At 70.5% G+C, this 42,152-nt stretch carries 34 protein-coding genes and 1 pseudogene (1 of these 35 only partly in view); 14 read left to right on the forward strand and 21 right to left on the reverse strand.

Features of this window, described 5'->3' with window-relative positions; translation table 11 throughout:
* The 4 genes from GH815_RS06830 to GH815_RS06845 form a co-directional block, all read left to right on the forward strand.
* Nucleotides 1-1,153 carry the 3' portion of a sigma-54-dependent Fis family transcriptional regulator gene (locus tag GH815_RS06830; protein ID WP_153748008.1) on the forward strand. The gene continues 641 nt to the left of window position 1, outside the view, so the window shows 1,153 of its 1,794 coding nt (coding positions 642-1,794); its start codon lies off the left edge, out of view; the stop codon is at nucleotides 1,151-1,153.
* A 121-nt stretch (nucleotides 1,154-1,274) separates the two neighbouring features.
* Complete coding sequence (locus tag GH815_RS06835; RefSeq protein WP_153748009.1) at nucleotides 1,275-3,428, forward strand: hydantoinase/oxoprolinase family protein; 2,154 nt, start codon at nucleotides 1,275-1,277, stop codon at nucleotides 3,426-3,428.
* A 14-nt stretch (nucleotides 3,429-3,442) separates the two neighbouring features.
* Nucleotides 3,443-5,752 carry a hydantoinase B/oxoprolinase family protein gene (locus GH815_RS06840; RefSeq protein WP_153748010.1) on the forward strand — a complete coding sequence of 770 codons (2,310 nt, stop codon included), beginning with the start codon at nucleotides 3,443-3,445 and terminating at the stop codon, nucleotides 5,750-5,752.
* Nucleotides 5,753-5,806: 54 nt separating this feature from the next.
* Entirely contained in the window at nucleotides 5,807-6,310 is a 504-nt protein-coding gene (locus tag GH815_RS06845; RefSeq protein WP_153748011.1) for an acetone carboxylase subunit gamma, read from the forward strand.
* Between the two features lie 34 nt (nucleotides 6,311-6,344).
* On the opposite strand, the gene GH815_RS06850 is transcribed toward GH815_RS06845, so the two are convergent.
* The 3 genes from GH815_RS06850 to GH815_RS06860 are packed head-to-tail and all read right to left on the reverse strand — an operon-like array spanning nucleotide 6,345 to nucleotide 9,450.
* The gene (locus GH815_RS06850) at nucleotides 6,345-7,175 is read right to left on the reverse strand and encodes a hypothetical protein (RefSeq protein ID WP_153748012.1); all 831 of its coding nucleotides are present in this window, start codon (nucleotides 7,173-7,175) and stop codon (nucleotides 6,345-6,347) included.
* Nucleotides 7,172-8,458, reverse strand: coding sequence for a galactosyltransferase-related protein (locus GH815_RS06855; protein ID WP_153748013.1), 1,287 nt, complete (start codon nucleotides 8,456-8,458; stop codon nucleotides 7,172-7,174). The genes GH815_RS06850 and GH815_RS06855 overlap by 4 nt, the downstream gene beginning before the upstream one ends.
* On the reverse strand, nucleotides 8,458-9,450 hold the full coding sequence (locus tag GH815_RS06860; RefSeq protein WP_153748014.1) for a radical SAM protein: 993 nt from the start codon (nucleotides 9,448-9,450) through the stop codon (nucleotides 8,458-8,460). Before GH815_RS06860 ends, GH815_RS06855 begins: the two co-directional genes overlap by 1 nt.
* 167 nt (nucleotides 9,451-9,617) lie before the next feature.
* On the opposite strand from GH815_RS06860, the gene GH815_RS06865 reads away from it, so the two are divergent.
* The 3 genes from GH815_RS06865 to GH815_RS06875 are packed head-to-tail and all read left to right on the forward strand — an operon-like array spanning nucleotide 9,618 to nucleotide 13,830.
* On the forward strand, nucleotides 9,618-11,702 hold the full coding sequence (locus GH815_RS06865) for a caspase family protein (RefSeq protein ID WP_153748015.1): 2,085 nt from the start codon (nucleotides 9,618-9,620) through the stop codon (nucleotides 11,700-11,702).
* Complete coding sequence (locus GH815_RS06870; RefSeq protein ID WP_153748016.1) at nucleotides 11,699-12,994, forward strand: tetratricopeptide repeat protein; 1,296 nt, start codon at nucleotides 11,699-11,701, stop codon at nucleotides 12,992-12,994. The genes GH815_RS06865 and GH815_RS06870 overlap by 4 nt, the downstream gene beginning before the upstream one ends.
* Nucleotides 12,991-13,830, forward strand: coding sequence for a hypothetical protein (locus GH815_RS06875; protein ID WP_153748017.1), 840 nt, complete (start codon nucleotides 12,991-12,993; stop codon nucleotides 13,828-13,830). The genes GH815_RS06870 and GH815_RS06875 overlap by 4 nt, the downstream gene beginning before the upstream one ends.
* 4 nt (nucleotides 13,831-13,834) lie before the next feature.
* Here GH815_RS06875 and GH815_RS06880 read toward each other — a convergent pair whose 3' ends face one another.
* The 3 genes from GH815_RS06880 to GH815_RS06890 form a co-directional block, all read right to left on the reverse strand.
* Nucleotides 13,835-14,425 (reverse strand): hypothetical protein, encoded by a 591-nt coding sequence (locus tag GH815_RS06880; protein ID WP_153748018.1) that lies wholly within the window; start codon nucleotides 14,423-14,425, stop codon nucleotides 13,835-13,837.
* Nucleotides 14,425-14,748, reverse strand: coding sequence for a hypothetical protein (locus tag GH815_RS06885; RefSeq protein WP_153748019.1), 324 nt, complete (start codon nucleotides 14,746-14,748; stop codon nucleotides 14,425-14,427). Before GH815_RS06885 ends, GH815_RS06880 begins: the two co-directional genes overlap by 1 nt.
* 90 nt (nucleotides 14,749-14,838) lie before the next feature.
* Entirely contained in the window at nucleotides 14,839-15,291 is a 453-nt protein-coding gene (locus GH815_RS06890) for a hypothetical protein (RefSeq protein WP_153748020.1), read from the reverse strand.
* Nucleotides 15,292-15,385: 94 nt separating this feature from the next.
* On the opposite strand from GH815_RS06890, the gene GH815_RS06895 reads away from it, so the two are divergent.
* Genes GH815_RS06895 through GH815_RS06905 form a run of 3 tightly spaced genes read left to right on the forward strand, consistent with a single transcriptional unit; the run spans nucleotide 15,386 to nucleotide 20,118 of the window.
* Nucleotides 15,386-17,587 (forward strand): hypothetical protein, encoded by a 2,202-nt coding sequence (locus tag GH815_RS06895; RefSeq protein WP_153748021.1) that lies wholly within the window; start codon nucleotides 15,386-15,388, stop codon nucleotides 17,585-17,587.
* A 3-nt stretch (nucleotides 17,588-17,590) separates the two neighbouring features.
* Nucleotides 17,591-18,820 carry a glycosyltransferase family 2 protein gene (locus GH815_RS06900; RefSeq protein ID WP_153748022.1) on the forward strand — a complete coding sequence of 410 codons (1,230 nt, stop codon included), beginning with the start codon at nucleotides 17,591-17,593 and terminating at the stop codon, nucleotides 18,818-18,820.
* The gene (locus GH815_RS06905; protein ID WP_153748023.1) at nucleotides 18,817-20,118 is read left to right on the forward strand and encodes a glycosyltransferase family 2 protein; all 1,302 of its coding nucleotides are present in this window, start codon (nucleotides 18,817-18,819) and stop codon (nucleotides 20,116-20,118) included. The genes GH815_RS06900 and GH815_RS06905 overlap by 4 nt, the downstream gene beginning before the upstream one ends.
* Here the strand turns inward: GH815_RS06905 and GH815_RS06910 are convergent.
* Nucleotides 20,085-21,155, reverse strand: a complete 1,071-nt coding sequence (locus GH815_RS06910) for a radical SAM protein (protein ID WP_153748024.1) — start codon at nucleotides 21,153-21,155, stop codon at nucleotides 20,085-20,087. The two genes, GH815_RS06905 and GH815_RS06910, sit on opposite strands and share 34 nt — an antisense overlap.
* Nucleotides 21,156-21,161: 6 nt before the next feature.
* Nucleotides 21,162-22,616 (reverse strand): alanine/glycine:cation symporter family protein, encoded by a 1,455-nt coding sequence (locus GH815_RS06915; RefSeq protein WP_153748025.1) that lies wholly within the window; start codon nucleotides 22,614-22,616, stop codon nucleotides 21,162-21,164.
* 419 nt (nucleotides 22,617-23,035) lie between these two features.
* On the opposite strand from GH815_RS06915, the gene GH815_RS06920 reads away from it, so the two are divergent.
* Nucleotides 23,036-24,634: an inorganic phosphate transporter gene (locus tag GH815_RS06920; protein WP_153748026.1), complete on the forward strand. Its 1,599-nt coding sequence runs from the start codon at nucleotides 23,036-23,038 to the stop codon at nucleotides 24,632-24,634.
* A gap of 51 nt (nucleotides 24,635-24,685) precedes the next feature.
* Here GH815_RS06920 and GH815_RS06925 read toward each other — a convergent pair whose 3' ends face one another.
* The 3 genes from GH815_RS06925 to GH815_RS06935 all read right to left on the reverse strand — a co-directional run bounded on the left by GH815_RS06925 (nucleotide 24,686) and on the right by GH815_RS06935 (nucleotide 28,816).
* Nucleotides 24,686-25,081 (reverse strand): hypothetical protein, encoded by a 396-nt coding sequence (locus tag GH815_RS06925; protein ID WP_153748027.1) that lies wholly within the window; start codon nucleotides 25,079-25,081, stop codon nucleotides 24,686-24,688.
* Nucleotides 25,081-27,996, reverse strand: a complete 2,916-nt coding sequence (locus GH815_RS06930) for a CHAT domain-containing protein (protein WP_153748028.1) — start codon at nucleotides 27,994-27,996, stop codon at nucleotides 25,081-25,083. The genes GH815_RS06925 and GH815_RS06930 overlap by 1 nt, the downstream gene beginning before the upstream one ends.
* 73 nt (nucleotides 27,997-28,069) lie before the next feature.
* Complete coding sequence (locus GH815_RS06935) at nucleotides 28,070-28,816, reverse strand: sulfite exporter TauE/SafE family protein (RefSeq protein WP_153748029.1); 747 nt, start codon at nucleotides 28,814-28,816, stop codon at nucleotides 28,070-28,072.
* Between the two features lie 187 nt (nucleotides 28,817-29,003).
* On the opposite strand from GH815_RS06935, the gene GH815_RS06940 reads away from it, so the two are divergent.
* The gene (locus GH815_RS06940) at nucleotides 29,004-29,867 is read left to right on the forward strand and encodes an SH3 domain-containing protein (protein WP_170290310.1); all 864 of its coding nucleotides are present in this window, start codon (nucleotides 29,004-29,006) and stop codon (nucleotides 29,865-29,867) included.
* Between the two features lie 23 nt (nucleotides 29,868-29,890).
* Here the strand turns inward: GH815_RS06940 and GH815_RS06945 are convergent, their stop codons facing one another.
* Genes GH815_RS06945 through GH815_RS06960 form a run of 4 tightly spaced genes read right to left on the reverse strand, consistent with a single transcriptional unit; the run spans nucleotide 29,891 to nucleotide 34,963 of the window.
* Nucleotides 29,891-30,397 carry a sarcosine oxidase subunit gamma gene (locus tag GH815_RS06945; protein ID WP_153748031.1) on the reverse strand — a complete coding sequence of 169 codons (507 nt, stop codon included), beginning with the start codon at nucleotides 30,395-30,397 and terminating at the stop codon, nucleotides 29,891-29,893.
* Between the two features lie 14 nt (nucleotides 30,398-30,411).
* Nucleotides 30,412-33,405 (reverse strand): sarcosine oxidase subunit alpha, encoded by a 2,994-nt coding sequence (locus tag GH815_RS06950; RefSeq protein WP_153748032.1) that lies wholly within the window; start codon nucleotides 33,403-33,405, stop codon nucleotides 30,412-30,414.
* A complete protein-coding gene (locus tag GH815_RS06955; protein ID WP_153748033.1) occupies nucleotides 33,402-33,701 on the reverse strand; it encodes a sarcosine oxidase subunit delta in 300 nt (99 codons plus the stop codon). The genes GH815_RS06950 and GH815_RS06955 overlap by 4 nt, the downstream gene beginning before the upstream one ends.
* Before the next feature lie 8 nt (nucleotides 33,702-33,709).
* Nucleotides 33,710-34,963 (reverse strand): sarcosine oxidase subunit beta family protein, encoded by a 1,254-nt coding sequence (locus GH815_RS06960; protein ID WP_153748034.1) that lies wholly within the window; start codon nucleotides 34,961-34,963, stop codon nucleotides 33,710-33,712.
* A 100-nt stretch (nucleotides 34,964-35,063) separates the two neighbouring features.
* On the opposite strand from GH815_RS06960, the gene GH815_RS06965 reads away from it, so the two are divergent.
* A complete protein-coding gene (locus GH815_RS06965) occupies nucleotides 35,064-36,095 on the forward strand; it encodes a GlxA family transcriptional regulator (protein WP_153748035.1) in 1,032 nt (343 codons plus the stop codon).
* Here GH815_RS06965 and GH815_RS06970 read toward each other — a convergent pair.
* The 5 genes from GH815_RS06970 to GH815_RS06990 all read right to left on the reverse strand — a co-directional run bounded on the left by GH815_RS06970 (nucleotide 36,068) and on the right by GH815_RS06990 (nucleotide 40,924).
* On the reverse strand, nucleotides 36,068-36,412 hold the full coding sequence (locus GH815_RS06970; protein WP_153748036.1) for a DUF190 domain-containing protein: 345 nt from the start codon (nucleotides 36,410-36,412) through the stop codon (nucleotides 36,068-36,070). The genes GH815_RS06965 and GH815_RS06970 overlap by 28 nt on opposite strands.
* A gap of 4 nt (nucleotides 36,413-36,416) precedes the next feature.
* Nucleotides 36,417-36,821 carry a fluoride efflux transporter FluC gene (locus GH815_RS06975; RefSeq protein ID WP_153748037.1) on the reverse strand — a complete coding sequence of 135 codons (405 nt, stop codon included), beginning with the start codon at nucleotides 36,819-36,821 and terminating at the stop codon, nucleotides 36,417-36,419.
* Nucleotides 36,821-37,237 (reverse strand): fluoride efflux transporter CrcB, encoded by a 417-nt coding sequence (crcB, locus tag GH815_RS06980; protein WP_153748038.1) that lies wholly within the window; start codon nucleotides 37,235-37,237, stop codon nucleotides 36,821-36,823. Before crcB ends, GH815_RS06975 begins: the two co-directional genes overlap by 1 nt.
* A 118-nt stretch (nucleotides 37,238-37,355) precedes the next feature.
* On the reverse strand, nucleotides 37,356-38,375 hold the full coding sequence (locus GH815_RS06985) for a hypothetical protein (protein WP_153748039.1): 1,020 nt from the start codon (nucleotides 38,373-38,375) through the stop codon (nucleotides 37,356-37,358).
* A 98-nt stretch (nucleotides 38,376-38,473) separates the two neighbouring features.
* Nucleotides 38,474-40,924 (reverse strand): GcvT family protein, encoded by a 2,451-nt coding sequence (locus tag GH815_RS06990; protein WP_153748040.1) that lies wholly within the window; start codon nucleotides 40,922-40,924, stop codon nucleotides 38,474-38,476.
* Between the two features lie 142 nt (nucleotides 40,925-41,066).
* Here GH815_RS06990 and GH815_RS06995 point away from each other — a divergent pair, with 142 nt between their 5' ends.
* Nucleotides 41,067-41,621 (forward strand): helix-turn-helix domain-containing protein, encoded by a 555-nt coding sequence (locus GH815_RS06995; RefSeq protein ID WP_153748041.1) that lies wholly within the window; start codon nucleotides 41,067-41,069, stop codon nucleotides 41,619-41,621.
* 251 nt (nucleotides 41,622-41,872) lie between these two features.
* Here the strand turns inward: GH815_RS06995 and GH815_RS18835 are convergent.
* A pseudogene (locus tag GH815_RS18835) lies at nucleotides 41,873-42,152 on the reverse strand (methyl-accepting chemotaxis protein); the annotation flags it as partial.

The raw sequence follows: 42,152 nt of genomic DNA on the forward strand, positions 1-42,152 counted from the left end.
GTTGCACCTGCGCCGCCTGCGCCGGGGCACCGAACCGATGCTGATCATGGATCGCAGCGGCGCCGATGTCTTCGCGACCGAGGATTTCGTGCGCTTCTGCGACGATGACGACGCGCTCAGGGCGCTCAGGGCGCGCATCCCCGACCTGATCGACCAGAGCCCCGCCACCATCGCCCAGGCGCTGGCCGATTGCCTGCCGGGCATCGACATGGAGGTGATCGCACGCCAGGACGATGCCATCGGCGTGCTGATCTCGCTGCGCCGCACCCGGCTGAATGGCGCCGAACAGGTGGCCGATCTGGTCAGGATCGGCACCGCCGGGGCAGCAAGCTCCAGCCTCAGCCTTCAGGCGCAGCGGCTGGCGCAGACCGCCATTCCCCTGCTGATCGAGGGCGAGACCGGCACCGGCAAGACCTATCTGGCCCGCGCCATCCACCGCGCAAGCCCGCAGGCCGACGGCCCGTTCGAATTGCTGGACTGTTCGCGCCTGACGCCCGAACGCCTGCGCGAGGATGTGGCGCAGGGCCGGATCGGCGCGTCCAGCGGCGTGCTGTGCCTGAACGGCCCCTGCGAGGCCACGCCCGACGTGCAGAAACTGCTGCTGAACCTTGTCGAGGACGTGTCGCGCGCGGGCATGCGGGTAATCGCGCTGGCCACCCGCCCGCTGTTCAAGGAAATGCAGCGCGGCGCGTTCCGCGGCGATCTTTACTACCGGCTGGCCGGGGCCAAGCTGGAAATCCAGCCCCTGCGCGAGCGCCCGGACGAGATCGCGCCCCTGCTGCGCGACCTGGTGCTGCGCCACGCAACGCAGAACAAGGGCCGCGAATTGCGCTTCACCTCGGGCGCGATGGAGGCGCTGATCGCCCATGCCTGGCCCGGCAACCTCTTGGAAATGACCAACCTGATCGCAACGCTCGACGCGCTGTCGCCGACCGGCCTGATCGACGAGCGCGCCCTGCCCCCCGAGATCCGGCAGACCGGGCGCGGCGGCGGCGAGGAGACGCTGCGCGACAAGGAACGCATCGAGATCCTCGATGCCGTCGCGGCCGAGGGCGGCAACCTGTCGAAAGCCGCCCGTCGGCTGGGGATCGCCCGCTCGACGCTCTATCTCAAGCTCGACAGCTACGGGATTCCGCGCGCCCGCCAGCCCTGACTTCGCGTCCGCGGCATGTCCGTCGGGCCGCACGATAATCGGACAGCCGCCCGCCCCGCGCCCTTCCTACCCTTGCAGCAGCCGCCCCCCTGGCGGGGCGGTGACAGAGGGAGGAAGACTAATGCCACTGGACAAGCAGAACGGCCGATCCGTGCAGGTGCTGGGCATCGACGCGGGCGGCACGATGACCGACACGTTCTTCGTCGATGCCGACGGCGAATTCGTGGTCGGCAAGGCGCAATCGACCCCGGACAACGAGGCGCTGGGGCTGATCGAATCCAGCCGCGAGGGGCTGGGCCATTGGGGCCTGAGCCTCGAGGACGCGCTGTCCTCGATCCAGACCGGGGTCTATTCGGGCACCGCGATGCTGAACCGCGTGGTGCAGCGCAAGGGGCTGAAATGCGGGCTGATCGTCAATGCGGGGATGGAGGATTTCCACCGCATGGGCCGCGCGATCCAGGCCTATCTGGGCTTCGCCTACGAGGACCGCATCCACCTGAACACCCATTATTTCGACGAACCGCTGGTGCCCCGCCACCGCACGCGCGGCGTGATGGAACGGGTGGACATGTTCGGCGATGTGGTCATCCCGCTGCGCGAGGACAGCGCGATCGCTGCCGCGCGCGAGTTGATCGCGCAGGATGTCGAGGGGATCGTGATCTCGCTTCTGCACAGCTACAAGAACCCCCATCACGAACGCCGCGTGCGCGACATCGTGCGCGCCGAGGTCGAGGCGGCGGGCAAGTCGATCCCGGTCTTTGCCTCGGTCGATTACTACCCGGTGCGCAAGGAAACCCACCGCACCAATACCACGATCCTCGAAGCCTACGCCGCCGAACCCTCGCGCCAGACGCTGAAAAAGATCACCAGCGCGTTCAAGGATAACGGCTCCAGGTTCGATTTCCGGGTGATGGCCACGCATGGCGGCACGATCTCGTGGAAGGCCAAGGAACTGGCGCGCACCATCGTCTCGGGGCCGATCGGCGGCGTGATCGGGGCGAAATACCTGGGCGAGGTGCTGGGCTACAGGAACATCGCTTGTTCCGATATCGGCGGCACCTCGTTCGATGTGGCGCTGATCACCCAGAACGAACTGACCATCCGCAACGACCCCGACATGGCGCGGCTGGTGCTGTCGCTGCCGCTGGTCGCGATGGATTCGGTCGGCGCGGGCGCGGGCAGCTTCATCCGGCTCGACCCCTATACCAAGGCGATCAAGCTGGGGCCGGATTCGGCGGGCTACCGCGTCGGCGTGTGCTGGGCGGAGTCGGGCATCGAGACGGTGACGATCTCCGATTGCCACGTCATCCTCGGCTACCTGAACCCCGACAATTTCCTTGGCGGGCAGGTCAAGCTGGACCGCCAGCGGGCGTGGGACGCGATGAAGGTGCAGATCGCCGATCCGCTGGGCCTGTCGGTCGAGGATGCGGCGGCCGGCGTGATCGAGCTGCTGGACAGCGACCTGCGCGACTACCTGCGCTCGATGATCTCGGGCAAGGGCTACAGCCCGGCGTCGTTCACCTGCTTCAGCTATGGCGGCGCCGGTCCGGTCCATGCCTATGGCTATACCGAGGGGCTGGGCTTCGAGGACGTCATCGTGCCCGCCTGGGCCGCGGGCTTCTCGGCCTTCGGCTGCGCGGCGGCGGATTTCGAATACCGCTATGACAAGTCGCTGGACCTCAACATCGCCGAAACCGCCTCGGACGATCTGAAGGCGGCCGAGGCCCGGACGCTGAACGAGGCGTGGCACGAACTGACCGAGCGCGTGCTCGAGGAATTCGAGCTGAACGGCTACACCCGCGATCAGGTCACGCTGCAACCCGGTTTCCGGATGCAGTATCGCGGGCAGTTGAACGACCTTGAAATCGAAAGCCCGATCCACACCGCCCGAACCGCGGCCGACTGGGACAGGCTGGTTGCGGCGTTCAACGACACCTATGGCCGGGTCTACGCGGCCTCGGCGCGCTCGCCCGAACTGGGCTATTCGGTGACCGGCGCCATCATGCGCGGCACGGTGCCGATCCCCAAGCCGAAGATCCCCAAGGAACCCGAACTGGGCGCCACGCCCCCCGAGGACGCGAAACTGGGCACCCGCAGGTTCTATCGCCGGAAACGCTGGGTCGATGCGCAGCTTTACCAGATGGAACGGCTGCAACCGGGCAACCGCATCACCGGCCCCGCGATCATCGAATCCGACGCCACGACCTTTGTGGTGCCGGACGGGTTCGAAACCTGGCTGGACGGGCACCGCCTGTTCCACCTGAAGGAAGTGTAAGGGAGGACACGACCATGAACGCACCGATCCAGATCAAGGGCATCGTCCGCGGCGGACAGACGCTGAAACAGCACCGCGACGAGATCATCGAGGCCACGAAGCGCACCGGCCACTATGCCGGGCTCAAGAAGATGGCGCTGCGCGACAGCGACCCGATCATGTACAACAAGCTGTTCTCGCGGCTGCGCGCAGGCGTGGTCGATGCCCGCGAGACCGCCAAGAAGATTGCCGCCTCGCCCATCGTCGAACAGGAGGGGGAACTGTGCTTCACCCTCTACAACGCGGCCGGGGATTCGATCCTGACCTCGACCGGGATCATCATCCATGTCGGCACCATGGGCGCCGCGATCAAGTACATGATCGAGAACGACTGGGAAAGTAACCCGGGCGTCAGGGATCGGGACATCTTCTGCAACAATGACAGCCTGATCGGCAACGTCCATCCCTGCGACATCCATACCATCGTGCCGATCTTTCACGAGGGCGCGCTGATCGGCTGGGTCGGCGGCGTGACCCATGTCATCGACACCGGCGCCGTGGGTCCGGGCAGCATGACCACCGGCCAGGTGCAGCGCTTCGGCGACGGCTATTCGGTCACCTGCCGAAAGGTCGGCGAAAACGACACGCTGTTCCGCGACTGGCTGCATGAAAGCCAGCGCTCGGTGCGCACCACGCGCTACTGGATGCTGGACGAACGCACCCGCATCGCCGGCTGCCACATGATCCGCCGCATGGTCGAGGAGGTGATCGCCGAGGAAGGGATCGACGCCTATTGGCAATTCGCCTACGAGGCGGTCGAACACGGGCGGCTGGGATTGCAGAACCGCATCAAGGCGATGACCATTCCGGGCAAGTACCGGCAGGTGGGCTTCGTCGATGTGCCCTACGCCCATGACGACGTGCGCGTGCCGTCCGATTTCGCCAAGGTCGACACGATCATGCACACGCCGTCGGAAATGACGATCCGGCCGGACGGCACATGGCGGCTGGATTTCGAGGGATCGAGCCGCTGGGGCTGGCACACCTACAACGCCCATTCGGTCAGCTTCACCTCCGGCATCTGGGTGATGATGACCCAGACCCTGATCCCGACCGAGATGATCAATGACGGCGCGGCCTATGGCACCGAGTTCCGGCTGCCCAAGGGCACCTGGATGAACCCCGACGACCGCCGCGTGGCCTTTGCCTATAGCTGGCACTTCCTTGTCAGTTCCTGGACGGCGCTCTGGCGCGGCCTGTCGCGCGCCTATTTCGGCCGCGGATACCTTGAGGAGGTGAACGCGGGCAATGCCAATACCTCGAACTGGCTTCAGGGGGGCGGCTTCAACCAGTATGACGAGATCCATGCCGTGAACTCGTTCGAATGTGCCGCCAACGGGGTGGGCGCCAGCGCCATCGCCGACGGCATCAGCCATGCCGCCGCGATCTGGAACCCCGAGGGCGACATGGGCGACATGGAAATCTGGGAACTGGCCGAGCCGCTGATCTATCTGGGCCGCCAGATCAAGGCCAGCTCGGGCGGCGCGGGCAAGTTTCGCGGCGGCTGCGGCTTCGAAAGCCTGCGCATGGTCTGGAACGCCAAGGACTGGACCATGTTCTTCATGGGCAACGGCCATATCAGTTCCGACTGGGGCCTGATGGGCGGCTATCCGGCGGCCTCGGGCTACCGCTTCGAGGCGCATGATACCGGCCTGAAGGAGATCATCGCCAGCGGCGGCGACATCCCCCATGGCGGCGACACCGACCCGCAGAACCCGGTCTGGGACGCGATGCTCGGGGGCGCGAAGATCAAGCGCGACAAGCAGGCGATCACCACCGAGGCGATGTTCAAGGATTACGACCTCTACCTGAACTACATGCGCGGCGGCCCCGGTTTCGGCGACCCGCTGGACCGCGACCCGCAGGCGGTGGCCGATGACGTGAATGGCGGCTACCTGGTCGAGCGCTTCGCGGCCAGCGTCTATGGCGTCGTGCTGAAAACGGCCGCCTCGGGCCTGTTCGAGGCCGACGAGGCCGCGACCGAAACCCGCCGCGCCCAGATCCGCGCCGACCGGCTGGCCCGGGCCGTGCCCACCCGCGACTGGATGGCCCGCGAACGCGAGCGCATCCTGCAAAAGGATGCGGGCGTGCATGTCCAGCAGATGTTTGCCGCGTCCTTCAAGCTGGGACCGCGCTGGGAGGAAGGTTTCCGCAAGTTCTGGGATCTGCCGATCGACTGGCAACTGATGGAGGCCGACCTGCCGATCCCGTCCTATGGCCGGGACTATTCCATGGACCTGTCCGAACTGCCCGACGTCAAGACCGTCCAGTTCGTCGAGGAATGATACCCCCGGGTGCCGTGCCCGCCGCGGCACCCGCCAAATTCAGGAGGAAAACCGATGGCTTACACCAAGGCAAAGATCAAGGATCTGGTCGAGGGCAAGATCGACCGCGACACGCTGCACGCCATGCTCGCGACGCCCAAGGACAAGGAACGCTTCGTGATGTATCTGGACATCCTTCAGGAACAGGTGCCCTGGGATGACCGCATCATCCTGCCGCTGGGGCCCAAGCTTTACATCGTCCAGCGCAAGTCGGACCACAAATGGGTGGTGAAATCCCATGCCGGCCACGAATTCTGCGACTGGCGCGAGAACTGGAAGCTGCATGCCGTGATGCGCGTGCGCGAGACCGCCGCCGAGATGGAGGAGATCTATCCCCGGCTGATGGCGCCCTCTACCGACTGGCAGGTGATCCGGGAATATTACTGCCCGAAATCGGGCGATCTGCTGGATGTCGAGGCGCCGACGCCCTGGTATCCGGTGATCCACGATTTCGAACCCGATATCGACGCCTTCTATTCCGACTGGCTGGGGCTCGCGATCCCCGAACGGGCCGCCTGACAGGACCGGCGCCGGGGCATCGTCCCGGCGCCCTTCAGGGCTCCATGTCGCGGTACCGGCAGAACAGCGCCGCGATCCGCGCGCGGTCGGGTCCGGCCCTGTCCCAGCGGGCAAAGGCGCCGGTATCGGGCTTGCGGGGGCTGCTGAAATGCAGGACGCGGATATCCCCCCAGCCGACACCCACGGTCGGATCGGTCAGGAACGGCGTCTGGAAATTATAGGCGAACGCCCCCGACGGGCGCAGCCCCTGCACCAGAAGCCACAGCGACAGCAGGCTCTGGTCGGCATAGGCCAGATAGGGCGCATAGCGTTGCGCCAGCCGGGCCAGCAGCGCCAGATGCGCCCGGCTGCGCCATGCGGGCGGCAGCGCGAACAGCCCGGCATTGGCCATGTCGTCCGGTCCGTCCGGATAGGCCAGCCCGTCCTCGGCCAGCAGCGTGTTCAGCACCGCATCGTCGCGAAATTGCGGGGCAAGGATGCGCACCGCCGGGTCGGCCTCGTGATTGGCGACGAAGAACGGCGTTTCGGCGGCCAGCGGCCTGTCGAGCGGGCCAAGCACCAGCATGTCGGCATCCAGATGCAGGATCGTGCCATACCCGTCAAAGGCCCGCCGCCACAGCCCGAAGCGATGCCGCGCACAGTCGCGCCCGCGGCTGACGCGCAGATGCGCGGTGAATTCGGGCGGCGCGGCCGGGGGCAGGCATGTGGCGCCCCGCGCCGCCAGCAGGCGCAGCATCCCCGCATCGCGCCCGCGGTAATCCACCAGCAGCGGCGGATGGCCGGGCGCGTTGCAGGCAAGGCTGTTCAGGCAGGCCCGCGCCAGCGCCAGCGCGCCATCGTCGAAGCACAGGTAGATCGCCGTCACCGCAGCCCCCCGGCGGCGCAACGCTCGAAGATGTCGGCCGCCGCCACGCCCGCCCGCAGCCGGTCCAGCAGCGCGCGCACCCGCTGCATCTGCGCCCCGGCATCGGGATCAAGCCGCAGCGTGTAGCACAGGGGCCGCCCGGCCTCGGCCAGCAGCGCGGCCCGCGCCTCGGCGTCGATCCCGCCCGGAAAGCTGCGATAGACGATGTTCAGCTTGCTGTGGACATGGCGGAACCCGGTGCCGCCCGTCTCGCACAGGCGGATCTCGTAATTGCGAAAGCCCTGTTCCAGATCGTCCAGCACCGCGCGCAGGCAGGACGCCCCGTAGCGCACCACCCGCGCATCGGCGAGCACCAGGATCACCAGATCCGACAGGTCGATGCCGCGCGGGGCGATGCGGTGCCAGCATTCCCGCTCGGGCGTGCTGATGCGTTCGTAATCGTGGGCATGGTCCCGCGTCATCAGCCGGAACCCCGCATCGGCATAGGCCCGCAGCGCCTCGGGGGTCATGGCGCGGACACGCTCCCATTCGGCCTCGTTCAACCGGCAGAAGGCCGAGGCATAGCGGCTGTCCGGCCCGCGCGGATGGTCCAGGTGATAAAGGTTGCGGTCCTCGATGCGCCGAAGGTCATACCCCAGCCGCCGAAGCCGCAGGTCAAGCTCGCGATCCTCGTAGCCATAGCCCACGAAATTCTCGTTCCAGCCGCCCGCCCCGAAAAACGCCGCGCGCCGGCACATCAGCGCGCCGCCCACGGCAAGATAGCGGTTGTCGCCGTAAAGCGGGTAAAGCTCGGGATCGGGGCAGGCATTGGCGTGGTCGATGCTGTCGGGCGCCAGCCTCGGGGCATCGGCAAGGAACGCCGCCCAGCCGGGCAGCGCGGCGGCGCGCGGGCGGGCGATGTTCAGCACGATCCCGTCAAAGGGCAGCACCGCATCCGCCCCAGCATCCAGCCGCGCCAATGCCCCGGCCAGCGCGGCGGGATGGGGAATAAAGTCGCAATCCGACATCAGCAGGCGCGGCCGGGCCGACACCGCGGCGCCAAGGTTCATGTTGCGCGTCTTCCAGTGGCCGCCGTCATCCCGGCGAAACAGCACCCGCAGATCGTCGCCGGGCGGCAGGTCCAGCACCGGGCGCGCGCCCTGTTCGACCACCACCAGTTCCGCGCCCCGGGTCATCGTGGCGTAATAGTCCCGCAGCCGGGCAAGGTTGGCCAGCCGCTCGGGCGTGTCGGGCTTGACCGAGACGATCACCGACACCCCGGACAGATCGGGACGCGGCAGCATCAGGCCAGCCCCATCGCCCGGTCAAGCGCGCCCATGTGCCGCTTGGTGATCAGGATATCGGCCACGCAGCCGCATTCCGCGCGGTCGCACAGCACGGGCGACAGCGGCAGATCGACCGGACCGCCCAGCCGCCCCAGGCTGCCGCCCACGCCGCAGGTCGCGCGCAGGATGCGGCCATCGGCATGGATGCGCAGCGACTCGATCCCCGCCTCGCACAGATAGCCGCGCCAGCGGTTGCGGCCGGTCAGCAGGAACCCGGCGGCCTTTTGCAGCGCGTAGCGCCCGTCCTCGGCAATGGCGCACATCACGCCGCGCGGCGCGCTGTCGCCCCGCGCCCCCGCGCCCCGGCTGGCGGCCTGCATCCGGCGGCGCTGGTCCTCGGTATAGGCGTAGGGCGTGGCGCCAAAGCCGATGCGCAGCGGCTTGAGCGTGATCGACGCCCCCGGCACCGCCGCGGACAGTTCGGCAGCGCGCGCAAGGATCGCGTCGAAGCGGTCGGGATGGACGGTGATGTTGACATGCAGCGGCATCGCCTCGGCCAGCAGCGCGGCAACGTCCAGAAAGGCGGCGGGATCGGCGAATTCGTCGTGCCAGGTCAGGATCGTCCCGTCCAGCAGCGGCGCGATCCGGTCCCAGAACCGCAGCGTCCGCGCCCCGTTGCTGATCAGGCTGGCGCGAAAGCCGCGGGCACGCGCCCCGGTCAGGATCGCGGCGATCTGCGGGTGCTGGCTGGGCTCGCCGCCGGTGAACTGAAGCCAGACGCGCCGCCCCAGACCGTCGCGATAATGCCGCCGCAGCAGGTCCATGAATTGCAGGATATCGGCCAGCCCCTGCCAGCGGATCGAGCCGTCATGCAGCGCCTTGGGGCAGTAGCTGCACGACTGGTTGCAGGCATTGCCCAGCATCCAGTCGACCAGCACGGTGCGGGCATGTTCCGGCTCGGCATGGCGGATCTCGGCCGGATCATCAAGCGCGGTGGGGTCTTCCTGCATCGCCAGACCTCGGGTTGCGGCGGGGGTTGTGGCGGGACCAACCCCATGGAAGCGCGCGGCGGGCCGCCGGGGCAATCCCGAATCGCGGGACGGGAAGCGGGAATTTGAATGGGCGGAATGGGTGGGCTGGGGTAGACTTGGATCACGCTACCCGAGGGAGGATCGCCATGTCCCGCCCGCTGTCCCGTTCCCCCACCCGCCGCCCGGCGCGCGTGCTGGGGCTGTGCCTCGGGCTCTGGCTGGGGCTGGCGGGGGCGGGGCTGGCCGCGGATCGCTGGGCGCTGGTGCTGGGCGTGGGGCGCTATGACGATCCGGCGATCCCGCATCTGCCGAACACGATCAACGACGCGCGCACCATGGCCAGCGCCCTGAACCAGATGGGGTTTCAGGTCTATTACCTTGAAAACCCGGACCGCGCCACGATCGAGGCCACCCGCAGCCGCATCGCCGCCGAACAGGCCGGCAGCGCGCTGGGGCTGTTCTATTTCGCCGGGCACGGGGTACAGCTTGACGGGGTGAACTATGCCCTGCCCTCGGACATCCGGGCGGGCGATGCGGGGCATCTGGCGGCCAACGCGGTATCGGTGAACCAGATGATCCGCGCGTTGCGGGCGATGGGCACCGATACGCTGGTCGTGATCCTCGATTCCTGCCGCAACTCGCCCTTCCCCGGACAGGCCGCCAGCGGCACCGGGCTTGCGCTGGTCGATGCGCCCGAGAACACGATCATCGCCTATTCGACCGCGCCGGGCGAAATCGCGCTGGACGGGGCGGGCGCCAACAGCCCCTATACCGCCGCGCTGGCCTCGGTGCTGGACGGGCCGGAACAGGACATGCGCGACGTGCTGCGGCTGGTGCGCGCGCAGGTGCGGCTGGCCACCGGGGGCACCCAGACGCCGTGGTATATCGACAATTCCAGCCACCCGATCGTCATCCAGCCGCGCCGCGCGGCGGGCGGGGGCGCGGCCCTGCCGCGGCTGGGGCATGGCACCGTGTCGCTGGCGGCAACCGCGTGGTGGACCATCGCCAACAGCGCCGATCCGCGCGATTTCGAAACCTTCATCGACCTCTTTCCCGAAACCGACGAGGCCAGCGCCGCGCGCCGCCAGCTTGAGGATTTCACCCCCGGCGCGGCGCCCGGCTTTCCGCTGATGGATCTGGGCCTGCCCCAACCCGACCCCGAGGTGCCCGGCGGGCTGCGCTCGATCATCACGCAATGCGACGTGCTGGCCACCGGCATCGTCGGCGGGCTCAGCCTGGTCGAGCCGGTGCCGCATGATCTGGTGAACACCCGCGCCGCGCTGCGCGCCTGCATCGAGGCGGTGCGCAACGATCCCGAGAATCCCCGCCTTCTGGGCCTGCTGGCGCGGGTGCTGTTTCTCGAACACCGCTTCCCCGAGGCGCTGCATTTCGCCGAGGAAGCCGCAAGGCGCGGCAGCGCCGCCGCCTATGGCAGCATCGCCGAGATCCATCGGCTGGGTCTGGATGTGCCGGTCGACCTGACCGCCGCGGCCCAGGCGATCCGCAAGGGCGCGCTGGCCGGGTCCGAACCGATGCGCGTGACGATGGGCATCTATTACCGCGAAGGCTGGGGCGTGCCGCAAAGCGCGAACGAGGCGCGGCGCTGGTTCGAACTGGCCGCGATGGCGGGCAATGTCTCGGCGATGAGCGCGTTGGGCGACATGTACCGCCGCGGCCAGCTTGGCCCGGTCGATGCGGCCAGGGCGTTCGACTACTACCTCAAGGCCGCGACGCTGGGCCATACCGACGCGATGTCGGCGGTGGGGCTGGCCTACATGAAGGCCGATGGCGTCGCGATCGACCTTGACCGCGGGCTGAACTGGCTCAGCCATGCCAGCGAACAGGGCAACCCCTATGCCGCCTTCCATCTGGGCCGCGCCTTCCTGACCGGCTGGGGCGTGCAGCGCAACCCGGCGCAGGCGCTGGCCTATTTCCGGCTGTCGGCGCAGCGCAGCTTTCTTCAGGCCTATATCTATATCGGCGACATCCTTGCCGGGGTCGAGGGCATCGCGCCCGACCTGCCCGAGGCGCTGGCCAATTACATCATCGCGCGCGATGCCGGGCTGCTCAAGGACACCGCCAAGTCACGCGAGGAAGCCGCCGATGCCCAGTCGCGGATCGACGCGCTGTTGCCGCGCATGAGTGCCGAGCAACAGGCCGCGGGCGAAGGCATCGCCGCCGACTGGATCGCGGAATACGGGCTGCTGGATTTCAACCTGGTGCATGAATGACCGGCGGGGCGGCGGGCGACGGCGGCGGGCTGCGGCTGGCCGATCTGCCCGTCGTGTTCCTGTCCTATGACGAACCCTGGGCCGACGAGACCTGGGCCGCCTTGCAGGCGCTGCGCCCCGATTCGCTGCGCGTGCATGGGGTCAGGGGGCTGAATGCCTGTCATGTCGCCGCCGCCGATGCCGCGGCCAGCGACTGGTTCCTGACCGTCGATGCCGACACCACGCCCGCGCCCGGCCTGTTCGACCAGCAGGTGCCCGCGGCGCTCCTGCAACCCGTGTTCCGGCTGGACTGGCTGGCGCGCAACGCGGTCAACGGGATCGTCTCGGGCAATGGCTGCGTCAAGCTCTGGCCGCGCGAGCTGGTGCTGGCGATGCGCTCGCACGAGGCGGCGCCGCGGGGGCGGATCTCGCTCGATGCCGATATCGGGCAGATCCGGCCGGGGGTGACGCGCAACATCGCGATGCCGGGCTGCCATGCCGTGACCGATCCCGCGCACACGCCCTTTCACGCCTTTCGCGCCGGGTTCCGCGAGGCGACATTCCTTGCCCATCTGCGCGCCAGCGCCCCGGCGCAGCCCGCGGGCGATGCTCTGCGCCGCCTGATCGGCGTCTGGGCCTCGGTCGGGGCACATGCGCGCAACGGGCTGTGGGTGATCCATGGCGCGCGGCTGGCGCTGTGGATGGCGCTGACCTGGCAGGACCGCGACCTGACCGAGGTCAACGACCCCGAGCGCATGCGCCATTTCTGGCAGGATCGCGTCCTGCCCCGGCTCGGCCCGGGTGCTGGCCCGGATATCGGGCGGCTTCGCTCCGAAACCGCCGCGCTGGGGGCGGCAATCGCGGCGCTGGACGACAGCCTGCCCATCGCCGATCTGGACGCGGCGGCAAGCCGTCTGGCCGCCGGGGCGGGGATGTTCGGCGCCGCGCATCCGGCCACCGCCATCGACGGGCTGGGCCGCAGTTTCCAGAAGGGACGCGGCGTCGGCACCGATATCGCCACCGCGCGCGCCTGTTTCGAAACAGCGGCGCTGCTCGGCCATGCCGCGGCCGTCACCAATCTGGGCCGCCTGCACGAACTTGGCCTCGATGCCCCGCCCGATCCCGCCGCGGCCGAGCGGTATTACCGTGCCGCCACCGCCATGGGCAGCGCGCATGCGCCCAGTCACCTGGCGCAGATGCTGCTGGCACTGTCCCCCGCCGATCCGGCGGTGCAGGCGCGGGCCGAAGGCCTGCTCGACCTCGCCGCCGAGCGGGGCCATGCCGGGCCCGCGCCGCAGGGCAGCGCGGCATGATGCTGGGCGATCTGCCCGCGCTGCGGCTTGCCCCGGCCGCCCCGCCCGCCCCGGATGCGGGCTTTGCCGATGCGCAGCCCGTATCCCAGGCGACCCTGACCGCCGCCGCCCGCGCCACCGGGTCGGATCATGTCATCCTGATCGCGCCCGACATCGCCCCCGCCCGCGCGGCCGAGACGCTGATGCCCGACCCCGCGCTTGTCGCCGCCGGGCTCTGCCTTGGCTATCCCGCGCGCAGCGTGGTCAGCGGCATGGCGGTGCCGCAGGGGCTGCGCCTGATCCCGGTCGCCCGGCTTGAGGACGGCGCCCCCCCGCCCCCGCCCGCCCTGCTGGTGCCGCAGATCGCGGGGACGCTGGCCGCGAACGACACGCCGCAGCGGGCCTTTCACACGGGCTTCGAGCTGACCGCCGCACGGCCGCTGCCGCCCCCCGGTGCCGCGCGGGACCGCGCCGCGCTGGCGGCCTCGCTGGGGGCGGATGCGCTGAACGGGGTGTGGTGGGTGCTGGGCAATCTGCATTCGCTCTTGGGGCGCGGCGGGGTCCGGACCTGCTGGGCCGAAACCGCGCCGCTCCTGTCCGACCCCTCCGCCCCCGTCCGCCGCATCCGCGAACTGGCCCGGCTGGTGCGGCTGGAAACCGGCCTGCCGGTCCAGGCGCTCGACCGCCACCAGAGCCGGGCGCTCAAGGCGATGCTGCCGCCCTGGGCCCCGCCCGAGATGTGGTCCGATTTCCTGCGCGCCCTCGCCGATCTGGGCGCCGCAGGCCCCCCGATCGCCGCCCGCTACACCCGCGCCGCCGCCGCAATCTGGCCCGCAGAGCCGCCGGGACCGGGATGATCCCCTAGCGCAACAGCGCGCCGACCCGGCCGGACGACACGCAGATCGTGCCGTCCTCGAACCGGGCGTCCGTCGTCTCGGTGAACGTCCTTGTCTGCGTCCACAGCACCCGCGCGCCATCGGCCGAGACCTGGCGCAGCGTGACGCGGTGGCGTTCGGCGATGGCCATGCCGTCCGCCCGCACCGTCACCTCGGCCCGGCTGTCCACCTGCGCCTCGCGGCGGAACATCCCGCCGGGCTGGCTGTCCGAGAACAGGATCGCCAGCGGCGCGGTCGCGGCAAAGCGGGCGCTGTTGCCATGGGCGCGCTGCACCATGGAACCGCAATCGACAAGGCTGGCATCGGTTGCCCGGGCGCTGATCCGGCCGCTGCCCGGCTGGACAGAGGTCACATTCAGCCCCCCCGCGCGCAGCCGCGCGGCCGCGTTTCGCGTCGCGGCGGCGCGGTCGGGCGCATCCTGCGCGACCAGCGCCACCCCGCCCGCCGCGGGCGGGACATAGCCCAGCGGCCCCTCGCGCGTGGCCGGAACACAGGCCGCGAGCCCGGCGCACAGGGCCAGGGCGATCCGTGGCGAAAACTGCTGTGCGCGGCCCATCAATAGACCCCCTGCGCAGGCACGGGCGACGGGCGTTGCGCGGGCGGCTGGCGCAGTTGCGGCGTCGCCGGCATCTGCCGGGTCTGCGGCGCGCTGCGCAGCGCGCCCAGCCGGTCCAGCGCGTCGATTGCCTCCTGCACATAGCTGCCGGCGGGATATCGGCTGAGATATTCGTAATAGGCCTGCGTGGTGTTGCGCGCCTGCGCCTGCCGCCATGCAGCATCCTCGCCCGGCGAGTCTGCACCGCCGCGCGTCGGCTGCACCGCGATCAGGGCCAGAACAAAGGCCCGCAGGAAGATCGCCCAGCGTCTGACCTTGGCCATGGCACGCCCCCCAACCTGTTCCCTGGGCAACAGGGTCGCACGGAATCGCGATTTCTCCAAAGGATTACCGCCAGACCCCCGTCGCGGCCGTCACGGGGCGGGGCGAAAGCGGATCGGGCGCAGCCCGGGATCGCGCGCGGCTTGCCACTCATCGACCAGCTCGGCGGCGCTCTCTCCGGACCAGTGGCACGCCTGCACGCCCCATTTGTCCAGGATCAGCCGCAGCCGGTTCAGCCGGTACTGCGCGATGCAAAGCGGGCCGTCCCCGGTTGCGCGCGCCAGATCCTCGGGCAGCGGCAGGATTTCGCACAGCAGGCGCTGCGCGGCAAGATCGGGCGCCGAAAGCGGGCTCAGCACGAACAGCGCCCGCGCCCCGGCCAGACGCGCGGCCTCCAGATGGCGGGCGCGCAGGTCCGCCGCGCCGGGGCCGATCGGGTCCAGCGCCAGCAGCGCCAGCGCGGCCTGCGGCGCCGGGACGGTCCCTGTCGCCGCGTCCACGGCCTGCCGTCCGGCCGCAAGGGCGCGCCTGATGCGTCCGATCATGCCTGCCGTCCCTGCCCCCTGGTTGCGAAACAATTGGACTCGCCTGCCCGGATATTCCAGCATTCGCGCAGGCTTTGCCAGAGGAGAGGGGCCGGTGCCGAGCCTCGAGACCGATGTTCTGGTGCTTGGCGATTTCCGCTTCCCCGGCGGAACCTCGACCGGCATGGCGGCCGAGATCGCGGCACTGGCGCATGCGGGCTATCGCGTGGCGCTGCTGCCGGTCGAGGCACCCTTCCTGGCCCGCCACCGCGGCTTTCACCCCGAGATCGCCGCGCTGATCGAGGCCGGTCAGGCCGCGCTGGTGCCGCCCGGCCAGCGGGTGCGCGCGCGGCTGGCCTGCCTGCACCACCCGGCCTGTTTCACGCGCTTTCCCGCGCATCCCCTGCATGTCGAGGCGGCGCAGGCGGTGCTGGTCGTCCATCACCCGCCCGTCGATGCGCAGGGCGTGGCGCAATACGACATCGCGGCCGTGCGCACGGTCGCCGCCGCGATCCTTGGCACCGAACCCGACTGGGCGCCGGTCGGCCCCGCGATGCGCGCGGCATTCGGCGCGCTCGCGACCGCGCCGCCGCTGACGGCGGAGGATTGGGTGGGCGTGCTGGCGCCGGGCCGGATCGGGCGGCCGCGCAAGGGGCTTCTGGGCGGCCGCCCGGTGCTGGGCCGCCACAGCCGCCCCGACCGCGCGAAATGGCCCGACGACCGCGCGGGCTTTCTGGCGGCCTATCCCGATGCCCCGGATATCGAGGTGCGGCTGATGGGCTTCGGCCCCGCGCTGCGCCAGCGCGTCGGCCCCCTGCCCGCCAACTGGCAGGTGCTGCCCTTCGGCGCGGTGCCGGTCTGGCATTTCCTGGCCGGGCTCGACTTCTACGCGCATTTCCACGGCAGCGACTGGATCGAGGCATTCGGCCGCGCCATACTGGAGGCCATGGGCGCGGGCCTTGTCTGCCTGCTGCCGCCGGATTTCGAACCGCTTTTCGCCGAGGGCGCAGTCTATTGCCAGCCCGACGAGGTTGCCGACCGGGTCCGGGCGCTGCATGGCCACCCGGCGGATTATGCCCGCCAGTCCGAACAGGCCATCGCCGTCGTGCGCGAACGCTTTGCCCCCGAAATCGCGGTGGCCCGTGTCGCCGCCCGCATCGGCCCGCCCGCCGACCGCCCCGCCGCCCCCGCCACCGGGCGCGGGCATTGGCGCCCGCGCATCCTGCATGTCACCTCGAACGGGGTGGGCATGGGCCATCTGACCCGCGCGATGGCCGTGGCGCGGCGCCATCGCGACCGGGCAGAACCCGTGATCGTGACCATGTCGCGCGCCTTTGCCATCGCCCGGGACGAGGGGTTCATGGCCGAATACATCCCCTTCTTTCGCGGCACCGGCATGGCGCAAGAGGTCTGGCGCCCGACCCTGCGCGCCGAACTGACCGAGATGCTGCGCTATTACCGCCCCGGCGTCGTGGTGCTGGATGCCAATGTCCCCTACGAGGGCGTGACCGGCGCCATCGACCAGGCCCAGGGGCTGTGGTCGGTCTGGCTGCGCCGGGCGATGTGGCCGCCGGGCGCGGGCGCGGGCTTTGTCGCGCAGCAGCGCCGCTTCGATGCGGTGATCGAGCCCGGCGAACTGGCCGCGCCCTTCGATCGCGGGCTGACGCGGGACGCGGGGGGCGATGTGCTGGCGGTGGCGCCGATCCGCTATCTCGACGCGCCCGAGGCGCTGCCGCGACAGGCCGCGCGCGTGGTGCTGGGGCTCGACCCCGACCGCCCGGCGGTGGTCCTGCAACTGGGCGCGGGCAACAACATCCGCACCGAGGGGTTGCGCATTCTGATCGCCGCGGCGCTGGCCACGCTGCGACCGGAACCGCAGATCGTGCTGGCGCAATGGCAGATCGGCCGCGACGAGGGCGACGCCCCCGAGGGCATGATCGGGCTGCGCAGCTTTCCCTTTGCGCGCTTCCTGAACGCCTTTGACTTCGCGGTGGCGATGGCGGGCTACAACACCTTTCACGAGAACCTTGCCGCCGGCCTGCCCACGCTGTTCCTGTCGAACGAGCATCACGAACAGGACGAACAATGGCTGCGCGCCGATTACGCGCGCATCCGCGGACTGGCGCTGGCGGCGCGGACGGCGAATGGCTGCGATATCGTCCGCGCGCTGGAGGAGATCGCCCTTCCCGACCGGCAGGCGGCGCTGCGGCGGGCCTGCGCGCGGCTGCCACAGACGAACGGCGCCGATCAGGCCGCGCGCTACCTGGCCGATCTGGCCCATATCCGGCGGCCCCATCCCGCCAGCAGCGGCGGCTAGCCGATGTCCGGGCCGCCGCCGCGCGTGACGATCTGCATGCCCGCCTGCGAGGCCGAAACGACGCTGGACCGCGCCATCGCCTCGGTCCGGGCGCAGACCGTGGGCGATTGGCGGCTGATCGTGGCCGACGATGCCTCGGGCGACGGAACATGGGCGCTGGCACAGGCCGCCGCGGCCGCGGACCCGCGGATCACCGCGCTGCGCCAGCCCGCGCGGCTGGGCGTGATGAACTTTGCCACCGGGCTTGAGCGCGCCGACACACCGTTCTTCGTCTGGCTGGCCGCCGATGATTACTGGGGGCCGCGGTTCCTCGAGTCATGCCTGAACGTGCTGGCGCGCGACGCGCGGGCGGTTTCGGCCCTGCCGCGCTGCCGCTGGATCGGCCGCATCGACGGCCCGCGCACCGACACGCTGGATGGCCCCGTGGTGCAGCGGATGCGCCGCTACCTTGCCGCGCCCGGCGGCACGCGGATGTACGGGCTGATGCGCACGGCCATCGCCCGCGCCGCCTTTCCGCGCCGCGCCATGAACGCCTATGACTGGGTGCTGATGACCGGAATCCTGCGCGCGGGCCCCCAGATCGAGATCCCCGAACCGATGCTGTTTCGCGACCGCACCGATCCCCTGCGCTATGCCGCGGCGGTCGAGGAATTTCACCGCGCGCGCCTGTTCCGCCGCTTCCCCGTTCTGGCGATGAGCCTTGCGGCATTGCGCGCGGGGCATGTGCCGCTGGCCAATCTGGGCGATCTGGCCGCGCTGAACCTGCGCAAGCACGAGGAATATCTGGCCGTGATGCACCCCGGCCAGTTCGCCCGGCGGCTGCGCCTGTTCCGCGCGCTCGGCCTGCCGATCGCGACGATGCCGGGCCGCGGCGCAGAGGTTGCCGGACAGATCGCCCGCACCGATCCCGCGCGCCGGGCCGCGGCCGGGCGGGTTCTGGTGCGGCTGGCGCGGCTCGGCGATGGCGCCGCCGCGCTGGAGCTTGGCCATCTGCGGCAGGCCGGGCTGTTGCGCGGGGATGCGCGGGCGGCCTTTGCCCGCGCGGGCGAACTGGGGCTGGCGGATGGCTGGTTCCACGCGGCGCTGGCGGGCGGCGGCGACTGGCCCCGCATCGTCGGCGCCGCCCATCGCGGATCGGAAGCGGCCCGCGCCCATCTGGCGCGCAGCCGGGATGCGGGGCGCCTGCCCGCGGCGCTGGCCGATGTCACCGCCTACCTGCTGGCGCGGCGATGAAAGCCCCGCCCCCCGGCCGGATGCCGCGGCTGACGGCGATCCTGACCTGCCGCAACGCCGCGCAGACGCTGGGCCGCTTGCTCGATCACCTTGCCCGGCAGGGGGCAGAAACCATCGTTCTGGATCACGGCTCGACCGATGACAGCCCCGCCATCGCGCGCGCGCATCTGGGCGCCCCGGTCAGCCGGATCGCGCATGTCCCGTTCGACGGCGTGTTCGACCTGACCCGCCAGTTGCGCCAGAAACGCGACATCATCCGCGATCTTGGCGGCGATGGCTGGGTGCTGCACGCCGATGCCGATGAATTCGTCGAAAGCCCCGATGGCACACCGCTGCGCGACATGCTGGCGCTGTGGGACGATGCCCCCGTGCTGGCCTTCGACTGCACCGAATACATGTTCCTGCCCCGCGCCGAGGATGAAACGCATGACCCCGCCAGCTTCGAGACGACGATGCGCGCCTATATCCCCTTCCGCGAGCGCGACCCCAAGCAGCGGCTGTTCCGCGCCTCTGCGCCGCTTGACCTGTGGATGCGCACGGGCGGCCATTCGATCACGCCCGCGCGCTCGCCGGTCAGCCTGCGGCTGCGCCATTACCCGGGCCTGTCGCTCGACCGGATCCGGGCCGATTACCTGTCGCGGGTCTTTGCCCCGGCCGATCTGGCGCGGCGCTGGCACGGCTCGCGCATGGGCGCCGCGCGCCATGACGTGACCCCGCCCGGCAATGCCCTGTTCCGCAGCGCCGATGCAGGCTGGTCGCATCAGGATGCGGTTGACCGCCTGCCGGTGTTCCGCCCCCGCCCGGCCGAACCCGCGCCGCCCCCGCCGCCCGGCACCGATCTGGGGCTGATCTGCGGCCCCGGCGCGGCGGCGGCCGAAGATGTTGCCCTGCACCTGCCCGGCCTGCGGATCGCGCCGGTAGCGGCCCCTGCCCCCGGCGGGCCGCCGGTGCTGCACCTCATGACCCATCCCGCGCAGGACGCGCCCGCCGGGGATGCCGCCCAAAGGGCGCATGCCGAGGCATGGCTGCGCCGGATCGCCTGTGCCCGGCAGGCCGCGCTGTGTGCCGGGGCGCGCTATGGCGAGTTGCGGCTTGAGGATGCACTGGCCGATCCCGCCCTGCTGGCCGATGCGCTGCGCCGCCTGCTGCTGGCACGCGCAAGCGGGGCGGCGGGGTTTCTGGCCTGCCCCGCACAGCCCCGTCACGCCGCCCCCTGCCCCGCCCGCATCCGCGCCATCGCCGGTCCGCTGGCCCGCGATCTGGGCTATGACCTGACCAGCCCCGCCGCCGCGTCATAAGCCGGAACATCGGAACACCCGGCCAGGCAGCCGGGACAATCGCCCGCCTGCCCGCGCGCCTGCATGCGGCGCTGGACCGGGCCATGCCAGATGTCGCGCAGGCGCACGCCCTCGGCGACATTGCCCATCGACTGCCCGCGCATGAAGAAACAGGGAAAGGTCTCGCCCCGCCCGGTGACCAGCAGGAACCGGCCCGGCAGCGTGCAGCCCCCGGGCGGCACCGGGCGCAGCCCGTCGAACAGATAGGGCAGCATCGCGGGAAACATCGCCTCGGTCGCGATGCGGATCCCGGCCAGCCGCGCGTCGTCCAGCAGCCGGCCCAGCACCGCCGCAACCTCGGCGCGGCTGTCGGGGTCGAACTGCCATGCGCGGTGATCGGGCTGGTCCCAGGCAATCTCGGGCTGGAACGGCTGGACCGAGATTTCGCCCAGCCCATGTTCCACCGCCAGCGCGATCAGGTGGTCGATCCCGGCCAGCGTCGGCCGCATCAGCACCGCGTTCGGATGCACCGATACGCCCTGCGCGCACAGCGCCCGCAACCCCGCCAGCGCCGCGCGATAGCTGCCCGGCCCGCGCAGCGCGTCATGCACCTCCTCGGGGCCGTCGATGCTGACCCCGATGCTAAGCCCCGGAATGGCGGCCAGCCGTTCGGCATGGCGCGGCAAAAGCTTGCCATTGCTCACCAGCGAAATCCGCCCATAGCCCAGCCGCGCGGCTTCGTTCAGGATCGCGATGATGTCCTTGCGCATGAAGGGCTCGGCGCCGCAGGCGGTAAAGACCCGCGCGCCCAGGCTGCGGGCCTCGGCCAGCAGCGCCAGGATGCGGTCCTGCGCCAGCCCGTCGCGCCCACCCTTCCAGACGCTGCACATCGCGCAGGACAGGTTGCAGCGGCTTGTCAGCTCGATGGAAATCTCGCGCAGCGGCCCACGGCAAGGGCGCGGCGCAGGGGCGCGCGCGTCCCGCGCAGAACTCTGGCGCGCGTCCCGCGCGACACTCTCGCACGCTGCCCGATACGCCGCTTGCAGCCGATCCCGCATCTGGCATCAGCCCGAACTGGCCTTGGCCTTCGGCACATCCGCCGCGGCATCGCTCCAGGCCCTGCGGTCCAGATCCAGATCGGGGAAATCGGCCGGGTCAAAGACCGGCACCTTGCCCGCCGCCTGTTGCGCGCGGAAATCGTTCAGCACCCGCAGCGCCGTGGGAAACAGCATCGCCAGCGCCAGCAGGTTGACCAGCGCAAGGATCCCCATCAGCGGGTCCGAGAAGAAGAACACCGCCGTCGCCCCCGGCGCGATGGCCCCCACAAACACCACCCCGACGATTGCCAGCCGCAGCACATGCAGCGCCATCGGCCTCTCGCCGGTCAGGAAGGTCAACGCATTCTCGCCCAGGTAATAGTTGTAGATGATCGAGCTGAACGCGAACAGCAGGATCGCCCCGGTCAGGAAATAGCTCGCCCATCCGCCCACATGCGAGACCAGCGATTGCTGCGTCAGCACCACCCCGTCGATCGCCGCGCCCGGCTGATAGACATCGCCCAGCAGGATCACGAAGGCGGTGCAGGAACAGATGATGATCGTGTCGATGAAGACCGAAAACGCCTGCACGATGCCCTGGTTGACGGGATGCGGCACATAGGCGACGGCGGCCACATTGGGCGCTGACCCCAGCCCCGCCTCGTTCGAGAACAGCCCCCGCCGCAACCCCTGCGAGATCGCCGCCCCCATGCCGCCGCCCACCGCCTCCTGCCAGCCAAAGGCATTGGCGACGATCTGCCAGATCATGCCGGGAACCTCGGTGATGTTGATCAGCACGATGAACAGCGCCATCGCCAGATAGCCGATTGCCATGACCGGGATGATGACATCGGCGACCTTGGCGATGCGCTTGATCCCGCCATAGACCACCAGCCCGGTGATGACGGCCAGCCCGATCCCGGTCCACAGCCGGTCAAGCCCCAGGCTTTCCTGCGCCGCACCCGCCACCGTGTTGCCCTGGAAGGCGTTGAAGCCAAAGGCGAAGGCCGCGATCAGGCAGACCGCGTACAGCACCGCAAGCCAGCGGTAATCCGGCCCCAGCCCATGCGTGATGTAGCGCGCCGGGCCGCCGCGATAGGTGCCGTCGCCCTGATCCTGCTTGAAGGTCTGGGCAAGGGTACATTCGAACAGGCTGGTGGCCATGCCGACAATGGCGATGGCCCACATCCAGAACACCGCCCCCGGCCCGCCCAGCGTGATCGCGACCGCCACACCGGCGATGTTGCCGCCGCCCACGCGCCCGCCGACCGACACCAGCAGCGCCTCGCGCGAACTGACATGGCCGCGCCGCCCGGCCTCGGGGTCGGGGCGCAGGACGCGGAACATCGTGGTGAAATACTGGAACTGCACGAATTTCGAGACCACGGTAAAGAACAGCCCGAGCACGACCAGAAACGGGATCAGCGCCCAGCCCCATGTCAGGTCCGAAATCAGGTTGAAGAAATCCTCGATCGCGCCCATTGCATCGCCCCCCTGTTCCCCGGTGCGGCGGCCTGGGCGGCATCGCCCGGCCCACGGTCATCCTGCCGCAGCGCGCCCGGCGCACCGATCCCTGCGCAGGCGGGCGCGCGCTTGCGGCCCCTGTTGACCAGTATTCAGACGATGGCCCCGCAGGGCGAGCATTTTCTTGGCGGACCATGTATGGCGACTCTCCGCGTCATCCTGTAGTCGGGCGCCAGGACGACGGATGAAATGACCCACCCAGCGACCCTGCATCTGCATCCGGCAAGACCCCGTTCGCGGGGCCATGGCGGCCGTGCCGCCCCCCGACAGGTGCGGCGAGTGCGCCGATTTCTCCCGACACGGAAGCGGCCTAATCTGCCCGCGGTCATGCCCACGGCTGACGGTTCCCCGGGAATCGGCGGTCACAGGAGTTGAACATGCCGACCGATACCGGCTTTCCCGCATCAGCCGCCAAGGATGCGGACCTGCGCCTGACCGCTCCGGCGGGGTGGCGCGGGACCACCGGGCGCCTTGCCATCGCAGGCGCCTTCCTGATCTGCGCCGCCGTCTATGCCGCGACCGGATCGGGCGAAAACGCCCTCCTGCTTGCGCTGGCTGCCGGGTTCGGCGGGTACATGGCGCTGAATATCGGGGCCAATGACGTTGCCAACAATATCGGCCCGACCGTCGGGGCGCGGGTCATGCCGATCGGCGCCGCGCTGGTCATGGCCGCCCTGTGCGAGGCCGCGGGCGCGATCATCGCGGGCGGCGAGGTGGTCGGAACGATCCGCTCGGGCATCATCGACCCCGCGCTGATTCCCTCGACCCAGGCCTATGTCTGGGCGATGCTGGCCGCGCTGCTGGCGGGGGCGGTCTGGCTGAACCTGGCCACCGCGGTCGGGGCGCCGGTCTCGACCACCCATTCCATCGTCGGCGGCGTGCTGGGCGCCGGGATCGCGGCGGCGGGACCGGCCGTGGTGAACTGGGGCGTGATGGGCAACATCGCCGCGTCCTGGGTGGTTTCGCCGATGATCGGGGCGGCGCTTGCGGCGCTCTGCCTGTACCTCGTCAAGCGCGGCATCACCTATCAGCCGGACCTGCGCGCCGCCGCCTATCGCGGCGTGCCGCTCCTGGCCGCGGCAATGGCTTGGGCCTTCACCGTCTACCTGCTGCTCAAGGGCCTGTCGAAAATCGTCGATGTCACGACCTCCATGGCGGTTCTGGGCGGGCTGATCGTGGCGCTGGCGGTCTGGGGGCTGATGCGCGGCCATGTCGCCCGGCGCCTGACCCGGATCGAGAACAGCAAGGACGGCGTGAACCGCCTGCTGGGCATCCCGCTGATCCTGGCGGCCGGGGCGCTGTCCTTCGCGCATGGCTCGAACGACGTGGCCAATGCCATCGGGCCGCTGGCGGGCATCGTCGATGCGCTTGGCACGGGCGAGTTCCACGGCAGGGCCGCGATCCCGCTCTGGGTGCTGGTGCTGGGCGCGATCGGGCTGCTGATCGGCCTGCTGACCTATGGCCCGCGGGTGATCCGCACCATCGGCGACGAACTGACCGATCTCGACCCGATCCGCGCCTGGTGCATCGCCATGTCGGCCACCATGACCGTGATCCTTGCCAGCCAGCTCGGCCTGCCGATCTCGACCACCCATGTCACGGTGGGCGCGGTGCTGGGCGTCGGCTTCCTGCGCGAAAAGCTGAAAACCCGCCACGCCGCGATCATCGCCGAGATCCGCGCCCATCACCCGCAGGGCGACAGCGCCGCGGCCGAGCAGTTCATCGCCCGCTTCCACGCAACGCCCTTCGGCGCGCGCAAGGCGATGCTGGCCGACCTCAAGGCGCGCAACCGCGCCGGGGTGCCCGCGCCGCTGGACCGCGAAGACCGCAAGGTACTGGACCGCGCGCACAGGCGCGACCTGGTGAACCGCAGCCTGATGCTGCGCATCTTCGCCGCCTGGATCGTCACGGTGCCCGCAACGGCGGTGCTGTCCGCGCTGATCTACTACACCCTGCGCGGGATCCTGATGCCCTGATCCCGGCGCCGGGGCGCGACAAGCCCCGCAACCGGGACTGAGCCGCGCGCGCTATGTGCGGACCAGCTGGGTCAGCGGAACGCGGGTGCCGTCCTCCAGTTCCAGCATGATCCGCTCCAGCGGCAGTTCCGCGATCAGCCGTTGCGCGGGGCTCAGGCCCTTGTCGCGCGGGCGCGCGGCGATCAGCGCCTTGGCGGCCTCGATCGCCTTGAAGATCGTGGTCGCCCCGGCAGCGGCGGCCACCAGATGCGGCGCATAGCTTACCAGCGCGTCGATGATCAGCGCGATCCCCGCACTGGCGCGTTCGGCGCCCAGGCTGACCTCGGGCTCGGCCAGGTCGGGCTGGCCCGCGATGGCCTCTTGCAGAAGCGCGGCGGCTTCGCGGGCGATCTCGGGGTCGGTGCCGGGCGGCAATTCCGCCTCCAGCAGGATACGGGTCTGGTCCATCAGCTTTCTCCTTGGCTGCCAAAGGCAAAGATCGCGGGCGAAAACGCGCAGAGCGCATAGGGCGCCCAGGCATAGGGGTCGCGCTCGACCCGGCGCAGGCCGGGGCTGTCCAGATAGGCGCGGATCGCGCGGTGCAGCGCCTCGGCCGGGCGCGCGCCCTGCCCCAGCGCCTCGAACAGATGCCCGGCGATCCGGTGCGCCGTGGCATCCCCCGCCCGCCAGAGCGGCGCCAGCACCGCCCCCGCCCCGGCCAGCAGGAACGCCGCCTGAAGCCCGTAAAGCGCATCCGCGGGCAGCGTCTCAAGCCCCTCGATCCGCGCGGCGCGGCGGCCCGAATAACAGGCGGTGCTGACCACCAGCCCCGCCGACAGCGCCAGACAGGCCAGGTCGATCCCGTCGATCGCCCCGTCGCACAGCGCCAGCGTCGTTTCCATCGGCGCGCGGGCCAGCGCGGGATCGGCCACATCGGTCCCATGCAGCGCGACCAGCACCGTATCGGCCGCACCCAGCCGCGGATCGGACAGGAACGCCGCCCGCGTGGCCCCGGCCCCCAGCAGCGTCGCGCCATGGCGGAACTGCGCGGCGGCGGCGCGCGCCTCGGCCTCGGCCTGCGGCAGGTCGATCAGGCGCCGCCCGGCTGCATCGGTCGCCGTGGTGCTGCGGGTGGCAACGCCAAGGAACCGGGGCGCGGCGGGCCAGCACCGGCCGGGCCGGGTCAGCGCGGTCAGGTTCGGCACCGTCGCCACCGGGCGGCCCAGGATCAGCGGCTGCCCGTCCAGCGGCAGCGCCCCCCAGGGCAGGCCGTGCAACGCGCGATGCGGCACGATGGCAAGCTCCGGCGCGGCGGCCAGCGCCGGACGGAACGCCTCGGGCAGCAGGATATCGGCCAGCGCCGCCAGATGGGCGGGCAGATCCAGGCTCAGCCGGCTTGGCTGCAACACCGCCGCCAGACGCGCCGCGAAATCGGGCCATTCGGACAGCAGGCGGCGGACCTGAACAACCTCGCCCGCGGTAATCAGCGTCAGGTCCAGCACATCGGGCGCCATGAAGAACGCGCTCAGCACCGCCGCCCCGCCCAGCCGGGCCTGAAGCGCGGCAAGCTCGAAATCGGGCCGCAGGCGCGGCCGCGCGATCATCAGCTCGTCCCAGGCCAGCCGCCGCTCGATCCGCAGCCGGGCGGCGCGTTCGGGGTCGGGCTCGGCGCGCAGCCGCCCGGACAGCGCGATCACCTCGCGGCGCAGCGGGTCGGTGGCGGGCGCGGCCAGCGGCGGGCCATGGATTTCCTGCGCGCGCAGCCGGTCCAGCAGGCGCAGCCGCTCGGCATGATCGCCCGCCTTGCCCGCCATATGCGCCGCCGCCAGATAGGGCAGCACCTTGTCCGCCATGAAGGCCGAGGGCAGATAGGCCGCGTTCAGCCGGGCGCGGCGGGCCTCGATCCGCTCGACCAGCGCGCGCAGATCGGCGCGCTTGCGCTCGGGCGGGTGCGTGTCGTCGGGCAACAGCGACAGCCCCAGCACCGCCTGGATATCCTGCCACAGATCGTCGGCCTGCTGCGCGATCCGGGCCGCGCGCCGGTAATCCCCGCTTGCGCGCTCGGGCACGCCCAGATCCGCCCACATGCCTGCCGCCTGCGTCAGCGCCTGCGCCGCCAGCACCGGCTGAAGCCCCGGATCCTCCGCCAGCGCCTCCAGTTCCGCGGCCAGCGCGACCGATGCCCCCTCGGCCTCGGCCCGGTCCGCCAGCGCATCCAGCCGACGCGAGGCGCCCAGATCAAGCGGCACATAGGGCAGCGGCGGCGGCGCGGTCAGGTCGGCATCGGCCAGCGCCGCGGCGATATGCACCTCATCGGGATCGGGTTCGGCGGCCAGCGCGGCGGACCGCGCCATCGCCCTGTCGCCCAGATCGCTCAGCCGCTGGAACGCCGCCAGATGCACCTGCCCCGCCTCGCTGCTCTGGCGCAGGATGTTGGCCCGTTTCATCAGCGCGGTCATCACCCCGCTGAAGCGCGCGAACCGCTCTGTCGCGCCCGGCGGCTGGCCGTTCAGCGGCACAAGCGACAGCGCCGCAACGGCATCCAGAACCGCCTGCGGCGGGGCGGTTTCGGGCAGCGGCAGCCCCGCCTCGGCCAGCGTTCCGGCAGCATCCTCGACCAGATGGCGGGCGCCCGCGACATCGCCGACACCGCGATACAGATCGGCCAGCGTCATCAGCAGCACGACCCGTTCGGGCAGCGCCAGATCGGCCAGGCTGTGGCGCACCAGCGGGATCAACCGGCTCAGCGCGCGGTCGGGATAGCGGGCGCCGAAGCGGTCCACATAGGCGATCACCTCGGCAAACAGCGCGTCATGGGTCACGCTGGATGCCTCGCGCAGCGCGACGATGGCCCAGAACGCGCGCTCGGCCTCGTCATGGCGCCCCGCAAGGACAAGGGCACGGCCGCGCGCAGACTGGATCAGCGCGCGGTAATCCTCCAGTTCCGCCGCCTCGCGCGGGGAGCCGGCCGCGCCGATCGCCTCCAGCCTCTCCTCGGCCCGCGCCAGATCCGCCAGCGCGGCCTCGGCCTCGCCCGCCGCCATCCCCGGCGCCATCAGCGCATTGACCTGCAACAGCGCGCGCGTGAACGCATCCCCCGGCGCGGTATCGGCGCCCCGCCCCAGCGCCGCGGCCCGCGCGCCCACCGCCTCGGCATAGGCCACCGCCCCGGGCGGCAGGGCATGGCCCGAAAGCTGCCGCTGGCGCAGCCGCAGGGCCACCTGCCCGGCAGCATCGGCCGCCAGCCTTTCCGGCGCGGGCCCCTGCCCGCCCGCCATCAACGCGGCAACGATCCGCGCGGCCTCAAGATGCGCGGGCATGCAGGCCCGGTCGAAACCGGACCAGTCCAGTTCGGAGTCCCCCAGGGCAGCGGCATTCGGCATGCTGGCGCCTTCCCGCAACGCACGCCCCAAGGATAGGGCCGAAGCCCGCTTGCGCGCAACTGCGGCGGCGCGCTCACTCCAGCAGCAGCTTCAGCCCCGAACCCAGCAACAGCAGCGCAAGGATCCCGCGCAGCCAGCGGTCGGACAGATAGCGGCTGCCGATCACCGCGCCGATGCTGCCGCCCAGGGCAACCGCGATCAGCCACAGCGGCAGCGCCGCGGGGATCTGGTCCCAGACCGCATGGGCGCCCAACAGCGCCGCGGCCGAATTCATCAGGTTGTAGACCGCGCAGGTCGCAGCCGTCTGGCGCGGCGTGCCCCAGTTCATCGCCAGGATCACCGGCGCCAGGAACACGCCGCCCCCGGTGCCGGTCGTGCCCGAGACAAAGCCGATCGCCGCCCCGGTGAACAGCGCCGCGGCAATGGGCGGCGGCCGCGGCGGCCGCGCCAGCCCGGTTGGCCCGCGCAGCGCCGTGCGGGCCATCTGGGCGGCCGACAGGATCAGCACCGCGCCGACGATCGGAAAATAGACCCGCTCGGGCAGATGCACGGCCCCGCCCAGCATCGAGAACGGAAAGCCCAGCACCGCGAACGGCCAGACATTGCGCCAGCCAAGCCGCCCGGCCCTGAGAAACAGCACCGTGCCGATGCCCGCCACCGCCATGTTCAGCGCCAGCGCCGTGGTCTTCATCGCCGGGGCGGCAAACCCGGCCAGCGCCATCACCGCCAGATAGCCCGACGCCCCGGCCTGCCCGACCGAGGCATAAAGCGCCGCGACCCCCAGAAAGGCGGCGGCAAGAAACAGGGTTGCACTGTCCAAGGCGGGGCGGCTCCACGATCCGGCCCGCCGGTCGCGCGGCAGGCCCCCCATCACTCGGCCCTGACGCGCCAAAGCGCAAGCCTGCGCCGCCCCGCAGGGCAGGCCCCGGCGAATCGCGTAGGAAATGTCCCGCCGCGTGCTACCCTGCCGCCAGCGAAACGCGATCCCGTTCCCTGGAGAGCCGGAAATGCCTGGATTGACGAATGGAATTTCCCTCAAGCCGCTGATTTTCCTTGGTTGCACCGCGCTGCTGCTGGCCTGGGCTGCCGCCCCGCCCGCCCACGCACAGGCAACCCCCCGGGCCGAACCCGTGACCGGCCCCGATGTCACGACCATCGGCGGGATCGCACCGAATGCCCGGGTCAATGTGCGCGGCGGCCCGGCAACGATGTTCCCCGTCGTCGGCACCATCGGCTATGGCACACGGGTGCGCATGGGCAGATGCATCGGCGGCGGCACCGCGCGCTGGTGCCAGATCGAGGCGGTGGATGGCTCCGTCTCGGGCTATGTCGCCGGGCGGTTTCTGGTGCAGGGCGGCGCCGCGCCGCCGGCGGGCGACATCGACGGCGGGCCGGATTTCTGGGCGGTTCAGGGGCTTCCCGCGGGCTCGCCGCTGAACGTGCGGCGCGACCCCTCGGCCGCGTCCCCGGCGCTGGCCACGCTGCGCGAGGGCGAGATCGTGCGCAATCTGGGCTGCCGCGTCGCCGATGGCGCGCGCTGGTGCCGGATCGGGTCGATCACGGGCATGGATGTCACCGGCTGGGTGGCGGGCCGCTACCTGCGCGAATCGCGCGGCCCGGCCGTGGTCCAGCCCCCCATCGCGGGTGGCCCCGATTTCTATGTCGTCTCGGGCCTGCCTGCGGGCGACACGCTGAACATCCGGGCGCAGCCCTCGGCGCAAAGCACCGTTCTGGGGCGGCTTGCCGCGGGCGCGCGGGTGCGCAACCTTGGCTGCCAGCAGACCGGCCAGACGCGCTGGTGCCGAATCCAGACCACCGGCGGGGTCGAGGTGACGGGCTGGGTGAACGGGCGCTACCTGCGCGAAGGCTGACGCCCATCGCGGGCCGGCGCCGCCTACAGACCGGCGGCCAGTTCCTGTTGCCCGATCTCCAGCAGGCTGCGCACATGCGGCGCAAAGGACCGCCAGACATCCATGCGGAACATGTCTGGCCCGTCGCGCCACAGGATGACGCTTGCGCTGTCGAACAGCGTGCGCACCCCGCGGCCCGGTGCCAGCCGGTCCAGATCGCGCGGGCAGCCCATGGACAGCAGCGTTGCGGCCGCAGGCCCGGAAATGCGGAAACCGACCTCGCGATGCGAAATGTCGGTCAGGCTGTGCGGCGCGCGTGCATAGATCCCGGCCAGATCGGCCACGATGCCCGCGCGCGCCTCCTCGGGTGCCGTCAGCAGCCATTCGTCGGGGCCAAGGCACAGCACCGCCAGATCGCCCCTGTCGGCGCGCTCCCCGATCCGGCCCGGCAGGGTCAGCCCCAGCGCCTTGCCCACCGCCGCCACGCCCTTGTCGCGCACCCGCAGGGAAAACCGCGCGACCGGGGCCAGTTCCTCGACCGTGACTTGCATGGGATATCCTTTCCTCACAGCTTCATCCGGGCGCCATCGGGGTCATAGAACGCCGTTCCGGTGATCCGCGCGCGATGCGTGCGCCCCGGCATCGGGACATGGACCAATTCGCCCATGCGGGAATGGCCGTTCTCGATCAGCGCCATCGCGATCGACCGCCCCAGCGTGGCCGAACGGTAGGACGAGGTGACATGCCCCACCATCCGCATCGGCAGCGGCCGGGCCGGATCGTCCACGATCTGCGCGCCTTCCTCCAGCCGGACGGCGCCATCCTCGGTCAGCAACCCGACCAGTTGCTTGCGCCCCGGCGCCACCATGTCGGGCCGCGACAGCGACCGTTTGCCGACGAAATCGGGCTTGGCCTTGCCGATGGCCCAGCCCAGCCCCGCATCCGCGGGCGTCACCGTGCCGTCGGTGTCCTGCCCCACGATGATGAAGCCCTTTTCGGCGCGCAGCACATGCATCGTCTCGGTGCCATAGGGGCAGATGTCATGGGCCGCCCCGGCCGCCATCAGCGCCCGCCACAGATCCGGACCATGCCGCGCGGGCACGTTGATCTCGAAGCCCAGCTCGCCCGTGAAACTCAGCCGGAACAGCCGCGCGGGGATGCCCGCGACACGGCATTCGGTCACCGACATGTGCGGGAAGGCGTCGTTCGAGATGTCCAGCCCCTCGACCAGCGGTTCCAGCACCTTGCGCGCATTCGGCCCGTTCAGCGCCGCAACCGCCCAGTGTTCCGTGGTCGAGGTCAGCCAGACCCGCAGATCGGGCCATTCGGTCTGAAGGTAATCCTCCATCATCGTCAGCACCCGCGCCGCCCCGCCCGTGGTCGTGGTGACATGGAACAGATCGTCCGCAAGCCGCCCGATCACGCCATCGTCGCGGATGAAGCCGTCCTCGCCCAGAAGCAGCCCATAGCGCGTCCGCCCCGGCGCCAGCTTGCTCCAGGGGTTGGTATACATGCGGTTCATGAACTCGACCGCATCGGGGCCCGCCACCTCGATCTTGCCCAGGGTCGAGGCGTCAAAGATCCCGACCGAGGCGCGCGTGGCCAGGCATTCGCGCGCCACCGCCGCCTCCATGTCCTCGCCGGGGCGGGGGAAGTACCAGGCGCGGCGCCATTGCGCGACGGGTTCGAACACCGCGCCCCGTTCCTCGGCCCAGGCGTCGATGGGCGTCTTGCGCGTCAGTTCGAAATGGCTGCCCCGGTGATAGCCCGCCAGCGCGCCGAATGTCGTGGGCGTATAGGGCGGGCGGAACGTGGTCAGCCCCACCTGCGGCGGCGCCTTGCCCAGCATGTCGGCGGCGATCATCAAGCCGTTGATGTTCGACAGCTTGCCCTGATCGGTCGCCATGCCGGTGGTGGTGTAGCGCTTGACATGCTCGATGGATTTCATCCCCTCGCGCACGGCCAGGCGGATATCCTTGGCGGTCACGTCGTTCTGGAAATCGACAAAGGCGCGCGCAAGGCTCGGGGCCATGTCGCTGGGCAATTCGCGCTGCGCCTCGCCGCTGCCGGTGCGGTCATGGGCCACCGCGGGCGCCGCCCCGGCCGCCGCGCGCCCCAGCGCGCTGGCCGCGGCCACCCCGGCGGCATCGCCATCGGCCAGCACGGCGCCATAGCCCCACAGCCCCCGGCCCGCGCCGGCCACATGGCAATCCTCGATGGTCTCGCCCGGCAGATAGGTCTGCGCCGCCGCGTCCCAGATCAGGCTGCCCTTCGTGTGCGAGAACAGGTGCAGCGACGGCGTCCAGCCGCCCGACATCAGCAGGCAGTCGCAGGCAATGGCCCGCCCGCCCGCAACCTGCCCGTCCCGAACCCGGTTCACCCGGACCGACCGGATGCGCAGCCGCCCCGCCGTGGCGGTCACGCTATGGCCCGCCAGCACCTCGATCCCGCGGCGCCGCGCCTGATCCAGCAGGTCCGCCGGGGGCGCGTCGCGCGTGTCCACCAGAACCGCGATCCGTACCCCCGCATCGGCCAGGTCGAAGGCCGCGAAATACGCGCTGTCATGCGCGGTGACGACCGCCGCCCGCCTGCCCACCAGCACGCCGAAGCGGTGCAGATAGGTCTGCGCGGCCCCCGCCAGCATCACGCCGGGCCGGTCATTGCCGTCAAAGACCAGCGGCTTTTCGATCGCGCCCTGCGCCAGCACCACCCGCGCCGCCCGCACCCGCCACAGCCGTTCGCGCGGGGCGGTCTCGGGCGGGCTGTCCAGATGGTCGGTCAGCCGCTCGCACAGCCCGATCATGTTCTGGTGATAATAGCCGATGGCCGTGGTCCGGCACATCAGCCGCACGCCAAGCCCGCGCAATTCCTCCAGCACCGCGGCCAGCCAGTCCCAGGCCGGGCGCCCCTCGATCACCACGCCCGGATCGGACAGCAGCGCGCCGCCCATCTCGGCATGCTCGTCCACCAGCGTCACCCGCAGCCCCGCGCGCGCCGCCGCCCGCGCCGCCGCCAGCCCCGCAGGCCCCGCCCCCACAACCAGCAGATCGGCATGCAGGTAGCGCGAGGCATAGCGGTCCGGATCGGGTTCGCCGGGCGCCCGGCCCAGCCCCGCCGCAGCACGGATCACCGGCTCGTAAAGCCTGTCCCAGAAGGCGCGCGGCCACATGAAGGTCTTGTAATAGAACCCGGCCGAGAACAGCGGATAAAGCAGGTCATTGACCGCGCCCGCATCAAATCCCAGCCCCGGCCACCTGTTCTGGCTTTCCGCCACCAGCCCCGCGCGCAATTCCTGCATGGTGGCGCGGGTGTTCGGCTCTGCCCGGCCCTTGCCGCGCGAGGTGCCGATCAGCGCGTTCGGCTCCTCCGACCCGGCGGTGACGGCGCCGCGCGGGCGGTGATACTTGAAGGACCGCCCCATCAGATGCACGCCATTGGCCAGCAGCGCCGAAGCCACCGTATCGCCGCGCAGGCCCATATAGCTGCGCCCGTCGAAACTGAACCGCACCGGCGCGGCATGATCCACGCGGCCCTTGCCCGGAATGCGATAGCGGCTCATTGCGCGTCCTCCGTCGCGGGCAGGTCGGGACGCGGCACGCCCGCCTTGTAGGTCATCAGGAACCGGTCGCTGACCGTGTCGCGCAGGGCATTGAAGAACCGCCCGCAGCCATGGACATGGCGCCAGCGTTCGTAATGCGGGCCGCGCGCATTGGTGCGGATGAACAGGTAATCGCGCCATTCCTCGTCGCTGGTCGCCATCGGATCGGCGGGCCGCGCGATATGGGCCTCGCCGGCATAGGCAAACTCGGCCTCGGGCAGGGTCTCGTCGCAATAGGGGCAATGGATCAGCAGCATCTTGAACCTCAGTGTGCGACGGCGGCCGCCGCCGCCTCGTCGATCAGCCGGCCGGTGGTGAACCGCTCCAGCGTGAAGGGGGCGTTGATCGGGTGCGGCGCGTCCTTCGCCACGGTCCAGGCCAAGAGATGCCCGGCCCCCGGCGTCGCCTTGAACCCGCCGGTGCCCCAGCCGCAATTGACGTAAAGCCCCGGCACCGGCAGCTTGCCCAGGATGGGCGAGCGGTCGGGCGTCACGTCCACGATGCCGCCCCATTTGCGCAGCATCCGCATCCGGTTGAAGATCGGGAACACCTCGCAGATCGCGGCCACCGTATGCTCGATCAGCGGCAGGCCGCCGCGTTGCGAATAGCTGGTATACTGGTCGGTGCCCGAGCCGATCACCAGCTCGCCCTTGTCGGACTGGCTGATATAGGCATGCACCGTGTTCGACATCACCACGCAGGGGAAACAGGGCTTGACCGGCTCGCTGACCAGCGCCTGCAACGGATAGCTTTCCAGCGGCATCCGCAGGCCCGCGCTGTCCATCAGCACGCTGGTATGCCCCGCCGCCGACACCGCGACCTTCTTGGCGCGGATGAAACCGCGGGCGGTCTCGACCCCCGTGACCGCGCCATCGGGCCCGCGCCGGATCGCGGTGACGGGGCAGTTCTGGATGATGTCCACGCCGCGCGCCGCCGCCGCCCGCGCATAGCCCCAGGCCACCGCATCATGCCGCGCCGTGCCCGCCCGCATCTGCAACGCCGCCCCCAGCACCGGGTAGCGCGCCTTGGGCGAGATGTTCAGCGGCGGGCAGAACACCTTGGCCTCGCCCGGTGTCAGCCACGCATTGTCCACCCCGTTCAGCCGGTTGGCATGGATGTGGCGCTGAAAGCTGTGGATGTCATGGACATTATGCGCCAGCATCATCACGCCGCGCTTCGAATACATGACGTTGTAGTTCAGCTCCTGGCTCAGCCCCTCCCACAGATCCACCGCATGATCGTAAAGCCGCGCGCTTTCGTCATAAAGGTAGTTCGACCGGATGATCGTCGTGTTCCGGCCCGTGTTGCCGCCCCCCAGCCAGCCCTTGTCGATCACCGCGACATTGGTGATCCCGTGCTCCTTCGCCAGGTAATAGGCCGCGCCCAGCCCGTGCCCGCCCGCCCCGACGATGACCACATCGTATTCCGCCCTGGGCTGGCTGTCGGGCCATTGCTCGCGCCAGCCCTTCTGGCCGGTCAGCGCGTTCTTCAACAGCGACATCGCAGAGAAACGGGTCATGGCGCACTCCTCGGGCGGCGGATTCCGCGTGGACCGAACCTCGCAGAAACCGGCGCGAAATCACAGTAGGAATGCGACAGAACCGCATTATGATCGCGTCATGGCCAGACCCCTTTCCCCCGCGCCGCCCTTTCGCCCGCGCCTGCGCGTGGGCTTCGTTCTGGCGCGGCGCTTCACGCTCTCGGCCTTTGCCAATTTCGTCGACGTGCTGCGCCTCGCCGCGGACGAGGGCGACCGCTCGCGCCCGATCCATTGCAGCTGGAAGGTGCTGTCGGCCAGCATGGACCCCGTGCGCTCGAGCTGCGGCATCGCGGTCGGCCCGGACGAGCCATTGGGCGATCCGGCGCGCTTCGATTACATCGTCGTCATCGGCGGCCTGATCGACGAGATCGCCCGGCTCGACCCCGATTACACCGCCTTCCTGCGCCGCGCCGCCGAGGCACGGATACCGCTGGTCGGCGTCTGCACCGGCGCCTTCGTGCTGCACCGCGCCGGACTGATGCAGGGCTATCGCTGCTGCGTCAGCTGGTTTCACCATGACGATTTCCTGGAACAGTTCGACGGGCTGATGCCGGTCTCGGACCGCATCTTCGTGGTGGATCGCGACCGGCTGACCTGTTCGGGCGGGGCCAGTTCGGCGCATCTGGCCGCCTTTCTGGTCGAGCGCCATATCGGCCGGGCCGCCGCGCAGAAAAGCCTGCGCATCATGATCATCGCCGAGGACATGGCCGGGGACGATCCGCAACCGGGCCTGCCGCTCGACCTGAAGACCCGCGATCCGCTGGTGCGCAAGGCGCTGTTGCACATCCAGCAGAACATGGACGCGCCCCCCAACGTGGCCGCGGTGGCGGATCGTCTGGGTGTCAGCCGCCGCAAGCTGGAACGCCATTTCCACGAGGCGCTGGGGCTGTCCCCCAACGCCGCCTTCCTGCGGGTGCGGCTGGCGCAGGTGCGGCTGTTGCTCGACCGCTCGGACCGGTCCGTGACCCAGATCGCCGCCGCCACCGGCTTTTGCGACGCCTCGCACCTGATCCGCGCCTTTCGTCAGGCCGAGGGCATGACCCCCGCCGCATGGCGGGGCCGCGCGGCGCGGTCGGGCGGGGCTCAGCTCATGCCGCCATCATGGCCGTAGCGCAGGATCCGCACCGCTTCCAGCGTCACCAGGCAACTGCCCAGCATCGGCTCGGTCTCGGCCAGGAACGCCTCGATCCGCTCGGGCCTGTCCACGATCTCGATCACCACCGGCAGATCCTCGGACAGCCGCAGGATCTTCGATGTATGCAACCGGCTTGAGCGGCCATAGCCTAGGGCGCCGCGCATCACGGTCGCCCCGGCAAGCCCCATCTCGCGCGCCCTCAGCACGATGGCCTCGTGCAGCGGGCGGCCCGCATGTTCGTCGCTTTCGCCGATGAACAGGCGCAGCAGCGTGGCCTCGGTTGTTTGCGTCATGGCGTCATCCTTTCAGACGGTTGATCCGCAGACCCATCAGGTAGCCGCCCCAGACCGCAAGCAGCCACAACAGCACCGAGGCGCCCAGGTTCAGCGCCGCCAGCCCCGGCGCGCCGCGTTCGACCAGCAGCAATGTTTCAAGGCTGAAGATCGAAAAGGTGGTAAAGCCACCGCAGAACCCCGCCAGCACGAACTGGCGCTGCGCCGGGCTTGCAAACACCCGCCCGCCGGGCTCGGTCAGGGTGGCATAAAGCCCGATCAGGAACGAGCCCAGCACATTCACCGCCAGCGTGCCCCAGGCAAAGCCCGGCCCCAGCAGATGCAGCAATCCCAGCGATGTCAGGCTGCGCGCCACCGCGCCGGTCATCCCGCCAAGCGCAACCGCCAGATACAGCCGCCGCTGCGCCATCACCGCACGCCCCAGACCGTCAGCGCATGGCTGGTCCCCAGCCACCCCCCCGCCGCCGCCGCAAGGCAAAGCGCAAGCGACAGCACGATATTGGCCAGCGCGCGCCCCGTCTCGCCATTGCGCGCCAGCGCCAGCGTCTGAAGCGAAAAGGAGGACACGGTAGTATAACTGCCCAGAATCCCGACCGCGAGCCCCGCCCACAGCGTCCGGTTCCCTATCTCATGCGTTCCCGGCGCCAGCAGCAGCGCCGCCAGAACGCCGATCGCCACGGCGCCGGTGACGTTCACCGTCAGCGTGCCCAGCGGAAATGTCTCGCCGAACCGGCGCGCGACCACGCCCGACAGCCAGAACCGCGCCACGCTGCCGACCGCGCCCCCCAGCGCGACAAGCCCAAGGGCAATCAGCGCCTCTGCCATCCCGCCCTCCGGCACACGCCGCCCGGCCCCGCCTGCGGGTCAGCCCCTTGGGAACATGCGCGGCGGCGTGGTGACATGCGCCAAGCCTGGCAGCGTGACCGGGCCATGCAACAGGCGCCTATGCTTCGCCCGCCGGGCGCAGTTCCTCGGGCAACAGCGCGGTCGGCAACAGCCCCCCGACCGGATCGGACAGGATCCCGGCGGCCAGCGCCTCGCGCGCGGGGCCGTCCTCGGTCAGGGCGACAAGCCGGGCCAGATCGGCCTCGATCCGGTCCGCCCCGATCAGCCCGGCGGCATGAAGCTTGCGCAATTCCCCGGCCATTTCGGCGGCATAATCCCCCAGCCCCAGCGCAACAAGCGCGCCGCCGCTGGCCACATCCTCGCGCACGGCATGGGCAAAGGCGAACAGCACCACCTCGCACAGCGCATCGCCCGCGGTCGCGCCCGCGGACACCCGCGCACCCACCAGCGCCTCGCCGGCAAAGGTCAGTTCCATGCCGAAACCCGCCAGCACGTCGCGGATGCCGTCCATCACTTCGGGCTCGACGCCATGCGACAGCGACACGCCACCCTGCGAGACCGGCGCCCCGCCCAACTCGTCGGTAAACGCCTTGACCGTCTTGCGATCCGGGCGCGGCGCGCGCGGCGGCGGGGCCTTTGGGGCCTCGGCCGGGGCGGCGGTCTCCGCGGCCGGTTCGTCCGCAGGGGCGTCGGGTTCGGGCACCTCGGGTTCGGGAGGTTCCGCGGCGGGTTCCGGCACCACGGGCGGTTCCACCGCCACAGGCTCCGGCGCAACAGCCTCCACCGCCACAGGTTCCACCGCAACCGGCACAGCCTCGGGAACCGCTTCCGTCTCGTCCGCTTCCACGCCTGTCCCGGCGGCCCGCCCGGCATCGGTCAGCTTCAGCACCAGCCGCTGCCGCGCGCCGAACACCCGCGCCAGCAGCAGCGGGCGGCGCTGGATTTCCTCGATCAGGCCCCGGGCGACCAGCCCGGACAGCGGCCGGGCCACCTCCAGCCCGCGCCCGCGCGCGCGAACCGACAGCGCGTCGCGCTCGACGGCGCCGCCCTCGGCATCCATTTCGCAGATAACGGCCAGCAGGGCCTGTTCGGACCGGTCGAGCGGCGTGTCCTTCATGATCGCCTCGCAGACAATGGGCTTGCGACGTCGCAGATCGCGGCCAAGGCGTCAATCGGTCCAATCATCGCGCATCCCCCGCTTCCGTCGCCGCGGACTCAGGACAGCACGCGCGCGGACCCCGGATCATACATCGGCACAAGGCTTGCCTCGGCCGCAAAGACCCGGCCCGCAACCTCGATCTCGTAGCGCGCGGCCAGCATCTCGGCCGCCGGTTCGCCCGGCCGGGTGCAGGGCACATAGCCCAGCCCGACCGCCCCGCCCAGCGTGTGGCCATAGGCGCCCGAGCCGATCTGCCCGACGATCCGGCCATCGCGCAGGATCGGTTCGTTGTGAAACAGCATCGGCGCGGGATCGGTCAGGCGGAACTGCACCAGGCGGCGCGACAGCCCCGCCGCGCGCTTGCGCAGCACCGCCTCGCGGCCGATGAAATCGCCCTTGTCGGTCCTGACCGCAAAGCCAAGCCCGGCCTCCAGCACATGATCCTCGTCGGTGATGTCATGGCCGAAATGGCGATAGCCCTTCTCGATCCGGCAAGAGTCCATCGCATGCAGCCCGCAGGGCCTCAGCCCCAGATCGGCGCCCGCGGCCTCCAGTTCCTCGAAGACATGCGCCGCCTGTTCGGTGGAAACGTACAGCTCCCATCCCAGTTCGCCGACATAGCTGATCCGCTGCGCCCGGGCCAGCCCAAGGCCGATCTCGATCTCGCGCGCGGTGCCGAACGGAAACCCCGCGTTCGAGAAATCGTCCGGGCTGACGCGCTGCAACAGCGCGCGCGAGCGCGGCCCCATCACCGGGATCACCGCCTCGGCCGCGCTGACATCCACGATCACCGCCGCCGCCCCGTCCAGATGCGCGCGCAGCCAGGCCAGGTCGCGCTGCACCGTCGCCCCCGGCACGACCAGCAGGAACGCGGTTTCGGCAAGCCGCGTCACCGTCAGGTCGCTTTCGATGCCGCCCGCCGCGTTCAGCATCTGGGTATAGACGATCCGGCCCGGGTCCACGTCGATCCGGTTGGCGCAGAGCCGGTCCAGAAACGCGCAGGCATCGCGCCCCTCGACCCGGATCTTGCCGAACGAGGACATGTCCAGCAGCCCCACGCCCTCGCGCAGCGCCAGATGCTCGGCCCGCGCATTCGCGAACCAGTTCTGCCGGCCCCAGTCATGGCGGTACTCGCGCGCCTGCCCCTCCTCCGCGAACCAGTTCGCGCGCTCCCAGCCCGCCACCTCGCCGAACACCGCACCCCGGGCCTTCAGATGCTCATGCAGGGGCGACCGGCGCAGCCCCCGCGCGCGCGTCATCTGGCGATAGGGGAAATGGTCGGCATAAAGCAGGCCCAGCGTCTCGGTCACGCGCTCGCGCAGATAGCGGCGATTGCGCTGAAAGGGCTGGGCGCGGCGGATATCCACCTCCCACAGGTCGAAGGGCGGCGCGCCCCGGTCCATCCATTGCGCCAGCGCCATCCCCGCCCCGCCCGACGACACGATGCCGATGGAATTGTAGCCCGCCGCCACCCAGTAGCCCGCCAGCCCCGGCGCCTCGCCCAGGTAATAGCGATCATCCGGGGTGAAACTTTCCGGCCCGTTGAAGAAGGTGTGAATCCCCGCCTCGGCCAGCATCGGCATCCGCGCCACCGCCTTTTCGAGGATCGGCTCGAAATGGTCGAAATCCTCGGGCAACTGGTCAAAGCAGAAATCCTCGCGGATGCCGCCCATCCCCCAGGGTTTCGCCACCGGCTCGAAGGCGCCCAGCAGCATCTTGCCCGCATCCTCCTTGTAATAGGCACATTCGTCGGGCACCCGCAGCACGGGCAGTTGCGTCAGGCCCGCGATGGCCTCGGTCACGATGTAGAAATGTTCGCAGGCATGCAGCGGCAGCGTCACGCCGTTCTGCGCGGCCAGGTCGCGCCCCCACATGCCGCCGCAATTCACCACCATCGCGGCGGCGATATGGCCGGTTTCCTCGCCCGCCTGCCAGTCCACGCCGGTCACGCGCCCCCGGTCGGCGGTGACGCGCAGCGCCTTGACCCCCTCGGCGATCCGCGCGCCGCGCATCCGCGCCCCCCGGGCCAGCGCCAGCGCGATATTCGCCGGATCGGCCTGCCCGTCGCCGGGCAGATGCACGCCGCCCACCACGCCCGCGATGTTCAGATGCGGATACATCGCCTTGATTTCCCCGGGCGACAGCGGGTTCACCTCGACCCCGAAGGCCCGCGCCATCGAGGCCTGGCGCAACAGTTCCTCATGCCGGTCCGCACTCAGCGCCACCGTCATCGACCCGCGCTGGCTGAACCCGGTGGCCAGCCCCGTCTCGGCCTCCAGCCGCCGGTACAGGTCGGCCGAATATTTCGCCAGCCGCGTCATGTTCTGGCTCGCCCGCAACTGCCCGATCAGCCCCGCCGCATGCCATGTCGTGCCGCAGGTCAGTTGCCTGCGCTCCAGCAGCACGATGTCGGTCCAGCCGATTTCGGCCAGATGATAGGCCACCGAACAGCCGGAAATGCCGCCGCCGATGATGACGACGCGGGCCGAGGACGGAAGATCGGGCATGGCGCACCTGAAGGATCGGAACAGCGGCAGGCTGCGCGCGGCCGCGTGAAAAATCAATAGTCGTTTTTCATTTCAACGCGGCCCGGCGCCCCGCTTCTTCACATCCCGCCCGCCCGGATCTATCCTCGGCCCCGGAGGACAGATGAGCGGCAGCATCGGCGACGATATCCGGGCATTGCGCAAGGCGCGCGGCATGACGCTTCAGCAGATGGCCGCGGCGCTCGGGCGCTCCGTCGGCTGGCTCAGCCAGGTCGAGCGTAACCGCGGCACGCCATCGGTGCAGGATCTCGGCCGGATCGCCGGGCTTTTCGATCTGAACATCAGCTTCTTCTTCCGCGCCTCGGCCCAGCACCCCGCCGAACAGGGCCGGATCGTGCGCGCCGCCCATCGCGGCCGCATCGGCACGCCCGAAACCGGCCTGACCGAGGAATTGCTGTCGCCCGGCCTGACCGGCGCGTTCGAGATGATCCGCTCGGTCTTTGCCCCCCGCTCGACAAGCGCGGGGCTGCGCCGGGGCCGCGGCCGAGAGGATGGCGGCGTGCTGATCTCGGGGCGGCTGATCCTGCACATCGGCACCCTGACCGCCGACCTGGCCCCCGGCGACAGTTTCCAGTTCGCGGGCGAGGATTACGCCTGGGAAAACCCCGGCGACGACCCGGCCGAAGTGATCTGGATCATATCCCCGCCGGTCTACTGACCCCCAGCGCGCACCACCGCCTGCCGGCCCAGTGGCATTGACGCGGTTCGGCTGGCCCAATCCGCGGCGAAGAACGGTGCGTCTCGGACTGCGCCACCCGGGGCGAGGGCCAGCGCGGTTCGGCCCGCGCGATCCGGGGCCAGAACCAGCGCGCTTCGGCTGGCCCAATCCGCGGCGCGCAGACTGCGCGGTTTCTCCGGCGGGTGCCCGGGCCTTGCAGTCGGGCGGGTTCGGCGGGTCGCAGCCGGGGCTCAGAAATCCTGCCACCCGGCCGCGGCGGCAAACCCCTCGCCCGACCGCCGCCCCGGATCGGCAAGGCCCGTATTGTCCGCCGCCAATGCCGGGCGCTTCGGCACGGCGGCCAGGACCGGAGCCAGTGCCGGGGCCGGGACCATCGTCGCGCGGTCGTCCCGGCCGATCCGGAAACGGTCGATCTGAGCGCGCAGGCTTTCGACCTCGTGGCGCAGGGTGGCGCTGGCGGCGGTGGCTTCCTCGACCATGGCGGCGTTCTGCTGCGTCACCTGGTCAAGC

The organism is Rhodovulum strictum (assembly GCF_009649175.1).
GTDB lineage: Bacteria > Pseudomonadota > Alphaproteobacteria > Rhodobacterales > Rhodobacteraceae > Rhodovulum > Rhodovulum strictum.

Bases quoted from the DNA above. Each gene is read 5' to 3' on its own strand.
- GH815_RS06875 (WP_153748017.1), top strand. From the start codon at position 12,991: ATGATGCTGGGCGATCTGCCCGCGCTGCGGCTTGCCCCGGCCGCCCCG.
- GH815_RS06990 (WP_153748040.1), bottom strand. From the start codon at position 40,924: ATGCCCGATCTTCCGTCCTCGGCCCGCGTCGTCATCATCGGCGGCGGC.
- GH815_RS06950 (WP_153748032.1), bottom strand. From the start codon at position 33,405: ATGAGCCGCTATCGCATTCCGGGCAAGGGCCGCGTGGATCATGCCGCG.
- GH815_RS06840 (WP_153748010.1), top strand. From the start codon at position 3,443: ATGAACGCACCGATCCAGATCAAGGGCATCGTCCGCGGCGGACAGACG.
- GH815_RS06870 (WP_153748016.1), top strand. From the start codon at position 11,699: ATGACCGGCGGGGCGGCGGGCGACGGCGGCGGGCTGCGGCTGGCCGAT.
- GH815_RS06855 (WP_153748013.1), bottom strand. From the start codon at position 8,458: ATGCTGCCGCGTCCCGATCTGTCCGGGGTGTCGGTGATCGTCTCGGTC.
- GH815_RS06885 (WP_153748019.1), bottom strand. From the start codon at position 14,748: ATGGCCAAGGTCAGACGCTGGGCGATCTTCCTGCGGGCCTTTGTTCTG.
- GH815_RS06910 (WP_153748024.1), bottom strand. From the start codon at position 21,155: ATGCGGGATCGGCTGCAAGCGGCGTATCGGGCAGCGTGCGAGAGTGTC.
- GH815_RS06955 (WP_153748033.1), bottom strand. From the start codon at position 33,701: ATGCTGCTGATCCATTGCCCCTATTGCGACGAGACCCTGCCCGAGGCC.
- GH815_RS06865 (WP_153748015.1), top strand. From the start codon at position 9,618: ATGTCCCGCCCGCTGTCCCGTTCCCCCACCCGCCGCCCGGCGCGCGTG.
- GH815_RS06930 (WP_153748028.1), bottom strand. From the start codon at position 27,996: ATGCCGAATGCCGCTGCCCTGGGGGACTCCGAACTGGACTGGTCCGGT.
- GH815_RS06970 (WP_153748036.1), bottom strand. From the start codon at position 36,412: ATGACGCAAACAACCGAGGCCACGCTGCTGCGCCTGTTCATCGGCGAA.
- GH815_RS06945 (WP_153748031.1), bottom strand. From the start codon at position 30,397: ATGCAAGTCACGGTCGAGGAACTGGCCCCGGTCGCGCGGTTTTCCCTG.
- GH815_RS06860 (WP_153748014.1), bottom strand. From the start codon at position 9,450: ATGCAGGAAGACCCCACCGCGCTTGATGATCCGGCCGAGATCCGCCAT.
- GH815_RS06960 (WP_153748034.1), bottom strand. From the start codon at position 34,963: ATGACCCGTTTCTCTGCGATGTCGCTGTTGAAGAACGCGCTGACCGGC.
- GH815_RS06900 (WP_153748022.1), top strand. From the start codon at position 17,591: ATGTCCGGGCCGCCGCCGCGCGTGACGATCTGCATGCCCGCCTGCGAG.
- crcB (WP_153748038.1), bottom strand. From the start codon at position 37,237: ATGGCAGAGGCGCTGATTGCCCTTGGGCTTGTCGCGCTGGGGGGCGCG.
- GH815_RS06880 (WP_153748018.1), bottom strand. From the start codon at position 14,425: ATGGGCCGCGCACAGCAGTTTTCGCCACGGATCGCCCTGGCCCTGTGC.
- GH815_RS06965 (WP_153748035.1), top strand. From the start codon at position 35,064: ATGGCCAGACCCCTTTCCCCCGCGCCGCCCTTTCGCCCGCGCCTGCGC.
- GH815_RS06905 (WP_153748023.1), top strand. From the start codon at position 18,817: ATGAAAGCCCCGCCCCCCGGCCGGATGCCGCGGCTGACGGCGATCCTG.
- GH815_RS06915 (WP_153748025.1), bottom strand. From the start codon at position 22,616: ATGGGCGCGATCGAGGATTTCTTCAACCTGATTTCGGACCTGACATGG.
- GH815_RS06975 (WP_153748037.1), bottom strand. From the start codon at position 36,821: ATGGCGCAGCGGCGGCTGTATCTGGCGGTTGCGCTTGGCGGGATGACC.
- GH815_RS06835 (WP_153748009.1), top strand. From the start codon at position 1,275: ATGCCACTGGACAAGCAGAACGGCCGATCCGTGCAGGTGCTGGGCATC.
- GH815_RS06985 (WP_153748039.1), bottom strand. From the start codon at position 38,375: ATGAAGGACACGCCGCTCGACCGGTCCGAACAGGCCCTGCTGGCCGTT.
- GH815_RS06920 (WP_153748026.1), top strand. From the start codon at position 23,036: ATGCCGACCGATACCGGCTTTCCCGCATCAGCCGCCAAGGATGCGGAC.
- GH815_RS06995 (WP_153748041.1), top strand. From the start codon at position 41,067: ATGAGCGGCAGCATCGGCGACGATATCCGGGCATTGCGCAAGGCGCGC.
- GH815_RS06940 (WP_170290310.1), top strand. From the start codon at position 29,004: ATGCCTGGATTGACGAATGGAATTTCCCTCAAGCCGCTGATTTTCCTT.
- GH815_RS06890 (WP_153748020.1), bottom strand. From the start codon at position 15,291: ATGATCGGACGCATCAGGCGCGCCCTTGCGGCCGGACGGCAGGCCGTG.
- GH815_RS06925 (WP_153748027.1), bottom strand. From the start codon at position 25,081: ATGGACCAGACCCGTATCCTGCTGGAGGCGGAATTGCCGCCCGGCACC.
- GH815_RS06845 (WP_153748011.1), top strand. From the start codon at position 5,807: ATGGCTTACACCAAGGCAAAGATCAAGGATCTGGTCGAGGGCAAGATC.